Annotated in this window: 59 protein-coding genes, 1 tRNA gene, 3 pseudogenes, 2 riboswitches and 1 other annotated feature (2 of these 66 only partly in view); of the genes and pseudogenes, 25 read left to right on the top strand and 38 right to left on the bottom strand. The window is 41.0% G+C overall.

Going from position 1 to position 57,158, the window contains the following annotated elements:
* The 3 genes from MUO14_RS19605 to MUO14_RS19595 all read left to right on the top strand — a co-directional run.
* A protein-coding gene (locus tag MUO14_RS19605) for an FtsX-like permease family protein (protein WP_244752234.1) crosses the window boundary here: on the top strand, positions 1-428 show its 3' portion. The gene continues 1,498 nt to the left of window position 1, outside the view; the window shows 428 of its 1,926 coding nt (coding positions 1,499-1,926); its start codon lies off the left edge, out of view; it ends in the stop codon at positions 426-428.
* Between the two features lie 124 nt (positions 429-552).
* Positions 553-1,848, top strand: a complete 1,296-nt coding sequence (locus MUO14_RS19600) for a glutamate-1-semialdehyde 2,1-aminomutase (protein ID WP_244752233.1) — start codon at positions 553-555, stop codon at positions 1,846-1,848.
* Positions 1,849-1,976: 128 nt separating this feature from the next.
* Positions 1,977-3,044 (top strand): FUSC family protein, encoded by a 1,068-nt coding sequence (locus MUO14_RS19595; RefSeq protein WP_244752232.1) that lies wholly within the window; start codon positions 1,977-1,979, stop codon positions 3,042-3,044.
* Positions 3,045-3,233: 189 nt separating this feature from the next.
* On the opposite strand, the gene MUO14_RS19590 is transcribed toward MUO14_RS19595, so the two are convergent.
* The 5 genes from MUO14_RS19590 to mutY form a co-directional block, all read right to left on the bottom strand.
* A complete protein-coding gene (locus MUO14_RS19590) occupies positions 3,234-5,006 on the bottom strand; it encodes an ABC transporter ATP-binding protein (RefSeq protein ID WP_244752231.1) in 1,773 nt (590 codons plus the stop codon).
* A 61-nt stretch (positions 5,007-5,067) separates the two neighbouring features.
* Complete coding sequence (ntdP, locus tag MUO14_RS19585; RefSeq protein WP_244752230.1) at positions 5,068-5,595, bottom strand: nucleoside tri-diphosphate phosphatase; 528 nt, start codon at positions 5,593-5,595, stop codon at positions 5,068-5,070.
* A gap of 299 nt (positions 5,596-5,894) precedes the next feature.
* Positions 5,895-6,077 (bottom strand): gamma-type small acid-soluble spore protein, encoded by a 183-nt coding sequence (locus tag MUO14_RS19580; RefSeq protein WP_244752229.1) that lies wholly within the window; start codon positions 6,075-6,077, stop codon positions 5,895-5,897.
* 159 nt (positions 6,078-6,236) lie between these two features.
* Positions 6,237-7,268 (bottom strand): C40 family peptidase, encoded by a 1,032-nt coding sequence (locus MUO14_RS19575; RefSeq protein ID WP_244752228.1) that lies wholly within the window; start codon positions 7,266-7,268, stop codon positions 6,237-6,239.
* A 441-nt stretch (positions 7,269-7,709) separates the two neighbouring features.
* A complete protein-coding gene (mutY, locus tag MUO14_RS19570) occupies positions 7,710-8,795 on the bottom strand; it encodes an A/G-specific adenine glycosylase (protein WP_244752227.1) in 1,086 nt (361 codons plus the stop codon).
* A 59-nt stretch (positions 8,796-8,854) separates the two neighbouring features.
* Here mutY and MUO14_RS19565 point away from each other — a divergent pair, with 59 nt between their 5' ends.
* The gene (locus MUO14_RS19565; protein ID WP_244752226.1) at positions 8,855-9,865 is read left to right on the top strand and encodes a metal-dependent hydrolase; all 1,011 of its coding nucleotides are present in this window, start codon (positions 8,855-8,857) and stop codon (positions 9,863-9,865) included.
* A gap of 37 nt (positions 9,866-9,902) precedes the next feature.
* On the opposite strand, the gene MUO14_RS19560 is transcribed toward MUO14_RS19565, so the two are convergent.
* On the bottom strand, positions 9,903-10,169 hold the full coding sequence (locus MUO14_RS19560) for a YfhJ family protein (protein ID WP_244752225.1): 267 nt from the start codon (positions 10,167-10,169) through the stop codon (positions 9,903-9,905).
* 120 nt (positions 10,170-10,289) lie between these two features.
* Here MUO14_RS19560 and sspK point away from each other — a divergent pair, with 120 nt between their 5' ends.
* Positions 10,290-10,454, top strand: a complete 165-nt coding sequence (sspK, locus tag MUO14_RS19555) for a small, acid-soluble spore protein K (RefSeq protein ID WP_255822135.1) — start codon at positions 10,290-10,292, stop codon at positions 10,452-10,454.
* Between the two features lies 1 nt (position 10,455).
* Entirely contained in the window at positions 10,456-10,587 is a 132-nt protein-coding gene (locus MUO14_RS24875) for a YpzG family protein (protein ID WP_396265726.1), read from the top strand.
* A 46-nt stretch (positions 10,588-10,633) separates the two neighbouring features.
* Here MUO14_RS24875 and MUO14_RS19550 read toward each other — a convergent pair whose 3' ends face one another.
* Entirely contained in the window at positions 10,634-10,966 is a 333-nt protein-coding gene (locus MUO14_RS19550; protein WP_244752224.1) for a YfhH family protein, read from the bottom strand.
* A 197-nt stretch (positions 10,967-11,163) separates the two neighbouring features.
* Between MUO14_RS19550 and MUO14_RS19545 the strand changes: the two genes are divergently transcribed.
* The gene (locus MUO14_RS19545) at positions 11,164-11,823 is read left to right on the top strand and encodes an SDR family NAD(P)-dependent oxidoreductase (protein WP_244752223.1); all 660 of its coding nucleotides are present in this window, start codon (positions 11,164-11,166) and stop codon (positions 11,821-11,823) included.
* Between the two features lie 171 nt (positions 11,824-11,994).
* On the opposite strand, the gene MUO14_RS19540 is transcribed toward MUO14_RS19545, so the two are convergent.
* The 3 genes from MUO14_RS19540 to glcT form a co-directional block, all read right to left on the bottom strand.
* Positions 11,995-12,261 (bottom strand): phosphocarrier protein HPr, encoded by a 267-nt coding sequence (locus MUO14_RS19540; protein WP_244752222.1) that lies wholly within the window; start codon positions 12,259-12,261, stop codon positions 11,995-11,997.
* Between the two features lie 15 nt (positions 12,262-12,276).
* On the bottom strand, positions 12,277-14,313 hold the full coding sequence (gene ptsG / locus MUO14_RS19535; RefSeq protein WP_244752221.1) for a glucose-specific PTS transporter subunit IIBC: 2,037 nt from the start codon (positions 14,311-14,313) through the stop codon (positions 12,277-12,279).
* Between the two features lie 289 nt (positions 14,314-14,602).
* Entirely contained in the window at positions 14,603-15,445 is an 843-nt protein-coding gene (gene glcT, locus MUO14_RS19530) for a glucose PTS transporter transcription antiterminator GlcT (RefSeq protein ID WP_244752220.1), read from the bottom strand.
* A 437-nt stretch (positions 15,446-15,882) separates the two neighbouring features.
* Here glcT and MUO14_RS19525 point away from each other — a divergent pair, with 437 nt between their 5' ends.
* Positions 15,883-16,674: an HAD family hydrolase gene (locus MUO14_RS19525; RefSeq protein ID WP_244752219.1), complete on the top strand. Its 792-nt coding sequence runs from the start codon at positions 15,883-15,885 to the stop codon at positions 16,672-16,674.
* Between the two features lie 37 nt (positions 16,675-16,711).
* On the opposite strand, the gene MUO14_RS19520 is transcribed toward MUO14_RS19525, so the two are convergent.
* Genes MUO14_RS19520 through recX form a run of 3 tightly spaced genes read right to left on the bottom strand, consistent with a single transcriptional unit; the run spans position 16,712 to position 18,307 of the window.
* Positions 16,712-17,029, bottom strand: a complete 318-nt coding sequence (locus MUO14_RS19520) for an NUDIX hydrolase (protein WP_244755690.1) — start codon at positions 17,027-17,029, stop codon at positions 16,712-16,714.
* A 26-nt stretch (positions 17,030-17,055) separates the two neighbouring features.
* The gene (locus tag MUO14_RS19515) at positions 17,056-17,466 is read right to left on the bottom strand and encodes an NIPSNAP family protein (RefSeq protein WP_244752218.1); all 411 of its coding nucleotides are present in this window, start codon (positions 17,464-17,466) and stop codon (positions 17,056-17,058) included.
* A gap of 22 nt (positions 17,467-17,488) precedes the next feature.
* Positions 17,489-18,307 carry a recombination regulator RecX gene (recX, locus tag MUO14_RS19510; protein WP_244752217.1) on the bottom strand — a complete coding sequence of 273 codons (819 nt, stop codon included), beginning with the start codon at positions 18,305-18,307 and terminating at the stop codon, positions 17,489-17,491.
* Positions 18,308-18,422: 115 nt separating this feature from the next.
* Here recX and MUO14_RS19505 point away from each other — a divergent pair, with 115 nt between their 5' ends.
* Positions 18,423-19,328 carry a TIGR01777 family oxidoreductase gene (locus tag MUO14_RS19505; RefSeq protein WP_244752216.1) on the top strand — a complete coding sequence of 302 codons (906 nt, stop codon included), beginning with the start codon at positions 18,423-18,425 and terminating at the stop codon, positions 19,326-19,328.
* A 930-nt stretch (positions 19,329-20,258) separates the two neighbouring features.
* Here the strand turns inward: MUO14_RS19505 and MUO14_RS19500 are convergent.
* Positions 20,259-20,930, bottom strand: coding sequence for a DUF3298 and DUF4163 domain-containing protein (locus tag MUO14_RS19500; RefSeq protein WP_244752215.1), 672 nt, complete (start codon positions 20,928-20,930; stop codon positions 20,259-20,261).
* Between the two features lie 70 nt (positions 20,931-21,000).
* Positions 21,001-21,318 (bottom strand): hypothetical protein, encoded by a 318-nt coding sequence (locus MUO14_RS19495; protein WP_244752214.1) that lies wholly within the window; start codon positions 21,316-21,318, stop codon positions 21,001-21,003.
* 106 nt (positions 21,319-21,424) lie between these two features.
* Between MUO14_RS19495 and MUO14_RS19490 the strand changes: the two genes are divergently transcribed.
* On the top strand, positions 21,425-22,243 hold the full coding sequence (locus tag MUO14_RS19490; protein ID WP_244752213.1) for a GNAT family N-acetyltransferase: 819 nt from the start codon (positions 21,425-21,427) through the stop codon (positions 22,241-22,243).
* Between the two features lie 480 nt (positions 22,244-22,723).
* Positions 22,724-23,083, top strand: coding sequence for a Lin0512 family protein (locus MUO14_RS19485; protein WP_244752212.1), 360 nt, complete (start codon positions 22,724-22,726; stop codon positions 23,081-23,083).
* Positions 23,084-23,126: 43 nt separating this feature from the next.
* Here MUO14_RS19485 and MUO14_RS19480 read toward each other — a convergent pair whose 3' ends face one another.
* From MUO14_RS19480 to MUO14_RS19455, 6 genes are all read right to left on the bottom strand, one after another.
* A complete protein-coding gene (locus MUO14_RS19480) occupies positions 23,127-23,768 on the bottom strand; it encodes a TraR/DksA C4-type zinc finger protein (RefSeq protein WP_244752211.1) in 642 nt (213 codons plus the stop codon).
* A gap of 147 nt (positions 23,769-23,915) precedes the next feature.
* Complete coding sequence (locus tag MUO14_RS19475) at positions 23,916-25,052, bottom strand: bifunctional cystathionine gamma-lyase/homocysteine desulfhydrase (RefSeq protein ID WP_244752210.1); 1,137 nt, start codon at positions 25,050-25,052, stop codon at positions 23,916-23,918.
* A gap of 5 nt (positions 25,053-25,057) precedes the next feature.
* Positions 25,058-25,975 (bottom strand): PLP-dependent cysteine synthase family protein, encoded by a 918-nt coding sequence (locus MUO14_RS19470; RefSeq protein ID WP_244752209.1) that lies wholly within the window; start codon positions 25,973-25,975, stop codon positions 25,058-25,060.
* A gap of 20 nt (positions 25,976-25,995) precedes the next feature.
* Complete coding sequence (locus tag MUO14_RS19465; RefSeq protein ID WP_244752208.1) at positions 25,996-26,454, bottom strand: S-ribosylhomocysteine lyase; 459 nt, start codon at positions 26,452-26,454, stop codon at positions 25,996-25,998.
* A 3-nt stretch (positions 26,455-26,457) separates the two neighbouring features.
* The gene (locus MUO14_RS19460; RefSeq protein WP_244752207.1) at positions 26,458-27,099 is read right to left on the bottom strand and encodes a class I SAM-dependent DNA methyltransferase; all 642 of its coding nucleotides are present in this window, start codon (positions 27,097-27,099) and stop codon (positions 26,458-26,460) included.
* Positions 27,100-27,397: 298 nt separating this feature from the next.
* On the bottom strand, positions 27,398-28,579 hold the full coding sequence (locus tag MUO14_RS19455; protein ID WP_244755688.1) for a DEAD/DEAH box helicase: 1,182 nt from the start codon (positions 28,577-28,579) through the stop codon (positions 27,398-27,400).
* A gap of 138 nt (positions 28,580-28,717) precedes the next feature.
* Between MUO14_RS19455 and MUO14_RS19450 the strand changes: the two genes are divergently transcribed.
* Complete coding sequence (locus tag MUO14_RS19450; protein WP_244752206.1) at positions 28,718-29,905, top strand: M14 family metallopeptidase; 1,188 nt, start codon at positions 28,718-28,720, stop codon at positions 29,903-29,905.
* Positions 29,906-29,947: 42 nt separating this feature from the next.
* Here the strand turns inward: MUO14_RS19450 and MUO14_RS19445 are convergent, their stop codons facing one another.
* From MUO14_RS19445 to MUO14_RS19405, 9 genes and pseudogenes are all read right to left on the bottom strand, one after another.
* A complete protein-coding gene (locus MUO14_RS19445) occupies positions 29,948-30,433 on the bottom strand; it encodes a DinB family protein (protein ID WP_244752205.1) in 486 nt (161 codons plus the stop codon).
* A gap of 15 nt (positions 30,434-30,448) precedes the next feature.
* Entirely contained in the window at positions 30,449-30,736 is a 288-nt protein-coding gene (locus tag MUO14_RS19440; protein ID WP_244752204.1) for a hypothetical protein, read from the bottom strand.
* 126 nt (positions 30,737-30,862) lie between these two features.
* Complete coding sequence (locus tag MUO14_RS19435; RefSeq protein ID WP_244752203.1) at positions 30,863-32,026, bottom strand: acyl-CoA dehydrogenase family protein; 1,164 nt, start codon at positions 32,024-32,026, stop codon at positions 30,863-30,865.
* A gap of 17 nt (positions 32,027-32,043) precedes the next feature.
* Positions 32,044-33,404: pseudogene (locus MUO14_RS19430) on the bottom strand (sodium:solute symporter family transporter).
* Positions 33,401-33,541 carry a hypothetical protein gene (locus MUO14_RS19425; RefSeq protein ID WP_244752202.1) on the bottom strand — a complete coding sequence of 47 codons (141 nt, stop codon included), beginning with the start codon at positions 33,539-33,541 and terminating at the stop codon, positions 33,401-33,403. Before MUO14_RS19425 ends, MUO14_RS19430 begins: the two are co-directional and overlap by 4 nt.
* A 126-nt stretch (positions 33,542-33,667) precedes the next feature.
* Positions 33,668-34,822: an acetyl-CoA C-acyltransferase gene (locus tag MUO14_RS19420; RefSeq protein ID WP_244752201.1), complete on the bottom strand. Its 1,155-nt coding sequence runs from the start codon at positions 34,820-34,822 to the stop codon at positions 33,668-33,670.
* Between the two features lie 12 nt (positions 34,823-34,834).
* Positions 34,835-35,500: a sulfite oxidase-like oxidoreductase gene (locus tag MUO14_RS19415; RefSeq protein ID WP_244752200.1), complete on the bottom strand. Its 666-nt coding sequence runs from the start codon at positions 35,498-35,500 to the stop codon at positions 34,835-34,837.
* Between the two features lie 72 nt (positions 35,501-35,572).
* Positions 35,573-35,679: riboswitch (SAM riboswitch) on the bottom strand.
* 89 nt (positions 35,680-35,768) lie between these two features.
* Positions 35,769-37,142 (bottom strand): argininosuccinate lyase, encoded by a 1,374-nt coding sequence (gene argH, locus MUO14_RS19410; protein ID WP_244752199.1) that lies wholly within the window; start codon positions 37,140-37,142, stop codon positions 35,769-35,771.
* Positions 37,135-38,373: an argininosuccinate synthase gene (locus tag MUO14_RS19405; protein WP_244752198.1), complete on the bottom strand. Its 1,239-nt coding sequence runs from the start codon at positions 38,371-38,373 to the stop codon at positions 37,135-37,137. Before MUO14_RS19405 ends, argH begins: the two co-directional genes overlap by 8 nt.
* Before the next feature lie 51 nt (positions 38,374-38,424).
* Positions 38,425-38,653, bottom strand: a binding site (T-box leader).
* A 344-nt stretch (positions 38,654-38,997) separates the two neighbouring features.
* Between MUO14_RS19405 and MUO14_RS19400 the strand changes: the two genes are divergently transcribed.
* Positions 38,998-40,449 (top strand): MDR family MFS transporter, encoded by a 1,452-nt coding sequence (locus MUO14_RS19400; RefSeq protein ID WP_244752197.1) that lies wholly within the window; start codon positions 38,998-39,000, stop codon positions 40,447-40,449.
* A gap of 78 nt (positions 40,450-40,527) precedes the next feature.
* Here the strand turns inward: MUO14_RS19400 and MUO14_RS19395 are convergent.
* Positions 40,528-41,007, bottom strand: a pseudogene (locus tag MUO14_RS19395) (GNAT family N-acetyltransferase).
* Between the two features lie 162 nt (positions 41,008-41,169).
* Between MUO14_RS19395 and MUO14_RS19390 the strand changes: the two are divergent.
* Positions 41,170-41,829 (top strand): peroxiredoxin, encoded by a 660-nt coding sequence (locus MUO14_RS19390; protein WP_244752196.1) that lies wholly within the window; start codon positions 41,170-41,172, stop codon positions 41,827-41,829.
* 70 nt (positions 41,830-41,899) lie between these two features.
* Here the strand turns inward: MUO14_RS19390 and MUO14_RS19385 are convergent, their stop codons facing one another.
* Positions 41,900-44,110: a glycoside hydrolase family 84 protein gene (locus tag MUO14_RS19385; RefSeq protein ID WP_244752195.1), complete on the bottom strand. Its 2,211-nt coding sequence runs from the start codon at positions 44,108-44,110 to the stop codon at positions 41,900-41,902.
* Between the two features lie 234 nt (positions 44,111-44,344).
* Between MUO14_RS19385 and MUO14_RS19380 the strand changes: the two genes are divergently transcribed.
* Positions 44,345-44,818, top strand: coding sequence for a hypothetical protein (locus tag MUO14_RS19380; protein ID WP_244752194.1), 474 nt, complete (start codon positions 44,345-44,347; stop codon positions 44,816-44,818).
* Positions 44,815-45,321, top strand: a complete 507-nt coding sequence (locus MUO14_RS19375) for a hypothetical protein (protein ID WP_244752193.1) — start codon at positions 44,815-44,817, stop codon at positions 45,319-45,321. Before MUO14_RS19380 ends, MUO14_RS19375 begins: the two co-directional genes overlap by 4 nt.
* A 50-nt stretch (positions 45,322-45,371) precedes the next feature.
* Here MUO14_RS19375 and MUO14_RS19370 read toward each other — a convergent pair whose 3' ends face one another.
* Entirely contained in the window at positions 45,372-45,878 is a 507-nt protein-coding gene (locus tag MUO14_RS19370) for a hypothetical protein (RefSeq protein ID WP_244752192.1), read from the bottom strand.
* 163 nt (positions 45,879-46,041) lie between these two features.
* A riboswitch (PreQ1 riboswitch) is annotated at positions 46,042-46,086 on the top strand.
* A 132-nt stretch (positions 46,087-46,218) separates the two neighbouring features.
* Between MUO14_RS19370 and queC the strand changes: the two genes are divergently transcribed.
* From queC to queE, 3 genes are read left to right on the top strand one after another with little or no spacing between them, the layout of a single operon-like run.
* On the top strand, positions 46,219-46,884 hold the full coding sequence (queC, locus tag MUO14_RS19365) for a 7-cyano-7-deazaguanine synthase QueC (protein ID WP_244752191.1): 666 nt from the start codon (positions 46,219-46,221) through the stop codon (positions 46,882-46,884).
* Complete coding sequence (gene queD, locus MUO14_RS19360) at positions 46,884-47,357, top strand: 6-carboxytetrahydropterin synthase QueD (RefSeq protein ID WP_244752190.1); 474 nt, start codon at positions 46,884-46,886, stop codon at positions 47,355-47,357. The genes queC and queD overlap by 1 nt, the downstream gene beginning before the upstream one ends.
* Positions 47,350-48,078 carry a 7-carboxy-7-deazaguanine synthase QueE gene (queE, locus tag MUO14_RS19355; RefSeq protein ID WP_244752189.1) on the top strand — a complete coding sequence of 243 codons (729 nt, stop codon included), beginning with the start codon at positions 47,350-47,352 and terminating at the stop codon, positions 48,076-48,078. The genes queD and queE overlap by 8 nt, the downstream gene beginning before the upstream one ends.
* Before the next feature lie 44 nt (positions 48,079-48,122).
* On the opposite strand, the gene MUO14_RS19350 is transcribed toward queE, so the two are convergent.
* Both MUO14_RS19350 and MUO14_RS19345 read right to left on the bottom strand, forming a co-directional pair.
* The gene (locus MUO14_RS19350; protein WP_244752188.1) at positions 48,123-48,287 is read right to left on the bottom strand and encodes a YqaE/Pmp3 family membrane protein; all 165 of its coding nucleotides are present in this window, start codon (positions 48,285-48,287) and stop codon (positions 48,123-48,125) included.
* Between the two features lie 56 nt (positions 48,288-48,343).
* Positions 48,344-49,048 (bottom strand): phosphatase PAP2 family protein, encoded by a 705-nt coding sequence (locus MUO14_RS19345; protein WP_244752187.1) that lies wholly within the window; start codon positions 49,046-49,048, stop codon positions 48,344-48,346.
* A gap of 201 nt (positions 49,049-49,249) precedes the next feature.
* Between MUO14_RS19345 and MUO14_RS19340 the strand changes: the two genes are divergently transcribed.
* From MUO14_RS19340 to MUO14_RS19315, 6 genes are all read left to right on the top strand, one after another.
* A complete protein-coding gene (locus MUO14_RS19340; protein ID WP_244752186.1) occupies positions 49,250-50,074 on the top strand; it encodes a M55 family metallopeptidase in 825 nt (274 codons plus the stop codon).
* A 119-nt stretch (positions 50,075-50,193) separates the two neighbouring features.
* The gene (locus MUO14_RS19335) at positions 50,194-51,114 is read left to right on the top strand and encodes a S66 peptidase family protein (protein ID WP_244752185.1); all 921 of its coding nucleotides are present in this window, start codon (positions 50,194-50,196) and stop codon (positions 51,112-51,114) included.
* Positions 51,115-51,212: 98 nt separating this feature from the next.
* Complete coding sequence (locus MUO14_RS19330) at positions 51,213-51,809, top strand: phospholipase D-like domain-containing protein (RefSeq protein WP_244752184.1); 597 nt, start codon at positions 51,213-51,215, stop codon at positions 51,807-51,809.
* Positions 51,810-52,397: 588 nt separating this feature from the next.
* The gene (gene cyoE / locus MUO14_RS19325; protein ID WP_244752183.1) at positions 52,398-53,312 is read left to right on the top strand and encodes a heme o synthase; all 915 of its coding nucleotides are present in this window, start codon (positions 52,398-52,400) and stop codon (positions 53,310-53,312) included.
* Positions 53,313-53,360: 48 nt separating this feature from the next.
* Positions 53,361-53,894, top strand: a complete 534-nt coding sequence (locus tag MUO14_RS19320; protein ID WP_244752182.1) for a DUF420 domain-containing protein — start codon at positions 53,361-53,363, stop codon at positions 53,892-53,894.
* Positions 53,895-54,043: 149 nt separating this feature from the next.
* Positions 54,044-54,116: transfer RNA gene (locus MUO14_RS19315), tRNA-Ala, on the top strand.
* Between the two features lie 420 nt (positions 54,117-54,536).
* On the opposite strand, the gene MUO14_RS19310 is transcribed toward MUO14_RS19315, so the two are convergent.
* The 3 genes and pseudogenes from MUO14_RS19310 to trpA all read right to left on the bottom strand — a co-directional run.
* The gene (locus MUO14_RS19310; protein ID WP_244752181.1) at positions 54,537-55,949 is read right to left on the bottom strand and encodes a sodium:solute symporter family protein; all 1,413 of its coding nucleotides are present in this window, start codon (positions 55,947-55,949) and stop codon (positions 54,537-54,539) included.
* Between the two features lie 361 nt (positions 55,950-56,310).
* On the bottom strand, positions 56,311-56,892 hold the full coding sequence (locus tag MUO14_RS19305; protein WP_244752180.1) for an anthranilate synthase component II: 582 nt from the start codon (positions 56,890-56,892) through the stop codon (positions 56,311-56,313).
* Positions 56,893-56,928: 36 nt separating this feature from the next.
* Positions 56,929-57,158 (bottom strand): annotated as a pseudogene (gene trpA, locus MUO14_RS19300) (tryptophan synthase subunit alpha) (it continues 570 nt past the right edge of the window).

The raw sequence follows: 57,158 nt of genomic DNA, 5'->3' as shown, positions 1-57,158 counted from the left end.
AGGAGAATATCGCCATTAGTTTCCAGGCTGAAAACTATACAATGTTGAAACGAATGTTCAGTCTGACACTATATTTCGGTGTATTTATTAGTGTATTGTTTTTCCTTGCAGCCGGTTCGATTCTCTACTTTAGAATGTATCAAGATATCGACAATGACCTGCATTATTATCGTGCTCTATACAAAATTGGCCTGACGAAAAAAGAAATGAGAGGAATCGCTACGAAACAGATCCTCTTCCTATTTATGGCCCCGTTCTTTATTGCGGTCGCCCATGCCGGATTTGCCTTTGCCGCCTTACAGAACATGCTCGCAGCCTCTGTCCTATGGCCGAGCACCATAATCCTAGGCGCATTTCTTATCATACACACCATCAACTTCCTATTTATTAGACAGATCTACATCAAAAAAATAGCAACCGTCATGTAGACAAATTATCCCACCTCAGGTCATCCATTTTCTGGATGACCTGAGGTGGCTTTCTTTTCCTTTCATGCTTTTGTTTTAAGCGTGATACAATGTGGATGGATTGAATGAATTGGAGGGAAAGATCATGAATTTTACTAAATCTGAACAACTTTATGAAGAAGCCAAGCAACATATTGTAGGGGGAGTCAACTCTCCCTCTCGTGCGTATAAAGGTGTCGGCGGTGGGACTCCTGTCTACATGGACCATGCTGAAGGTGCTTATTTTTATGATGTCGATGGACAAAAATACATCGATTACCTGGGTGCATACGGACCAATCATTACTGGACATGCTCATCCACACATTACGGAAGCCATTACAAACGCCGCGAAGAGTGGTGTATTATACGGCACCCCGACAGTTCTTGAAAATACCTTCGCCAAGATGCTCAAGGATGCTATCCCATCATTAGATAAAGTTCGTTTCGTTAACTCAGGAACAGAAGCGGTCATGACGACAATCCGTGTCGCCCGCGCCTACACCGGCCGCAACAAAATCATTAAGTTTGCCGGTTGCTACCACGGCCATTCTGACTTAGTGTTAGTAGCTGCTGGCTCAGGTCCATCTACACTTGGTACTCCTGACTCTGCTGGTGTCCCCGCTTCTATTGCCGAGGATGTCATTACTGTACCCTTTAATGATATCGAACCTTTTAAAGAAGCACTCGAACGCTATGGCGACCAAATAGCTGGTGTACTTGTCGAGCCAATCGTAGGTAACTTTGGTATCGTTGAACCAAAACCCGGATTCTTAAAAGAGGTAAACGAACTCACCCATCAGGCCGGTGCTTTAGTCATTTATGATGAAGTCATTACCGCCTTCCGTTTTACATATGGAAGTGCCCAGCAGATCGTTGATGTTGAACCCGATATGACTGCGATGGGAAAAATTATTGGCGGCGGCTTACCAATCGGTGCTTACGGCGGACGTGCTGATATTATGGAACAAGTCGCTCCCTTAGGCCCTGCCTACCAAGCAGGTACAATGGCAGGGAATCCCGCCTCCATGTCTGCCGGAATCGCTTGTCTTGAAGTTCTGCAACAAGAAAGTGTATATGAAGAAATGGATAGGCTGGGGGCACTATTAGAAGAAGGGATTCAACAACATGCGCACGCTAACGATATCCAAATAACGATCAATCGATTAAAAGGTGCACTGACCGTCTATTTCACCGATCAGAAAGTCGAGAATTATGAGCAAGCAGAGCAAACGAACGGAGACCAATTTGCACGGTTCTTCAAGCTCATGCTTGACCAGGGAATTAACTTAGCCCCTTCAAAATATGAAGCATGGTTTCTAACAACAGCTCATACAGAAGAAGACATTAACGAAACTCTTAAAGCCGTCAAACATACATTTGAAACGATGGCACAAGAGTGACCAGTGTTAATCGCCTGTTCGATTAACACTGGTCATGAACGGGTACGATAGTAAAAATATCTCTTTCATATAATGAAAACTATGGTATATAATGATTTAGATTAAGCAAAGGTTAGGATGATTGTACAATGAAATTAGGCGCACGAATGATGAAAACAGGATTAGCTGTAGCAGTAGCCTTGTATGTGGCTGAATTGCTTGGCTTCGTCTCCCCACTTCTAGCGGCTATTGCAGCATTGTTTTCTATCCAGCCCTCCATTTATAGATCTTACCAATCGATCGTAGAGCAAGTACAAGGAAATTTAATTGGAGCGGCAGTAGCGATTATAGCTGTGTTCACCCTGGGAAACGATCCATTTGTTGTGGCCTTCGCGATTATTATTGTTATTGGTCTCACCATGAACTTAAAAATGAACGAAAGTACCATTTCATTAGCAGCCGTGGCTGTTGTTGCCCTTATGGATTCCACAGACCTAACCTTTATCTACTTTGCTGGTTCTCGTTTGAGTTCATTATTACTGGGGATCTTAGCCGCGTTTATTGTCAACCTTGTCTTTGTGCCTCCACATTATGAAACAAGACTTTTCACCAGAATTGATGCGATGACCACGGATATTCTGCAATGGCTGCGAGTAACAACAAGACAACTCTCAGATGAACCAGCATTAAAATATGAAATTACCCGAATCCAGGATAACTTCCGCTGGATCGATCACACCTACTTGTTATACTCCGAAGAGCGGACCTATTTTAAAGGAAAGCGGTTTGCTAAAGGAAGGAAACTTGTATTATTCAGACAACTTATCACGACAACTAAGAAATCCTTTGATGTATTAAAGGCCTTTTATCGACTTGATCATCGAATTGAACAAATTCCAAGTGAATTCCAGGATTCCTTAGTCAACGAATTAGACAAACTAATTAACGCACATGAAAAAATCGTCCTCAGCTTAAAAGGACGAATAAAACAGACACATAAACGATCCTTGAGAAAAATTGAAGAACCAGACATTCCCTTACTAGTAGATCAGTTGATGAAGGTTTATGAAGAAAATCACAATCCTGACAAACTTATCTTTCTTCCTTTAGCCTCACAACTAATGGAATATCACTACCAACTTGAAAAATTCAAACGCTTATTAAAAAGTTATGATAAACACCGCCATTACAACTATATTCAAACATCTGAAAAGTAAAAGAAAAGGAGGCCGTCCAATGGCCTCCTTTTCTTCACTTTTACGCACAATCCTCTTCGCATTTCTTAAATTGTCTAGCTGTGAGGGACAGACTTTCGCGACATAAGCAGTTCACTTTCGGAAAGGTAGAGCGCTGTCCTGCAGCGCTCTGTTTATGCAATTCAGGTCTAAACGTCCCTCTCCGCTTTTCTAAGTCCCCATATATTCAGTTTTATGATCATCAAGTTGCTGCACTTGGTAAAGATCATAGTAATGACCTTTCTGATTCATTAATTCCTTGTGAGAGCCAACTTCGACAATTTCGCCATTCTCTATATGCACTATACGATCAGCATGAGTAATCGTTGCCAGGCGGTGAGCTACAATGAATGTTGTACGATCAGATGCCAAACGTTCAAGCGCCATTTGAATTAAACTTTCACTTTCCAAATCCAACGCTGAAGTGGCCTCATCCAGTACCAATAACGGTGGGTTCTTAAGAAACACCCTCGCGATAGCGACACGCTGCTTCTGGCCCCCCGATAGCTTGACGCCACGCTCCCCGACTAAAGTATCGTAACCGTGTGGCAAATTCATAATGAAGTCATGTGCATTAGCAGCCTTAGCCGCTTCAATCATTTCTTCTTCTGTAGCTTCAGGGTCCCCCATTTTGATGTTCATCGCAATGGATTCACTAAAGAGAATGTTATCTTGAAGAACCATCCCGACTTTGTCACGTAATGAGCGGGCCTGCACATCACGAATATCTTTCTCATCAATTAATATTTGACCTCCTGATACATCATAAAAACGAGGAATCAGACTAATCAACGTCGACTTACCGCCTCCACTCATACCGACAAAAGCGATGGTTTCACCCTTTTTGATCTGAAGATTTACATCATTTAAAACTACTGGCTCATCTTCACCATAGCTAAATGTAACATCCTTAAACGTAACGTCGCCATGGACATGGTCTAACCGCTTCGCATTCTCTTTATCAACAATGTCGTATTTTGCGTCAAGGAATTCAAATACCCGGTCCATGGAAGCTATCGATTGGGTTAATACCGTTGCTGAGTTAACCAAACGTCTTAGTGGATTATAGACGCGATCCATATACCCTACAAACGCTACCATTGTTCCTACAGTTAGTGCACCTGTAATAACTTGGTATCCGGCAAAAGTGATAACGAGCAATGGCGCTAGGTCAGTAATCGTATTGGTAACTGAATACGTATAGGCATTCCAATTTGTGTGTTTGATTGCTTTATCTAAGAAATTCGAATTTCGAACATCAAATTGTTTATGCTCATGGTTCTCAAGGGCAAAGCTTCGAATAACGGGTACCCCTTGCACACGCTCATGAAGATGTCCCTGAACTTCCGCTAGTGCTTGTGAACGGTCTCGAGTGAGCCTCCTTAGAGTAGCGTAAAAGTATTTTACCGCAAACCCATAGAAAGGGAACAATGCAATAGAGACAAGCGTCAGCCAAGGATCAAGAGTAAGCATAATAATTATAGCAATAACTATGGTAAACATATCTAACCAAATGTTCATTAATCCTGTAATAACAAACGTTTTTGTCTGTTCCACATCATGAATGACACGAGAAATGATTTCACCGGTTTTCGTTTGTGAATAAAATCGTAAACTTAGCTTCTGTATGTGATCAAATAACTTATCCCTTACATCATATAAAACTTTATTTCCGATCCATTGTGCCAAATATTGGCGAATGTATTCAATCGGCGGACGTAGAATGAGAAACACAAAAAATGCACCTCCCATAAGGAGAAGCAGTTGATCAATTTTCTCTGATTGAGCTACTGATTCTGCATTAATGATGTCATCAATAACATATTTGATAATTAATGGCATTAAAAGTGGAATAGAAAATTTTACAACCCCGATGAGAACGGTCAAAATGATTTTCCCTTTATAGGGTTTAACAAATTGTAAATATCGTTTAATACTATCCAAAACACATCACCTAATTTCCTTCACCATAATAAAGCGCACCGTAATAGTGCGCAAAAATAATTTAACGATAAGTTAAGTAACGTTCATACCATTGATCTATAAATTCAGGTGAGAACGGACCTTTCCGCTGTCTTACCCAACGAACCAGTGTATCGACGTTATTGTATAAGATCCTGTCCAAAACATGGGGATAATTCATCTGACGTTTGTGCAGATCATATTCATCTTCATCAAGCAGTTTAAAGGTCATATCAGGAAACACTTTTACATCAAGGTCGTAATCAATATATTTGATCACCTCATCCTCATAAATGAACGGCGAACTAATATTACAATAATAGTATACCCCGTCATTCCTGAGCATACCGATTACATTAAACCAATGCCTGGAGTGGAAATAACAAATGGCAGGTTCACGTGTAATCCATATTCGCCCATCACTTTCCTTTACCTTCGTTCGATCATTGGCACCAATGATTACATTTCTTGTACCTTTAAGTATGGTCGTACTTTCCCAAACTCGATGTAATTGACCATTATGTTTATAACTTTGAATTTCAATCCGTTTACCAGAGGCCGGGCCGGGCATAATTCATCTCCCCTTCCCTAATAATGTCCCGTATCACACCTTTTATCTATTATAACGACAATTGGTAATGAATGAAAACAATTGGGTTTAAAGAATAAAAGCGCAAGCGGCCCGGTAGATACAACAAGGAGAAGTTCGACTAAGAACGGGGCGAAGAGGAAGATCGGCTAAAACCAAAAAGTCCTATTTCAACGTTGCACATCCTGTGGGGTCCAAAAAAGAAGCCGCCCACATGGGCGGCTTCTTGGGAGTTTGATACAGGCTAACTAGCGGCCTGAGCAAGCTAAATCCGTCTCAGATTACTTTTTCTTAGCCTGAGATTGTTGATTTTGCTTACGTACTTTTTGTGCCTCAGTTTGCTCTGCTCCAAATTCAGTACCAAATTGACCCTGACCTTGGGCAGCTTGTTGGTTTTGCTGTTTAACATGTTGTGCATCAGTACCAGCTGCTTGCTTACCTGCTTGTTTAGGTTGTTTAGCCATCATAATCACCTCCGCAAAAATTATTGTGCGCAGGTTTTATAATTTCATTCGTGCTTTTCCACATTTTTTTCATTCTTTATTGGAAAATAAATAAGCGTAAATGGAATATAACTAAAAGAACGCCTCGTAAAAGGCGTTCTTTGAAAGAAATAATCATTATTAGAAGCGCTTTGCGCCAATGTAACGTGGGCTCCAGTATGGGTTAGAAAGTGAACTGATTTCTACACCGCGAGAAGACCCAGCGTGGATGAATTGATTCCCACCAACATAAATTCCTGCGTGAGAAGCACCAGGCTTGTATGTTTCAAAGAAAACAATATCCCCTACTTGCAGATTAGAAACACTTTCTAAACGGTTATCCGCATAAATGGAAGCTACTGTTCGAGGAGTGTTGATTCCCTCTTTTCCAAATACGTACTGTAGGAAGCCGCTGCAATCAAAACCTGCCGGTGACTCTCCACCCCATTGGTATGGTGTACCTAGATGTTTTTTAGCTTCCGCAATTAATCCAGAGTTTGAAACCTGAGTAGGTTGGGTATTAGAAGAAGTATCAACTTTATCCGTAAGTGCTGAACCCTTTAAGCTAAGTTTTTGACCAACGTAAATGAGGTGGCCTGAAATGTTATTCCAACTTTTCAGTGAAGAAACACCTACACCGAAACGTGAACCAATCCCCGATAATGTATCTCCAGATTTTACTGTGTATGTTTTAACGTTTGCACTGGCAGTAGATTCCCTTGAAGAACTTGAATGATTATTGGAAGAACTAGTTGAGTTGCTTGTACCATTAATCGACAATTGATCACCTGTGATGATTAATGAAGAACTCAAGTTGTTCCAATCCATTAAGTTTCTAACGGACACGTTATATTTGCTAGCAATCTTTGATAGAGAATCTCCGCTCTTAATTGTATATGTACTAGTATTTGAGCTTGTGTTGCTTGAAGTTGCTTCGTTGGAAGAAGAACCATCTCTAGTTACAACCAGCGACTGACCAACATATATGATATGACTATTAATGTTATTCCATGACTTAAGTTCTGATACAGAAGAACCGTATTGATTACTAAGCTCCCAAAGTGTATCGCCAGATTCTACTTTATGTGATTCATCAGCAAAAACTGTAGTCCCCCAAAGTGATGCCCCGACTAAAGTTCCACCAACAGCAGTTGCTAAACGTTTTTTATTCATCGTAAAACCCTCTCTGTAATTTACTCTGTAACCTATTATTCATAAATATGTTTTAGTTGTAAATAGCCTGAAACATGAATAATAGACTAGTAATCTATCATACCCTTTGATATGACAAGCTTCACCATGTTTCGTTACATTTAAATTACAGTTTTGTTACACAAACGCATATATAGTCACTTTTTCCCGTTTAACACTGTAGTTTAGGCATGAAATAGGCTGAAAGAGGCATAATAGTAGGAGAGGGAAATGTAATATAATTAGCTAGATCGAAGGCTGCCGAATACGTTAGTTTTGGAATCATAAAAAGTTCGGATCCTGGTGTTTCAACTTGCAAATTTTCACCCTAAAAAAAAGTAAATAAAAATAAAGTTTCACAGTGAAATGAGTCACCGCAAAACTTTATCAAATAAGAAGATACGCTCTTTTCAAAAAGTAAAATCAAAGTAAATGCATGTGGATTTTCTGATGGGATACAGGGTATGGAAACGTCTCAAGGTTATCTTTTGATACAAATCGCGCATTTTGTCGATCAAGTTTCCCTTCGACAATAGTAGCCTTCACTACTTCCATCTCCCATATTAGGTGGGAAAAGACATGCTTCACATTATCTACAGTTGATTCCAGCTCAATTTTTAGCCCATATTCACCAAAAAACCAATATTTTATGTCTTGTTTATCTACATCTGCCAAAGGGACCATTGGATATTGCCACATAGAGGCTAAAAGACCTTCACTCGACCTCTGTTCAATGAGTACCTCCCCCTCCTGATTTTCAATAACAAGGGCTAAATAAGGCACCTTTTTCTGTTTCTTCTTCGATGATTTAATGGGGAGTTCTTCTTCAATTCCCTTAGCAAAAGCATGACAATGGTCTTGTACTGGGCATAATAAACAAGAAGGTGATTTAGGCGTACACACCAACGCCCCAAGTTCCATTAATCCTTGATTGAATGCAGACGGATTCTCAACTGAAATAATTTCATTAGTAAGAGCTTCGAATAGTTTACGCGTACTCGCTTTAGCAATATCATCCTCAATGTGAAGGATTCGAGATAAAACACGCATGACATTCCCATCAACTGCAGGTTCTGGTTGATCGTAGGCAATACTTAAGATCGCTCCTAATGTATAAGGACCGACGCCTTTTAATTTCTTCAGTTGCTGCTTGTCGTATGGTACGACCCCTTCGTAACTTTGAACAACTTCACGAACAGCGTTTTGCAAATTGCGCGCTCGGGAATAGTAACCTAAGCCCTCCCATGCCTTTAATACAGATTGTTCATCTGCTACGGCTAAATCGTAAGGGGTGGGAAAAAGGGCCATAAAATGATTAAAATAAGGAATGACTGTATCAACACGTGTCTGTTGGAGCATAATTTCTGATACCCAGACACGATAAGGATCTTGATTTTCTCTCCAAGGCAGTGTTCGTTGCTCTTTTGTAAACCAATTAATCAATTGATTCTTGAATGGTTCTTGATTGAAATGTTCTACTATTTGAGGGATTCTTTCTTCTACTTTCATTCTAGATCATCCTTCGTGATACACTATAGATTGTCGCCCTTGCCAAAGGAGGTAGCTTTATGGACACTGGCACACACGTTGTTATGGGAGTTGCATTAGGCGGATTAGCTACATTGGACCCTGCTGTTCAAGCTGATCCAATGCTGTTTAATGCCGTTTTAGTGGGTACCCTTGCAGGCTCTCAGGCACCGGATTTTGACACAATTCTCAAACTTAAAAATAACGCTGTTTATATTCGCCATCACCGTGGCATTACTCATTCGATCCCTGCAGTTATCTTATGGGGATTAAGCATTCCTTTTCTTATACATTTATTCGCACCTGAGGTAAGCTTTTTGCACCTTTGGCTATGGACATTTTTAGCTGTTATTCTTCACGTTTTTGTTGACGTGTTTAATGCTTACGGGACCCAAGCCTATCGTCCCTTTACAAAAAGGTGGGTCGCTTATGGATTTATTAACACATTCGATCCCTACATTTTCATTATGCACTTAGCAGGTATTGTAGCATGGAACCTAGGAGCAGACCCAGGATATACATGGCTGATCATTTATTTCGTCATTGCCATCTACTATGTTAAACGATATTACGAAAAACGTGAACTCATTAAAATCGTTCATAAATATTTTGAAAATGTAGAACAAATAGCTACTTCTCCAACGCTTAAGCAAAATGTATGGCGTATTGCTATTACTACATCAACGAATTATTACGTAGGCCGCGCTGTAAATGGCCAGATTACCATCCAGGATGAATTTGTGAACAAGAGGATTGATTATGAGGATCCGGTGGTTCAAAAAGCATTAACTGATCATAATATAAAAGCCTTTCTATCTTTTTCACCTGTGTATCGTTATGACATTAACTATTTTGATGAATTTACAGAAGTCCGCTTCACTGATTTACGTTATCGTTCAAAGGGCCGTTACCCGTTTGTCGCCCTTGTCCAAATAGACGATGAACACGGGGAAGAATTTGAAGAACTTAAAATATTAAATTCTTATACAGGCTGGGTTTTCACGGAGGAAAAACTACAAAATAAGCTTTCCGTTGTTCCCGATTCAAAATGAAAAGAAATCCGCGCTAACTATATATAGCGCGGATTTCTTACTGTGTAGGACCTTTCTTCTTTAAAAGCTCCTTATATTTAGGGTTCGTTGCCACAAAGTCGTGCAACCTTGGCCCATAATTTTCAATCCACCTTAATACAATTTGCTCTGTCATTTGTTTCCCTTTATATTCCCTGCCAGCTTTGGCGTGTGTCGCTTCAAAGTCCTCCCATAGTAGTTCAACCCAAACCCTAGCTTCATCAATCGTCAAACGGTCATTCTTATGATATAAGTGTTCAGCTAGCCGCTGAAAAGTATCATCCATTTCTATATTCACCTCTAAAAGTGGCAAAGTTTTCATTGTCATTGTAGCACATAGGGAGAACATTTGTAACACATACTAAGCTTGTTCACACACTGATGTGAACAATAGGAGGAATGACAATTGCGTAACAAAGCAAAAGGATTTCCAAATAAAAAGATGACAAGTGCCCCAGAGGATCAAAGTGAATATTTAGCCTTAAGACCCGATGGCAGCATTAACTCTAACCCCCAAAAGAGAGCAATGCACTCAAGGGAACGCGAAGTAAATCAAGGAGGGAAATATTAAAATGGCTCACAATAAGAGCAAGAATCATTTCCCTAGGCGAGGTACGAAGCACTTAAGAGACAGGGTAAACGGCGAAACTGAACAAACGCAGTCCGAACGCATTACAGAAGTTCAAATGCGTAAAAGAAGCTAAGTAAAAAACCTGTGCACCACATTCGGTGCACAGGTTTTAAATGATATTATTTTCTCACTCCAAGCATTGAGATAGGAAGTGCCTCCTCTTCATCTCCGGCACGTTCACCCTGTTTATCCTTGCGGTAGCCCCATGCAAATACACCATTCATATACTCAATATAAAACGTGTGTGCTGGATCGCCTTCTATCTCATAAACTTCGGTGGCATTAAATTGGCTTGGATCTATCATATACGACTTAGCCATGATTATCTTACGCTCATGGACGGCGTATTCATTCACCATGCCTAATTGCTCAGCTTTAAGCGCTTTTTCCTTAAGTTCTGCCACCTCAGCTCTTAGTTCCTCGTAACTAAAGTCACTATATCTTCGTTCCATATTGACTCTCCTTTTTTATATCTAGCGCGCTCTTATATTGTCGACCTGTAAGCCCACCCCTATCGACATAAATCAATCACTGCTACTCCGCTTACTTATGGGGACGGAGGTAAACGGCTTTTCCGCTTTGCTATTTACATTTTATCAGTCTTTGGTCACAATAGAAACGGTAACTATCTTTTTCGGGGGGATCAGGAATGAAGAACGTTTTAATTACCGGGGCGGGGACAGGGCTTGGACGAGCGCTAGCTCATCAATATTCCAAAAGTGGCTATCGCGTATACTTATCCGGTCGTACTGAACGTAAGCTGCTCATTGTAAAAAAAGAAATCCGCCAGGCGGGCGGGGAAGCAGAAGTATTGATCTGCGATGTTACCGAACCAGCTTCAGTAACTGAAGCTGTAAAACAATTTGAACAGCTTGATGTACTTATAAACAATGCAGGAGTGGGAATTTTTAAAGATGTAGGATCGTATTCAGAAGCGGACATCAACAAAATGTTCAACACGAATGTGAAAGGCACGATCCTTATGACTAAGCAAGCCAGCCAGGTACTTAAACAATCTAATGGGCGGGTTCTTAATATTATTTCCACCGCAGGTTTAAGAGGTAAAACGAATGAAAGTGTCTATTGTGCTTCAAAATTTGCTGTACGCGGCTTCACAGAGAGCCTTCACAAAGAATGGGAGCAAGAGTCAATGTCAGCAACAGCAGTTTATATGGGTGGCATGAACACTCCTTTTTGGGCTGACAGCACACATGTCACGGCACCAGAGAAGTTAAAAGGACCTGAAGAGGTAGCTGAACAAATTTTTCAAGAAGACGATGGACGACTAGAAATCATTATAGATAAGTAAAAACCAGCCGCTCCCAATTGGGAGCGGCTGGTTTTTACTGTATCGAACGAATCACAATGATAATTGCACGAAACGAAAGCATAATTGCACAGGTTGGGAAGATAATTATATATTTTCCGATTTCAAAACGAAATAAAAAGACTGGTCACGACGACCAGTCTTTTTCACAGCTTATTCTCCAAGTTTCTCTTCTTTTACTTTTGCCACAACGGCTTCAACAGCTTCCGCTTCATCTGAACCTTCAGCTGTAAACTTCACTTCCGCACCATTAGGAATACCTAGTGACATTACGCCCATAATGGACTTCATGTTTACCGACTTGCCCTTATACTCGATATTGACGTCTGCTTCATATTGCCCGGCAATTTGGACTAACGCCGTTGCTGGACGTGCATGAAGCCCGTCCGCTGATGTAATCGTTATCGTTTGTTCTGTCATAAAAAATCTCTCCTCTTACTTGTTAATTTGAATAATATCTGGATCGTTATGCTTCACTTCACCAGTTGCTTTCACTTCAACAGACTGGTCCTCACCTAAATTGGTAAAGACGATAGGTGTCACTATAGAAGGAGCATTTTCTTTCACATATTCAAGGTCCACTTCCATCAGGGCTTGGCCTTGTTTAATTGTGTCTCCTTCTTCAATAAGAGCCGTAAACCCTTCTCCTTTGAGCTTCACAGTGTCTATTCCAATGTGGATCAGGATTTCCATTCCGTTATCTGCTTGAAGTCCGATTGCGTGCTTTGTAGGGAATACATTCAACACTTTACCGTTAATCGGTGAAATGATTTTACCATCTTCCGGTTCGATCGCAAATCCATCCCCCATCATTCTACCAGAGAATACTTGGTCTGGCACCTCTGTTATAGGAAGAACGTTTCCCTTCATTGGGCTGATGAACTCTAAATCACCCTTCGTTACAGGTGCTTCTGCACTTTTTGCTTCATTCACAATTTCAGCAACATCTTCTCTAGAACGAGGCGTTTTTCCATCAATGATATCTTGCATTTGCCCTCTTAGTGTATCAGATACTGGTCCGAAGATCGCCTGGATGTTGTTCCCAACTTCCATAACGCCCGAAGCACCAAGTTTTTTCAAACGGTTCTTATTAACGTTTCCTTTATCGTTCACGGACACGCGAAGCCTCGTAATACACGCATCTAAGTGATCGATATTTTCTTGACCGCCCATAGCTTCTAATATTTCAAATGGAAGATCGCCAACTTCACCATCACCATCTGCATCTTGTGCTTCATCCTCACGTCCTGGTGTAGCAAGGTTGAACTTAAGAATAGCCCAGCGGAAGCCAAAGTAATAAATCACGGCGAATACGAGACCAACAATGATCACCCACCACCATTCCGTACGGTTCGGCATGACACCGAAAAGAATGAAGTCGATCAGTCCCCCTGAGAAGGTTTGTCCAATCTTCACTCCCAGAATCTCCATGATCATAAAGGAGAAACCAGCAAATATGGCGTGAATTCCGAATAGTAATGGCGCTACGAATAAGAATGAGAATTCAAGTGGCTCGGTAATCCCTGTTAGGAAAGATGTCAATGCAGCCGAAGCCATAATCCCACCGACTACCTTCTTGCGTTCAGGCTTAGCTGTATGATAAATCGCAAGGGCCGCAGCGGGCAGACCGAACATCATGAATGGAAATTTTCCGACCATGAATGTACCTGCTGTAAATTCAACCCCATCTTTCAATTGGGCAAAAAATATCGCCTGGTCTCCCCGAATAATTTCTCCTGCAGCATTCGTGTACGTGCCAAATTCAAACCAGAAAGGTGAATAGAAAATATGGTGCAACCCAAATGGAATTAACGCACGTTCAATCACACCGAAGAAAAACACGGAAATCGTTTGGTTCGTTTCTAACATTAAATAAGACAACGCATTTAGAGCAGATTGTGCATACGGCCACACGAAAAGCATGATTATACCAAGGAACAATGATGTAAATGCTGTAATAATCGGCACAAACCGCTTCCCGGCAAAAAAGCCTAAGAACTGCGGAAGTTCAATATTGTAGTACCGATTATACATCGTGGCAGCTAAGATCCCGACGATGATACCGCCAAATACACCCGTCTGCAATGTGGGGATTCCAAGGACCTCAGCATACGCAGGATCTGATGTCATATCGGCTGTAACCTCACCAAGAACCCCCATCACGACGTTCATAATGAGATAACCAATGATTGCGGCAAGACCGGCAACCCCGTCACCTTTTGCCAAACCAATCGCAACACCTACGGCAAATAGCAACGGTAAATTGTCAAAAACGATCCCGCCAGCTTCCTCCATGACTTTAAGTAAAGTTTGGACCCACGGCGTTCCGAAAAATGGTACTTTATTAACAAAATCGTCTTGAGCAAAGCTTGTACCAAATGCCAGTAGAATACCAGCAGCTGGAAGCAATGCTACAGGAAGCATTAAAGCTTTTCCGACTTTTTGCAATGTACCAAAAGCATTCTTAAACAAGTTAATCTCCCCCTATTTTTTATTGTGATGAAAAACAGCTATTGTCAGAAAAATAAAACGGTTTCATAATAGCAGAAAAGAAAAGAGAGATCTTAAGATAAGAGTAAACCACCTTGACTCAGAAATGGAAGTACTCCTAACCCTAAGGTCATCCCTGTCAACTATTTTTACAGCATTAAAAAAGGCATGAGTATAGAGTTCCCAATAGAAACACTTGGATACACTTCTCCCAAATGGTTCTATAAGAATCTCTGATACTCATGCCTGATCGAATCAGTAACACGTAACGTTAAGATTTATAGGTTAACCTTTGCAAATGAATCGTTAAGTAGATTGCCTCCGATTCATCCACAGGCTTATTCAGCTGTTTTTGCATCACTTTAATTAACTTCCACGCTAGATTATAGCATACAGGATACTCTTGTTTCAACATGTTTTCGAGTCGAATCTCATCGTCTGTATTTTCATTCTGCACGACACGGTCAACAGCCCTGTGCAAGTGTTGTACTAAACGATGGTAATCCACACTATGACGATCAATAGTAACTTCCATGGTTTCTTCAACTAATTGGACGAGTGTTGTAATCAACTGGTTGTGCCGGTTGATTTCACGAAGAGTTTTATCTGTCACTGCACTATGAATATGTAAGGCAATAAACCCTATTTCACCTTCAGGGAAATGAATTTTCATCTTATCATAAACCATTGTGACTACTTCCATTGCAATTTGGTATTCCTTCGGGTAAAGCGACTCTATTTCAGGTAGAAAAGGATTGTTAAATTGCATGCTTTTTTGTGAGCGATTAATAGCAAAAGCCAGGTGGTCGGTTAAGGCAACATGAATATGTTCGTTTAACTCCTGCCCCATTCTCGTCTCAATATGATAGAGGATATCGTTCATAAAATCGATAAAGTCTTCATCAATATAGGGAAGGAGGTTGACGTACTGCTCTTTCTCCTTCTCACTACTAAGCAAAAACGTTTTATCAGCTTTATTAAACGAAGCGAAGTCTCCCTTTTTCTTTCCGAAGCCTATTCCCTTACCAATTAACACCACCTCTTCATACGAGGGATGTTTTGCAATAACTACATTATTATTCAGTACTTTATCAATCGTCAAACCTTCATCCATATTCGTTCCTCCACACCGTAACACCAGTCTTTTATACTAATATAGTTTTATCTCTCTATTCCTTATCGTATAGTTCCTTCTCTTTTTTGACAACAGCCCTGCACTAAATCTTTTGTTTCTCTAACCCCAAAAATGTAAAATCAATAAGAGGATGTTCAAAAAGTCACCAAATGATAAAAGGAAACTTCCATCAGTGGGACTTTCACTGATGATTCGTTGGGGCCTACACGACGTCTATATTCCTTAAAATCGGACATTTACGGACGGTTACTCACCCACTTAGTTTCTTATTTTCACGACGATATCTTTGGGGGTTTTCTGACCTTTCATGCGGGGTAAACGGCGAATACGATCTTTATCGACGTTCTCATTCGCCAAATTTTTGAACACACACTATAAGGGATTTGAATTTGGAAGTTTAGAAAGGAGTCCTGCACATGATCAAATTATTCATCACAGACCTGGATGGGACACTGCTTGGAATGGACCATTACATCAAACAAAAGGATATCGATTCCTTTCGTCAACTCATTAATCATAATGTTGAGCTTGCGATCGCTACAGGGCGGATGGAGCATGAAATTGCAGAAGTGCTACGAAGAATGGAACTCAAGGGGCATCGCATCAGTCAAAATGGTGCGTTTGTTCACGGGCAAAATGACCTGCTCATCCACTCAGAAACATTTACTAAAACAATCGCAGACCATGTCATAGCTAACATTCAAGACTATCCTATGGTTACAACTGTATCTACTGCTACAGATACCTATACGACGGAGCACAACGAGTGGATTGACGTAATCAATAAACAGCTTTTTCACGATATTACTGTTAACCCGAGTTTCGTCAAAGAATTCGGACAAACGATCCACCCTTCCAAATTCACTCTGCACGGAAATGAGGAAGATATAACCCATGTCCATGAGCAGGTAAGCAGTCAATTTGGACAAACAGTCGATACTTTTATTTCACACAAGAATGTGATTGATATTATGCCGCCTTCGATTAATAAAGGGAACAGTATTTTAGCTCTATTAAGCCACCTCGACATTAGGACGGATGAAATTGCTTGTATTGGAGATTCCTTTAATGATCTCTCTATGTTTGCCGTGACACCTAATAGTTATGCGATGTCTACAGCACATCCTGCCGTTCAGGCTAAAGCAAATACAGTTGTTGATCATGTTTATGAAGCCATTGAAGATTTAACTAGTAAAGGGATGCTGTAACACTGATAACCGCCCATCATTGTAAAGGATGAGCGGTTTATTTATATGATTCTATTCTGTGCACTAGCGTATATGGTTTTACATAATAGCTTTCCACTGCAGCTCCTTCATTTTCCAATGCATCCTGCAGACGAATCAAAAAATGCTCCCTAGTGACCCACTGTCTCATATTTTCATCTGTCATCTTTTGAAAAACAACATCCCTAGTCTCACCCGGCTGAGGACGAATCTCTCCCGAATGGTGTGTCCCTTTAAAGACGATACATACTACGCTTAACGTCATATTGTGATAGACACCTGTTATCCCTTCAACTGTCACCAGGGCACCTGTTTCTTCTAATACTTCTCGTTTTATTGCTTCCTCAAGGCTTTCATTGTTTTCTAAACGTCCCCAGGCATTTCATACGTGTCTGGACGGTGTTCATTTTGCACAAGGAGCACTTCTCCTTTTTCATTGAAGAAGCATCCTGAAACGGAAACAATGTGTTTTTGAAGATGGTAATCCCCTCCTTCTTCTAAAAAATCTTCCTTCAGATGATGGTACAATGGCTCAACCTGTAACGCTTTTTTATAAATTGCCGACTCCTTCACTTTACGATCGACGAGTAAATAATCTTTATAGTTGTCATATTCCCATATTGTTACTACTTCAGTATGGTCTAATGTCGTGTAACGTCCGGCTAAACGGGCACCGTGAGCTAATTGATTCGGTAGTACATACTCATGAAAAAAACGGGTCCACGGCTCATATTGATTTGGTGCTATCTTGTATGTTGCTCTCCTGTAAAACATCGGTCCCTCCTAAGTAAACGTATCATTTGTTATCAATGTTCTCCTCAATAAACTGATCGATCAAATCGAATGGAAAACCTTTACGGTATAAACCTGTTTTGATCTTTTGCTTTAATTCAAATCCCTCGGCTTTCCGCTCATATTTTCTCAACAATTTCTCTCCTTGATAAATAATCGCCTCCCATTCTGAATTCTCCTCACCTTCCTCTTCAGGAAGCTGATCAAGAGCTTCCTTAATGACATCGGTTTGAAACCCTTTTTGCATCAAGGTCTGCTGTACATTTTGGATTTGTTGCCGGTGTGATTTCTTCCTATCGCTATTCAGCTTTTTCTTTGCGAACTTCACCGCTTTTTCCACTCGTTTATTAAAAGGGAAATAGTCTAGTGCCTCTTCAGCTAATTGCGGCTTAACCCCTTTTTCAATCAGCTCTTTTTTTACTAAAAGCGGACCTTTACTTGAGGTCTGCATACGTGTTCTCACAAGTGAATTTGCAAACTCCTGATCGTTGAGCAATTTTTCCTTTTTTAAACGGTTGATTATCTCATCAATATGCTCTTCCTCAGCTTCTTTTTTAAGTAAATAATCATGAATTTCTTTTTCTGAACGCATTCGGAAGGTTAAATAGTTGATAGCGAGGGTATATGTCTTATGTATCGTATCTTTTTGGACTAAAGCGTTGATGCTTGATTCCTCAAGCTCCATCGATTTTTGGAGCTGGAATTTCACAAGGATATCTTCGTCTACGCTGAAACCGTAGGTCTCTCCTTGACCTCGATCCAAAAAGATATTATAACGATTCTTATTTCTTTTCTGTGTCGTAATCCGAGTAATTTTTGCCAAGCGAAATACACTCCTTTTTAACTTATTGTAGCATGAGAACCACATGCTTGGTCACGACAAGAATCGTTTCCTTTTTATACTATTTTGCTGGAAAAAGATAGAGGAGGAGATTATCTTGAAAATAGCCATTACCGGAGGAACAGGTTTTGTTGGGTCAAAGCTTACACAGAAACTTATTAATGAAGATCATCACGTGTACATACTCACAAGAAACCCAGACAAGCATGAAAATACAGATCATGTTACACATATTGGCTGGTTAAAAGATGAGTATGCTCCATGGGATCATCTTCCTTCTGTAGATGCTATCGTAAACCTTGCTGGTGAATCACTAAATAGCGGGCGATGGACGGAAGAACGAAAAAAATCCATTTTGGACAGCCGCATTCGAGCGACTGAAGAAGTAATCAACCTGATTGAACGCATGAACCCTAAACCGGAAGCACTTATCAATGCATCAGCTGTAGGTTTTTATGGACAATCAGAAACTACAACATTTACAGAAGAGACGGTTCAACCCGGAAAAGATTTCTTAGCAAACGTCGTTGCCAAATGGGAAAACCGAGCAGCGAAAGCCCAAAGTCTCGGGGTACGTACGGCATTCATTCGCTTCGGCGTGATTCTTGGAGAAAAAGGAGCGTTACCTAAAATGACTATTCCCTATAAACTTATGATTGGAGGAAATTTAGGATCTGGTGAACAATGGATGTCATGGATTCATATTGATGATGTGATTGAGCTCATCGACTATTCACTCAAAACTTCTTCGCTCAAGGGGCCTGTGAATGGAACAGCTCCTAATCCTAAACGCAACAAAGACTTTGGTCAAACCCTTGGCAATGTTCTTGGGCGCCCTCACTGGATCCCGGCCCCTTCTTTCGCCTTAAAGACGATTCTTGGTGATATGAGCACATTATTACTGAACGGCCAGTCCGTCATACCAAAAAAAGCAATAACCCATGGTTATACATTTATTTTTCCTGAATTAAACCCTGCCTTACAATCGATTTTAAAATCTTAACGAAGCCGTCTCGTGCTTCGTTTTTTAGTACCTAGCTACGTTCTCTTGCAGTATAATATAAGAAAACGACAACGGAGGATTCACAATAGAACATGAACACTTAAATAAAAATGTAATGCATACCCCCGTCACATCACTCTCCAATAAAGAACGGACAAGTCCACATATTAGATGCAAAAATAGTTAAGTTATTCCAAGTTGAAACCATTAACGTTTTATCCAGGTTTTGTCGATATTCAGACACATCTTGATCTCTATGATGAAGGAACAGGCTGGGTAGGAGTGATACGTATGGCCACCAGAGTCTCGCAATCTCCCGGGCCTCCTTGTGTTTGTGAGAAGAACGGAAACACTCCAGGTTCACAAATCAGCCAAAACGACAGAAGAACTTCTTATCAGAGAGCTAAAAATCTCTCTGTGACGCGATTATTATGCCACTTCATGATGGATAAACCCTCTGAACACTAGAGACTCATTCGGAATACGAATGGCTCCGTTCATCACAAAACAGGTGGGGTAGCTGGGAAACGTCTCCTTCTCCCGCGGGAGAAGGAGACCCCGAAAGGCTTCGCCTGAGGAGGCTTGCTGTTTAGAGGATGTTCGGCTAAAACCTAATAGAGGAAGTTCGACTAAGTTCGGCACGTCCTGTACCAACGTCGAACGACCCCACGTCCTGTGGGGCAGCAGGAAAGCGAGTCGTTTCCCAGCCACCCCGAGCCCTCATACCGTAACGGACCTAAGTGTCTTGAAGCTGAGTCTCCAGGATAAGGGGGCGATGTAAGCAACATGGATAGAAAGTGATCAAACTTCTTTATAAAACGGAAACTAAAATCTGCTGGATAAGAATCCATTTTGAACCTTTTCGGAAAAGAACCATATATTCTGCCAGTCTTTGGCATTTTAAAAAGAGCAATTATAAAATTGATTCAATTAAATAATTTGCGGTAAAGGGACATTTGTCTCCTTTGAAGATTGGTCTTTTCTAACTCGATCTAAAGGTATACTAATTTCAGGAGTGCCATATACGCCTGGTGCAATCTCATACTTATTAAATACTAGGATAATTTGTTCGCCGTTAATATAAAAGGCTGTATCCTCTCTTACGGAATTAAAAGATTGGTGGAAATAAGTATCCGGTTCATTTGCCATTTGTTTCTTCACTTCCTGATTAAGCGAAGGCATCTCCACCACATCTTCCAATGTAAGAATCCTGCCATTATCCCCGTTTTCAAAGTTAATTGAACTTACGGTCGAATTATAATTGTTTCCCCTTGAAATATTTGATGTCATGACGATAGAAATCATCTTATCGTCCTCGATCACTTCTTCTTCTTCATAGTATAGAACTGGGAACCCTGTTGATTGTTCAGCTACCCGCTTCACTTCTCTAACTGTATTTTCAAGTTTGTTACTTACTTTATTATTGACCTCCTCTTGAAGTTTCTCATTAGGAAGACCATTAAAAACTGGGTAATCAATATGGATTTCATAATCCTGCTTGACTTTATCCTTGTGCTTAATACTGTATAGACTGCCTTCAGCGAATATATTTGAACTGTACATTATAAACAGTACTAAAAACCATATACCTATTTTACTCAAGAGACCATTCCTCCTTTAGAAATTAGTTTGACCCAATTACTAAAAACTAAAGGGGAATGATGAAGTTAACTTATTTTGCCAAGCGTTCAACCATGTTTTCATTTGCCACAAAAATAGCCTCATTTTCAATTTCTGCAAAACCATATGCGGTAACAAAACCTAAACATTCATATTTGAATGCTGTCTGCCATATATCCAATTTATTCGTTATTTGAGCAATAGTAATAAGGCCGGTGTCGGATGAATCCTGGCTTAATAAGTTTGCACCAAAATGTTCTGCCACATCCCCTGCGATTTCAGTTGCCTTCTGCTGTGCCACCTTTACAATTAAACAGCCTATCATATCACACATCCTTTCCACGAATAGGAACATTTGTTCTTTTTCCATTATATCCACACTATTCCAATAAATCAACTCCTATTTAAAAGTTATTGCTTTTTTATGAATATTTGATAAACTATAAACCACTTTATAAAAATAAGGAGGGATTTTCATGATTCGCAGGCTTACGTCAAACGACGATCGGGCTTGTCAGCACCTGCTTTCTGTTAAACCAGCTGAAAACTTATTTATTATCGGTGATATTGAGAATTTTGGTTATGATCAAGATTTTCAGAAATTATGGGGGGACTTTGATAGGAACGATCAATTAAGGGCAGTGTTATTAAAGTACCATAACAATTACATTGCCTACGCGAATGACTACTTTGATGCCAAGGGTTTTGCTACAATTATTAACGAAGACCCAGAATTTATGCAGTTATCTGGTCTGCAAATCATTACTGAAAAAATTCTTCCTTACATAAAAGTCGGGAGCTTACGGAATCGTTCCTTATATTATGCCAAATGCGACGATACTGAAAAGCTAAACACAGATGTAAATACTAGCCATGTAAAGCTGGCCACGACGAATGATGTACAAAGACTCGTTCATTTGCAAAATCAAATTCCCGAATTTGAACGGGACAACAGTCGGGAAGATAGCATCCGAAGAGGAATAGAACAGAAATCTGCACGAGTGTATTACAGTGAAGACAATGGTACTATGATTTCAAGTGCCTCCACTACAGCAGAAAACTCGATGTCCGCCATGGTAGTAGGGGTTTGCACACATCCAAATTATAAACGTAAAGGGTATGCGAGTACTTGTATGCTTAAATTATGTCAAGATCTACTAGCAGATGGAAAAATGTTATGCCTGTTTTATGATAATCCCGAAGCGGGGTCTATATATAAGAGGCTTGGGTTTGAGGATATTGGAATGTGGATGATGCACATTTTTGAAAAAGCAGAAGAACCTTCCACGGTATAATCAAAATGTTAAAAGGAACAAATTCGGATGTTGAATTTGTTCCTTTTTCTTAATAAATTCCCTGCAGGATCTTTTAGTTTAATTCTATTCCCACTAATTTCAAAAAGAATGTACCTTCTGTGTTAAACGCGTTTTGATTTCATTCCACAATTGCTGCGTGCGTGCACATAATTCATGCAATGATTAGTACCACTTGTTATTCGGAGCAATGTTCTTTCTTCTGTACCAAAATCGATAGTTTTTATATTTTCGCTTCTTTTTAGTAAACCAATGGTCCCTTCATAAAATTGTGATGACTTTTCTAGATCGGTGACTCTCACTGTCACAACACCTACACGGACATCTTCTGTGATTGAAGCATCTATGTTTAACAGTAACTTTTATACTAATTAACTATGTAGAACTCAGGCTTTGGAGGTTTAATTCCCTTGCAAAAAGTAAATAAGGAGAATAGAACACGTTATTTTAGGAGGAGATCTAATGGAACAAGTGATGTTTATCCAAACTGGAACAGGGACAGATGTTCACGGACAAAATATAACAAAGGCTTCCGTCCGAGCGATAAAAAATGCGATTCATTCTAATTCCATGCCAGGCATAAGAACAGCGTTACCCAACCAATCCCTTGATGAAATGAAAATTCACGTTAAACTTGCTTTGCCAACGGATCATGATCAATTGGATGAGCAAGAAGTTAAACAGTCTATCCCTTATGGTCAAGTTACGATAGAAAAGGTTCAAGGCGGGATGCTGACATCAAGCCGAATTTTTCTGGAAGATAAAGAAGATAAAAATGACATGATGTACATTGTAAATGCAGCCGTTGAAGTCGGCTATTAATGAAAGATCCCCAAGGATGAGTGGCTCACTCCTTGGGGGATTATTATTCTGAATCTTCCTGTTCACGCTGATCCATATACTCCTTATAATATTCACTTCGCTGAAAATTAACTTCATCTGACCCTGTATATCCATTCATATCCGTTGATACAAAAGATTCAAATTCTTCCACATAACCACCATTATCCTCTTCTTCATCCATCAAAGATGAACCCTCATAAGTCATACCATTTTCATTAAAATTGGCGACCACCTCATAGCTATCGTTCCCGTCATTCCATTCCAAGTCATTCAGAACATCTTCTTCCACCGGACGATCACCCGCTACATGGTCATCTCCAGCAGATCGAGTGGTACGAGCTGTTGGTACGGCTTCCAGTCTTTCTAATGGGATCTTTTTCCCGGTTTTCTCACAAATCCCGTAAGTGCCTTGTTCGATTTGCTTTAGTGAGTAGGATATTTCTGATCGTTCATCTTCTAAATGGGTTAATAAAGCCATATCTTTTTCTCTTTCATAAAGCTCAGTGCCTGAATCGGCTGGGTGGTTATCATACTGGGATAACTCACCTGAGGCGCGGTCACTTGCAAAGCCTCGTTCTAGACCAAAATGGTTATTATCAATTAATCGTTGCTCTATCTCTCTTTTTCTTTCTTCTAATTGTTTTTTTAAATGTGTATAATCCATTTTCTCACACTCCAGTTCTTCTTACTGATTAGTGTGGCTATCTAAACCTTCTCTATACAGGCACTAAAATGAATTTTTTTGACATATATAGGTGTAATTCAAATTTATTTAATAAAAAAGAACGACCCACAATAGGCCGCTCTCACTTTATTTACGTAAGGCTTGTAAAAAGTCTTCCTTTAGGTCCTCAATATCTTCAAGGCCAATGGAGACACGAACTAAACCATCAGCGATTCCCAATTCGCTGCGGCGTTCTGCCGGGATCGAAGCATGAGTCATTTTTGCAGGAACCGAAATTAAGCTTTCGACGGCTCCAAGACTTTCAGCTAGCGTGAAAAAGCGAGTATTCTTAAGCACTCGGTCTGCCTTCTCCCCACTTCCCACGTCAAAAGAAATCATTCCGCCGCTGCCACGAGCTTGCCTTTGATGAACTTGATGTCCTTTATGACTTTCAAGACCAGGGTAATAAATGTTTGTTACCTCAGGAAGTCCTTGTAGGAACTCGATAAATGCACGAGTGTTTTCTTCAATTTCTTCCATGCGAATACCTAGTGTTTTGATCCCGCGCATCAATAACCATGAATCTTGCGGGCCAAGAATACCACCCGAAGAATTTAATACAAAATGAACATCTTCAGCAAGCTGTTGTGAATTGACGACAACTAATCCGGCTACAACGTCACTGTGTCCACCAAGATACTTCGTTGCACTGTGAAGAACGATGTCGGCGCCAAACTCAATCGGGTTCTGCCAATATGGTGTGCTGAACGTGTTATCAACAATAAACGTTAGATCCTTATCTTTCGCTAGATCAGACACTTTTTTCAAATCAGTGATTTTTAAAAGCGGATTGGTTGGGGTCTCAACATAAATCGCTTTTGTACGATCAGTAATTGCCGCTTCAATATTCGCAACATCACTTGTATCTACGAAGGTTGCTTCCAAACCAAAACGGTTAATCACATTAGAAACTAGACGGTACGTACCACCGTAAACATCATCTGTGAAAACAACATGGTCCCCGTGATTAAAGGTCATAAGCACAGCTGTGATGGCTGCCATTCCAGAGCCAAAAGCAAATCCTGCGTGACCGCCTTCAAGCTCCTTGATCAATTCTTCAAGTGCAAATCTCGTTGGGTTGCCTGTTCTTGAATATTCATACCCACGGTGCTGGCCAACCCCGTCTTGAGCATACGTACTAACTTGATAAATCGGCACTGATACAGCACCAGTTTCTTTATCACCAGTGATCCCACCATGGATCAATTGTGTTTTTTTCCTCATTGACTTCACTCCTCATAAATCCCTTGACTTAAGTATCGTTCACTACTGTCAGGAAAAATAGTAACAATATTCGTTCCTGGCTCCGCTCGTTCAGCTTCTCTTAATGCAGCTTCAAACGCTGCACCTGATGAACTTGCTACGAGCAATCCTTCATTAAGCGCAAGCTCCTTGACGCGCTCAAATGCTACTCGATCCAGAACGGTGTGAATAGAATTGAAATATTTTTTCTCCATATAAAAAGGTAAGAATTCCATTCCAATTCCTTCCGTTCGATGGGGACCTGGCTCTCCCCCATTTAACACGGACCCCTCAGGCTCAACAATCACGGTTTTTATGGAGTTGTTTTTTTCTTTAAGATACCGGGCCGTGCCCATAAATGTTCCACCAGTACCTGCGCCAGCAATAAAAACATCGATCTCGCCATTTAAATCATCATACATTTCGGGACCTAGTGTTTCATAGTACGTATCTGGATTAGCGCGGTTGTTAAACTGCTGCGGGCTAAATGAGTTTGGAACCTCTTCACAAAGCTCTTCAGCCCTTTTAATTGAGCCACGCATTCCTGCTTCTGTTGGTGTATTGACCACTTCAGCACCAAGTGCTCTCATTAAGACTTGTTTTTCCTGACTAAACTTCTCAGGAGTTACAAACATAACGCTAAACCCTTTGCCGATTGCGGCAAGGGCTACACCAATCCCGGTATTGCCGGCCGTTGGTTCAATAATCGTACCACCTGGTTTCAATAATCCTCTTTCAAGTGCATCCTCAATCAACTTTAAACCCAGGCGGTCCTTAACACTCCCGCCTGGGTTCATAAATTCAAGCTTGGCAAAAATGCGAGCCTGATTCGGAATGGATGAGTGAGTCAGCTCAATCATTGGGGTATTGCCAATTAATGATTGTACGTTTCTAACGTAAGCCATAGGTTATTCACCCTCCGAAATTAAAAGACTTGATCCCATTCATCGCGTTTATCTAGCAAATCTTTCGCTAGTCCTTTTGCACCTTCCAGGCTATGGCTAGCCGCAAACCCACACTGTACCTCATTACAGGCAGGAACTTCATCTGCTTCTAGCACATCTTTTAACGTATTTTCCAGCAGTTGAAGAACATGTTCATAGCTGTCATCATTTAAGACGGCTAAATAGAATCCTGTTTGGCAGCCCATTGGTCCAATATCGATAATCCGACTGTGGTGATCACGGCTTTTTTCTGCCATGAGGTGCTCTAAAGAATGCAGTGCCGGCATATCCATATGCTCTTTGTTTGGCTGTTTGACACGAATGTCGTATTTATAAATTTTATCACCATGATCTCCTTCAGTCACACCAACTAGACGTACATATGGTGCCTTCACTTTCGTATGGTCAAGGTTAAAACTTTCTACGTTCATCTTAGGCATAAATTATTCTCCTTTTTTAGCTTGTATTAACCAAGCGAATTTGTTCTTCTGTTTAAAAGATACCTCAAAACCTACTTCAAGAAACATTTGCTCAAGTTCACTGAGATATGCGTAATATTCTTCTTGTAAATCTTGTGCCAAGTTCAAATAACCTTTCTTCTCAGCATCCTTTATTAATGACCACTTATGGGCTTCATCTTTAAAAAGTGTATCGATGAAGATAATCTTCCCACCTTCTTCAAGTTTATCATAATACGCTCGTATTGCTAATCGTTTCTCATCCTCTTTTAAATGATGGAATGCAAAAGAGCTGACGATTGATTTAATTGGCAGTTGTAAGGAAGGATAGTTGATAAAATCCCCTTCATACACAGCTGCTTCCGGGCATTTCACAATTGCAATTCGCCGCATTTCTTCAGAAGGTTCAACACCCACAACTACTTTATTTTGTGCCACTATCTTTCTCGTTAAGTTAGCTGTTCCCATCCCAAATTCTAAAACTGGTGAGACCGCTAAATCAGCCAGCTCCTGGAGCATAGCATCGTAGTCTTCAAAAACCTCTTTATATTCAGGATCTTTTCCAGATACCGTATCGTCATATGAACTTGCCCATTGATTGAAAAGGTCGACAAATTCCACTCCCATTAGCTTCAACCCCTTATTAATAATAATTCCTATCCATATACTCGGAATTACATATTTAATTTATCATATTTCATTCAATGACTCAATGTTATTGATTTTTGAAAAGTTATAGAGGAAAGACACAAAGGCAATTGTTCTCTAAGCCGAATCGATTGTTCCTTAACCCTGAGGATTGTTCTCTAACTCCAGGGGATTGTTCCTTAACTCTGAAGATTGATCCCTAACTCCAAGGGATTGCTCCCTAACCCAATTTTCCCATAAAAAGAGTGCAGCCTGTCACTGAGACGGCTGCACTCTTTTATCTTTTTCTTCGTTTAGACGAGCGTTGCTGATCTTCCGAACCAAACCGTTCTGTTTCTTTCCGTGGAGATAGAGTATCTAGTGTTCTTCTGTGGAGCTTCTCACCGATCCCTTTTTCGATCACTTGCAGCGCTTGTCTATCTTTAGGCGCAATAAAAGTAATCGCGAGCCCTTTGCCGCCGGCTCGACCAGTGCGGCCAATTCGGTGGATGTAACTCTCGGCATCCTGTGGCACATCATAGTTGAACACATGGGTGATTCCTTCAACATCGAGGCCCCTGGCTGCCACGTCTGTAGCAACCAAATATTGAATCTTCGCATCACGGAACCGTTTCATCACTTTCTCTCGTTTCGCTTGAGACAAGTCGCCGTGAAGCTCATCAGCTTCGAATCCTCGACTGAGCAAAGCTTCATTCAGCTTTTTTGCTCTCCTTTTTGTCCGGCAAAAAATCAAGGCGAGGAAGGGACGATGTTCGCCCATGATCTTTAGTAAAGCATCCTGTTTAGCCCGGTCTGTTGTTTCATAGACGAGCTGCTTAATTTCTGACAAGGTGACCGTCTCCGATTTAACTGTTACCCGTTCTGGATTTGTTAAATATTTTTTCGCAAGGGAGTTAACTTGCTGTGAGATGGTAGCAGAAAAGGCACTCGTCTGCCGGTTTGCAGGTGTTTGCTGTAAAATAGCGGCTACGTCAGGAAGGAAGCCAGCTTCAAGCATTTGATCTGCTTCATCCAACACAACATGTTCAACGGCACCCAAGCTTAACGTCTCCCTACGTAAATGATCGAGAAGACGTCCAGGTGTTGCCACAACCAGGTGGGCTCGTCCATCTAATTTATGTGCCTGCTTGGCGACATCTTGTCCGCCATAGACGGCAAGCACATTCACATCATCAGGGTGCAGCTTTTCTGCTTCACTTGTAATTTGCAGGGCAAGCTCCCTCGTCGGGGTAATGATCAATCCCTGAACCTCAGATCTCCCGGCATCTATATTTTGTAAAATCGGCAGTAAAAAGGCGAGTGTCTTCCCTGTTCCAGTCTGTGCCTTTGCAATAACATCCTTCCCTTCAAGAAGCTTTGGAATTGTTTTTTCTTGAATGGGAGTGGGGGCTGTTACTCCATGCTTTTTAAGCCTTTCAACTAATGCGCCTTCTATCTCGATATCTTTAAATGTTTTCATATCATTCACTTCTTTCCTTCCTTCATCCTTCTATTCTAACTGAAATTTTAAAGCTATGAACGCTTTTGCAAAAATAACCTCATGTACTCGTTTCTTATTCCATATAATATACGTAATAAGAATGTTAGGAGGCCACTCATGGAAATTCAAGTGAGACAAGGAGACACACTCTGGTATTACGCGAATACATTTAATGTTCCATTATCGTTACTTATTGATTCCAATCCTTCCATCATTCCTAGCAGCTTAAATATAAGTCAAACCGTGAAGATCCCCGGGTACCGTTCATACAGTTATCAAATCCAATCAGGGGATACGTTTCACAAAATTGCTGCAGCGAATCAAACTTCTTTAGACAATCTTCTTTTGCTAAACCCTTCCATAAAGCCAACCTTACTTCAAGTAGGAGAAACGATTCAAATCCCTGAACGTGTGACAAAACCCGTTGTTAATGGCAATCAACCGTACGATTTTCAAGTTTTATCTCATCATTTAAACCAGCTTTATGAATTGTATCCTTTTATAAGAAGAGAAACGATCGGCAAAAGCGTCATGGGGAAAGATTTAGTAGAATTACAAATTGGCTGCGGTCCAAAAGTTGTCCATTGGAACGGATCCTTTCATGCCAACGAATGGATAACGACCGCGATTATTATGGAATTTTTAAATACGTATTTACTTTCATTAACAAACAGGGAAACGATTCTTGGAAGGGATACGAACCCCTTCTACAGTGAAGTCACCCTCTCCATTGTCCCTATGGTTGACCCCGATGGCGTCAACCTTGTACTCAATGGCCCTCCAGAGGGAGAATTCGGAGAACGGGCCCTTCGTATAAACAATGGAAGTACGGACTTTAGCGGATGGAAAGCGAATATAATGGGGGTCGACTTAAATAAGCAGTACCCAGCCAAATGGGAGCTTGAGGCGGCTCGTAAACCAACTGAGCCTTCGCATCGAGACTTTCCAGGCTATCAGCCGTTAACTGAACCAGAAAGTATCGCCATGGCGGAATTGGCCGAAGCTCGTTCTTTTGAAAAGATATTGCCCTTTCACACGCAAGGGGAAGTCATCTATTGGGGGTACGAAGGCTTGGAGCCCCCAATAGCAAAGGAGATTGTCTATGAGTTCGCTCGGGTAAGCGGCTATGAACCCATTCAGTTCGTTGACAGCTATACGGGCTACAAAGACTGGTTTATTAAAGTATGGCAGCGGCCAGGCTATACGATTGAATTAGGGAACGGCGTCAATCCCCTCCCACTCAGTCAATTTAATAAAATTTATCAACAATCCGTTGGCATATTTTTAGCTAGTATGTATATGTGAAGAAAATGGAGTGCTAGACGCAGAAATAAAGATGCCTGCTCCTCAGGCATCTTTATCATTGAGAACTTGTTTAATTTGCTCAAAGTGATGCACATCATGCTGCATAATCCCTTCCAGGTACTCATATAAGCTTTCTTTACTTGCTTGCAAAGATATCGCCTCTTCATAGCGAATATCCTCAATATCATTTAATCGATCCACGAGCTCGCTCCTCGTTTGTTCAAATAAATCAACCGTCTCTTCCTTACTGTCATTGCGTGCATGAATAGCTGCTTTCTCATTCATTACTTCAACATCAGGAGGCACCGGCATATCCTGTGAAGTGAACAGGTACGGCAAACGTTTGTTTATAATAAATTCATCCCACAGCACAAGATGACGAATGACTTCCGCTACACTCCATTTACCTTGTTCAATTGGCAGCCTCCATGCTTCCTCTGGCAGTTGATTTAAAGATTGTACCCAATCAATCGAATCTTCCAAATGCGCAATAACCTGTTGTTTTTTCGAAAAACCTTGACCATTCATAACGCCACTCCTACTCTAGTCACTTTCCAGTTCAGACGGATCCATATGCCCCTTATGCTCCTTAATAATTTCTAAGGCGCTTTCACGTTCCTCTTCCTTCACATCAAAATGTAGCAAGTGAGTCAAATGGTTATCTGTCTCAGGATTGTTTAAGTTATTTAACGGGATTAAACGAGACAATAACGGTGGATCATCCGGAACAGGTTCGATCTGTTCATTTTCAATTGCTAACTTTTGTAAAGAAGCATTAGCGCTTTCAGCATCATTTTCCGTCTTAAAATAAACCTGTACGTGTTTAGTCATACTATCGTTATCCTTTCACAGCTTTTTACTGTTATAATAGCCTTTTTTCCTCCAAATCAAACATGGTTAATTTCCCGTTACTTGGAAACACGTGACTAACACACAGGTTAAGATATGCGAAAGTTTTCATAAAGTGACAGTTGGCTGCGACTCCTCCAATGCTTTTGAGGCAAGTTTTTTAATTACCGTATCATCCATGGGTGGATTGTGTAATCCTGATCGTACATCTCGATGATAACGTTCCAATGGACAATCCCTCGACAAGCTGCGTGCGCCCACAATTTTCATGGCTAAATCGACTACATGAACAGCCTGGTTTGTTACGATATGTTTTACTGCTGATAACTCTGTCCCGATATTTCCTCTGCTCTCTGGACATGCAGTCCACCTTTGCGCAACAGAATAGAGAATTTCACGCGACTGAAATAAGGCTAGTTCCATTTCACCGATCTTCCTCTGTACCTCAGGAACCTCCTTAATCGGTCCCGGCAAACTGTTCGGTTGATAGCTGCTTGCGAAATCAATAGCATATTGGCGTGCAGCAGACGCTATCCCTAAGTAACAAGCTGGAATGTGGAGCAGCCATCCCTTTGGAAACGGAGGGTTCACTTGTTTTCCTTCCTCCTCAACAAAGTTTTCTTTTGGAACAGTTACTCCTTGCAAAACGAGATCATCACTCCTCGTCCCCCTCATTGAGGCGGAGTTCCAAGTAGGTTCTACTTTTACACCATCGTGTTTATGATCAACTAGAAAGATACCAACACGATCTGTATCTTCAATATGTGCCGTTACTAGGGAATAGTCTAAAGCTTCAGCCATGGAGGCAAAAGATTTTCTTCCATTAATAACCCATTGATCACCTTGTAATGTCGCTTTCGTTTCTGGCACTCCTCCTCTAGTTGGGCTTCCTGTTCCTTTTTCAGTTGCTGTCCGATTAATTAAAGCCTGTTCATTCACAACCTTTTGACAAAGATTACGGAAAGCAGCTTCATTCCAACTATCATTTTCAGATAATTCCAATATACTTCCAAGGTGCCAGCCAATTGATAAGGCTGTTGCCCCGTCTCCTTGAGCAAGCTGCTCTTGCATGCGTAAAAAATCATATAGATTGAGACCTAGACCACCATACTTTTTTGGCACCGTCCAAGATAGGTATCCAGAATCTTTAAGTTCTTTAAAATTCTCGTGTGGAAAAACACCTGATTGATCAACTTCTTTTGACCGCTTATGAAATTGATTACGGAGTTGAATTACTTTTTCTAAGAGAATTTGCTGTTGTTCATTTGTCACACACTGTCACCTCTCCATTATGCATTCTTTTCAAGCTCCAATGGCTGCTCCACTTTTTTCTCGGGCAGGTACCCTGCGATAAACATAACAGTAAATCCGGCTACAGAACTTGCAAACATCGCTAGATAAATATTTTCAATGATCTCCTGATTCGTAAATAGGACATAAAGGGTGACACCGACGATGACAGAAGCAATGGCGCCAATCCCATTTGCTCGCTTCCAGAAATAACCTAGAGTGATCGGAGCAATAATGCCGCTAATGATAGCTGAAAAACTAAATTGAATCAAAATCGACAACGACTCTGGTCGGTCAAGTGAAATGTACAAAGTAAACATCCCAATAATAACGAGGGAAAACTTGGCTACACCCACACTTCTTCGGTCAATCAATTCAGGGTTACCGCCGTTTTTAGAAAAGACTGGGGCTAGTACTTTAAAAATATCATTACCAATACTCGTCGTTACTCCAAGGTATAAACTATCCGTACTTGATAGAATCGCAGAGATAATACCGACAATTAGAATGCCTACAACGAGTGGTGGGAAAGCTTCCATTAAATATGCAGGTATCGCCTTATCTGCACTATCTAACGATGGAACCATCACACGAGCCGCCAGCCCGCCTAATACCATCAATGTAGAGATTAAGAACAATGTTAACCCTGCTGACATTGTAAATGGCCGCAGTTGTTCCTCCGTTTCCAAAGACAGAACCTTATTTAATAGATGGGGCATGAGAACAAAGCTAAATAACAGAAATTGGACAGCCAAAATAGCCAACACACTATTATATGGACCACTGGAAGAAATCGGTGCCACCAAGTTGGGATCGATTCCAGACAAACGACGGGAGAGTTCTCCGAAGACACCAAACCCGCCTCCGATCGTCCACAATAGTGAGAACAAGATCAGCACAGATGTAAAGGCCATAAATATTCCTTGTAAGCCATCTGTAATAATTTGGGCAAATGCGCCTCCTAAACCAATATACACAATCGTGATCGTGACGCCGATAATGACCCCCACATATAAGGAATGCCCAGCACAGTTTCAAAAATGGTCGCTAACCCAACATTTTGACCAACAATGTAATACACATTAAATAAAATAAGTAGTCCAACGATCACCTGCAAGGGTTTACTGTTATACTTCCTGCCCAGCCATTCAGGCAACGTCGATACCCCGCCAAACTTTTTCCCGTATCGAAAGAACGTTTTAGCAAAAAATAGCAAGCCCAGCCACGATACCCCAAAACATCCTAACGTGTACCAAAGCACAGACGTTCCATATTGATAAGCAAGACCAGGGACACCGATAAATAAGTTGGCACTCGCATAGGTCGTAGCAAAGCTGGCGCCGACGATCCAAGGGCTCACCTTGCCCTTGCGGTTGCAAAGCCGCTCATTGTCTTACTATACTTCGCCCCTTTCCTGCCAATCCACGTTACAAACAGAAAATAAACGAACAACAAGCCTCCGATAAACCAGATGACACCTTCTGATAAGGACTCCATTTACTTCCCTCCCTTAGATGAGGATTTATACATTGCTTGCCAGAGGGCTAATCCTGCCACCCAAAATATAATAATGGCTATTCCGTAAGTAAGAAACATGTTACTACCTCCTTTTATAACCAATCTTTAGGCACTTCGACGAGAATGGCAAAGCCTTGCCCGCCCCGCCACACAGTGAGGCGATGCCCCGTCCGCCCCGCGACGTTTCAACTCATGAATAAGTGTGAGAACTAACCGAAATCCTGTTCCACCAAGCGGATGCCCTATGGCAATCGCTCCTCCATTGACATTTACTTTTTGTGGATCTAACCCAAGCTCATCGATACTTGCCAGAGCAACACTTGCAAAGGCTTCGTTAATTTCAAATAAATCAATATCGTCTTTTGTTAACTGATATCGTTTAAAAAGCTTAGCAATCGCATCCGCCGGCTTCGTGTGTAAACTGGAATCAGAACCAGCCGTTTCTGACCAGCCAATCACACGGGCGAGAGGTGTTTTCCCAATCGTTTGTGCATAACTTTCTGAAGCGACCACTCCAACACTTGCTCCATCCGTCATTTGTGAAGCATTTCCTGCTGTAATCGTCCCTCTTTCTCTAAATGCCGGAACCAAACTGCTTAATTTATCCAAAGTGGACTGTGGCCTGATCCCTTCATCACCTGCCAGCTGTTTACTGCCCACGTGCACTGGTACAATCTCATCATTGAACAACCCTTGTTCCTGCGCACGAGCTGCTTTCAACTGAGAATCTAAAGCATATTGATCTTGCTCTTCCCGCTTGATGTTCCGCTCCTCGTTTTGAATGTCTGTCAATCCCCCCATTGATGAATCGGTTAGCGAACACCAGAGGCCATCGTTAATCAGCGTATCTGTAAACTCGACAGGCCCTGTTGCTAAACCGTTACGAAGGGTGGCAACGTGAGGCGCATTTGTCATTGAGTCAAACCCACCGACTATATAAAGCTGACCTTCCTCAAGCTTGATGCGTCTCGCTGCATCTGCCACCGAAGCGACCCCCGCCAAACAGACATTATTTATGGTTATCGCCGGAACAGCCCATGAGACACCAGCACCTGCAGCAACCGCTCTGGCCGGGTTCTGTCCCTGTCCTGCCTGTAGGACCTGGGCAAGGATGACACCATCGGCATTCAAGGCTTCAGGCACGCGTTCCATCAATGCTCTGGTTGCTTGAACACCAAGATCCTTGGCCCCTAACTTGGATAAACCACCTTTCCATTTACCAAAAGGTGTACGTACACCATCTAAGATTACAACACTCATTCTTCTACCTCCTCAATAATCAAAGTCCTTTTCCTTCCATTTATCCTCTTCCATCACATCACCTTCATCAGAAAAGCGCTGCTCTTTAAACGGATCTGCCTCATTGTGAAAACCATTTTGCTCCCAGAAACCTGGTGCATCCGACTTCCTAAACTCAAAGCCCCTAATCCACTTCACACTCTTCCAAAAGTACAAATGAGGAATTACCAGTCGAAATGGATAGCCGTGCTTTTCCGTCAATGGCTTGCCATTATAAGAATGAGCAAGGATGACACCTTTGGCTAACAAGTCCTTAAGCGGAATATTAGCTGTATAATCATAATCCCCATGCACCATAACGTACTGAATGTCATCTGGTATCTCGAAATCCTCAAGCAAGTCCTGCAACAAGACCCCTTCAAAACCATTATCAAACTTCGACCATCTTGTAACACAATGAACATCACAGATAACCTTTGACTGCGGCAGCGCCATCAAATCATTGTATGAAAACATAACCGTGTCCCCAATACCCCCAGTCATTTGAAAATCCCACTGGTCAAGGTCATAGGACGGAACTTCACCTACCGTTAAAATCGGAAATTTTTCTGTTAACACCTGCCCAGGAGGCAGCCGTCCGCCAAACCGTTCTGTCACCTGTGGACCCTTGGAACGCTTGAGCCGCTCCGCCTTATTCATCCCACATCACCCGTTCCTTGAATAATAAAAAGCCCCTTTCAAAATGAAAGAGGCAGAAGATTTTGCTTCAACCTCTCATCTTCCGAACATAAAATGTGTTCGTTGGAAGTAGCACCGTGTCTATAGACCGGTTGCCGGGCGTCAAAGGGCCAAATCCCTCAGCCTGCTCTAGATAAGAGTAAGTTAACGTTATTAAGTTACTTGCCATGTTACAAATAAACCATACTAAAGTCAATAATATTTAGAAAATTCCATGAAATGAATCGCATTATTTAAGATGTTGTTTTGCTAACTCAAGCTGCTGTGCCACCTGCTCAAAACCAGTGCCGCCTTCACTATTTCGGGCAGCCACTACCTGCTCAGGCGCTAATTTTTCAAAAATATCCGCTTCAAACAGCTCAGAAAATTCCTTATACTCATCAAGTGTCAGATCAAGCAGGTAGGTCTGCTGCTCAATCGCATACAGCACAATCTTGCCGATCACCTCATGCGCCTGACGAAACGGCAGACCTTTCACAGCCAAATAATCCGCAATATCGGTTGCATTCGAATAATCCTCATTTACCGCCTGACGCATATTCGACCCCTTCACTTCCATCGAAGCCAGCATCGGAGCCAGCAGCGATAGCGCCCCATCCAGCGTCTCCACCGTATCGAACATCCCTTCCTTGTCCTCCTGCATATCCTTATTGTACGCAAGCGGTAGACCCTTCAGAAGGGTCAGCAGCCCCATCAAGTTGCCGTAAATCCTTCCTGTTTTGCCACGAAGCAACTCAGGCACATCCGGATTCTTTTTCTGCGGCATAATGCTCGAACCCGTACAAAACGCATCATCGAGCTCAACGAAATCAAATTCCTGACTGCTCCAAAGAATCAATTCATCTGACAGTCTTGAAATATGTGTAATTAAAATGGAAGCGATCGACAAAAATTCCAGGATGAAATCTCGATCACTGACGGCGTCCAATGAGTTTGGATAAACGTTATCAAATCCGAGCGTCTCCGCCGTCATCTGTCTATCGACCGCATAAGGTGTCCCAGCAAGCGCCGCTGCACCAAGTGGCGACCAATCAATCCGCTTCACACTGTCCTTGAGCCGCTCTTTATCGCGCTCAAACATCCAAAAATATGCAAGCAAATGATGCGCAAATGAAACCGGCTGAGCCCGCTGCAAGTGTGTATAACCAGGGATAATCGTTTCAACATGGGAATCCGCCTGACTGACAAGCGCCTCCTGTACCGCTTCAACTAGTTGAATGAGTTGGGTGGTTTTTTCCTTCAAATACAAGTGCATATCTGTTGCTACCTGGTCGTTACGGCTTCTCCCTGTGTGGAGCTTGCCGCCAACAGGACCAATTTCATCGATCAGTAGCTTTTCAATATTCATATGGATGTCTTCATGCTCAACAGAAAACGACACTTCATCATTCTTGATTTTTTTCTGAATGATATGCAATCCGTCTTTAATTTGCTCGGCTTCCTCTTTAGAAATGATCGCACACTTTCCAAGCATATCAACGTGTGCAAGACTCCCCTGTATATCATGTAAAGCCAGCTTGTCATCAAAACCGATCGAAGAGGTGTACTCTTCGACCAGCTTGTTGGTTGGTTTGGTAAATCGACCACCCCAAAGCTTACTCATGCACACTCACCGGCTGTTCTTCAGCCTTCTTCGCCCCAGTTTTATGCACATCAGCATGCACTTTCGTCGGCAGACCCCACAGTTTAATAAATCCGACCGCAGCATTGTGATCAAAGGCATCCCCTTTTGAATACGTCGAAAGTTTTTCATTATAAAGGCTGACTGGAGACTTTTTCCCGATTACTTGATGATGACCCTTGAACAGCTTCACTTTAACGGCACCTGTCACCACTTGCTGGGTTTCCTCAACAAAAGCTTGTAATGCCGGCTGCAGCGGAGAATACCATAGACCGTCATAAATCATTTTTGACATTTGCTGATCAATTGTTGCTTTGTACTGGGATACTTCTCTCGTCAATGTTAAAAACTCAAGTTCTTTATGGGCATTGATCAAAATCATCGCACCCGGGTTTTCATACACTTCTCTTGATTTAATCCCGACGAGGCGGTTTTCTGTGTGGTCAATACGTCCGACTCCATGCATGCCGCCTAAGCTATTCAACTCCTCAATCAATGGAACAATATCCATCTGTTCGCCATTTAAAGCAACAGGAATTCCACTATCAAACTCGATATCTATGATATCCGGAGTATCAGGTGTTTTTTCAATCGGATTCGTCCAAGCATAAGCCGCTTCCGGTGCTTCCATCCAAGGATCCTCAAGAACACCCGCTTCGCAAGCACGTCCCCAAATATTCGCATCAATTGAAAATGGGTTATCTAAGTTAACCGGGATCGGAATGCCTTTTTCCTCGGCATACTTGATTTGCTCATCACGCGTCATCCCCCATTCTCTGACAGGGGCAATCACTTCAAGTTCCGGGTTGAGCGCTTGAATGGATACTTCAAACCTAACCTGGTCATTTCCTTTTCCAGTACAGCCGTGCGCGACGGCAACAGCACCCTCTTGCTCAGCCACTTCCACTAATAGTTTTGAGATTAAAGGACGCGATAGGGCAGAAGATAGCGGGTATTTCCCTTCATATAGGGCATTCGCTTTAAGTGCCGGCATTAAGTAGCCATCAGCAAGAAGTTGTTTCGCATCTACCATAATCGCCTTGATTGCCCCAACATCAAGCGCCTTTTGACGAATCGTTTCAAGATCCTTTCCTTCACCTACATCTAAGCCAAGAGCAATGACGTCATACCCGTATTTTTCTTGAATCCATTTCACCGAAATTGAGGTATCAAGTCCTCCTGAATATGCCAATACTACTTTAGGTTTTGTCATAGTAAATGCCTCCTTGTAAATTTCCATTAAAAAAATCCGCCTCTAACTATTGTAAGAGACGGATTTGTGTGTGTGATTCATCCGCGGTACCACTCTGATTGTCTATTTTAAAATAGACCCACTTAAATCCTGATAACGGGCGTTCCCGGCCCAGACTACTTTGTTTCGTCTGAACTTCTCTGAAGGGGCGTTTCGATACGGATTGAATCACCAGGCTTCCACCGTCCCTAGCTCGCTGACATTCTTAAACCGTTCTACTTTTCTTCATCTCTGAATGTGAATGTATATTTATTATTTAATATTTATAATTATACATATACATTTTTAGATGTCAACGTGTATGTCCCATTAAAATTAAAAAAGATTCATTCGCCAATTAAAGGCCCAAGTATTTCCGTTACGGTGTTATAGTTTTGATAATGAGAGGGATATGCTTGCGCTAGGGATGGTATGTCTTTGCGTTAGGGTGGTGTGCCCTGTTGTTAAGGCATTTTGTAAAAACAATAATCATTTTATTTGTAAGCCGTGCTCACACCAAGTATAATTTGATAGTTAGTTTATGGAACCCTATAAAAATGATTAAGTTCTCCATAATATTAATGAATAAGAACAGGGGGAATATGAATGACGACTACAAAAGATTATAATAAAACGTTAATGGCAGCATTATTACTCGCGGGCTCATTTATCGCTATCTTAAACCAAACGTTGATGATTACTGCCATTCCTCCGATCATGGAAGAAATGAACATCACAGCTAATACAGCCCAATGGCTGACAACGGTATTTATGCTCGTCAATGGGATCATGATCCCGATCACTGCATTCTTAATTGAACGGTTCACGACACGACAGCTGTTTATAACGGCCATGAGTGTTTTCACGGTCGGTACCGTCGTAGGAGGCCTTGCACCAAATTTCTCCATCTTATTATTAGGGAGGATCATTCAATCTGCTGGAGCGGGGATTATGCTGCCGTTAATGCAGACTGTCTTCTTATTGATCTTCCCTGTTAATAAACGTGGAGCTGCCATGGGCTATATCGGGCTGGTTATCTCTTTTGCCCCAGCTATCGGTCCGACTCTATCAGGGTGGGTAACAGCTCAGTATTCCTGGAGGTTTTTATTCTTACTAATTTTACCTTTGGCTATATTAATTATCTTTATTGCTTATTTCATATTGAAAAATGTAACAGAGCTCACTTATCCGAAGGTCGACTTTTTATCGATTGTATTATCTTCAGTTGGTTTTGGAGGCTTGCTATTTGGCTTCTCAAGTGCAGGAAACTACGGATGGGACAGCACACGGACTATTCTCATTCTTACAGCCGGCGCCATTACACTCATGGCATTCATTATTCGTCAATTTCGCATGCATCATCCTATGCTTGAATTTAGAGTATTCAAATATGCCACGTTTTCAATAACTACTGTTATCGGGATGATTTGCTTCTTAGGTCTGATTGGTTCTGAAACATTAATTCCGTTATACATGCAGAATATGAGGGATTTCACTGCAATGGAATCTGGACTGGTTCTACTGCCAGGTGCTCTCATTTCAGGCTTCATGTCTCCGATTACAGGGCGGATTTTTGATAGGATTGGGGCGCGGTTGTTAGCGATTGTCGGACTTATCATCATGACAGGTTCAACTTTAGCTTTCTCCTTTTTAGACACATCAACAACCCTTACGTTCCTTATCGTTATGTATGCTATTCGTATGTTCGGGTTCTCAATGGTGATGATGCCTGTCACAACAGCTGGTTTAAATCAATTGCCGCAAAAATTGATCCCGCACGGAGCGGCTATGAATAATACAATGAGGCAAATTGCAGCTTCAGTGGGTACTGCTATTCTTGTTACGGTTATGACTATGACCGCACAAAATGCCCAGCAGGAACAATCCATTTCAAACCCTGGGATCCATGGCGTCAATGTGGCCTTTATCGTTATCACCGTACTCTCGTTTATTGGGATTATCTTATCGATTTTTGTAAAAAGGACCTACCCACCTATAGAGGAAGAATTCGAACCAGTGGAAACGGATTACGGAAAGAAAAAAGCAGAGAATTTGTAAAACATCCATTAAAAATGAGAGGGGATACACTTGTACTGTATTCCCTCTCATTTTTATTAGAGTTTTTAAGTTATTCATTTATATACATTTCTTCACCAGTAGTAATTCATCACAGATAGGAACACCATTTTCTGCAATAAGCGGTATTTCGGGTTTTCGCTTCCTTGCTTCATCCACTGCGTCTGACCGAATTTCCGACAGACGAAATCCCTTCCTTTAATAAAATACCAAAGCATTTACATTATCATTTGTAGTTATGATACGAATATGCTGGATTCCCTGTTCACGCACTTCTTGTTCCACCCTATGTAAAAGTAGTGTGCCGACACCTTTATTTTCTATCAAACTATCTAAAGAGATGATTTCACACTCCTCTCCTTCCACGATGTACGTAATTAAACCGATAATCCCACCTTTTTCATCCATTAGAGCAAACCCATCCAACTGATCACACTGGAATAGCCCAGTTGATAACACCATTTGCGGACTCCCCCAATGAGTAACGAAAAAGTCAAATAATAGATTTGTCTCGATTTCATGATTAGAAACAAGATCCATAACTTCAATCCCCCAGCCTGCATGTATTCCTATTCATTATATGAAATCCTCTGGTTACTTCCTAACTATTTTTGTATATTGTATGTGTTTAAGTGAAGACCAAACAGGTTACATACGTTATAGAATTATTTAGTTATCTATCATAGAAGGAGTGTGCTAAGAATGGAGCAAGAACAAACCCAATCAGTCAGCCTTCCCCGAATCGGTGAAAAAGCACCAGATTTTACGGCAAACACGACACAGGGGGAAATTTCCCTAGATTCCTATAAAGGAAAATGGTTCGTATTATTTTCCCATCCGGCTGACTTCACACCAGTTTGTACGACAGAATTCGTCGGGTTCCAAGGAATCTATGATCAACTGCAAGAGCTGGATACAGAGCTTCTCGGTTTAAGTATCGACAGCATTTCGTCACATATTGCCTGGATCCGAAATATTGAAGAAAACTTTAATACAAAGATTAAATTTCCTGTGATCGCAGACTTAAATAAGTATGTAGCGATGAAATTTGGCATGATTATGCCGGAAAGCGGTGGCACAGAAACCTCTCGTGCGGTTTTTGTGATTGATGACAAAGGGACCGTCCGCTCTGTCATTTACTATCCGTTAAGCACAGGACGTAATATGGCTGAGATTGTCCGTCTAGTAGAAGCATTGAAAACTACTGATGAGCATGGCGTTTCAACACCTGCAGACTGGACAAAAGGTGATCAGGTTATTGCTCCTCCTCCAAAAACACAAGAAGCTGCTGACAAACGAGCAAATGATCCGAACTATGATTGTGTTGATTGGTATTTCTGTAAAAAAGATCTTGATCAATAAACTTACTTTATTGATTAAAAATTCCCAGATGGCGTGTATCCAAGCCATCTGGGAATTTCTATTCACCTACTTATTTTGGGATGGTAATCAATACTTGACCATCCTTTATTTGTACTTTTGCACCTAGTAACGCATTTTCCATTAACCAATCGCTGCCATGAATACTCAATACATATCCATTATCAGGAATCGGAGAATTGTTGCCGCCTCGTTTGACGATCGTTCCCTCCTCCACCGTCACTTCATAGCCATAAATATTGGTTCCTGTGGTGTCTCCGTGCTCCGGTGTATACTGAATCAATTCTCCCGCGCCCCGTACTTTATTGATACCATCCAGCGGTCTTGAAAGAATGTATTCTCCATAAATCGCTTGGATAAGGAACGGTTTGATGACAAACTTACCAACCTCTTGTGGAATGTCATTTAGCTGGTTTATATGCAACATCAGTTCTTCTCTGTATTGATCGGCTGCATGTGAGTCATCCACTTTCTCTGCCATTAACAGCTTAACAGCTGTCACTCCAGCTTTCCCGGATAGAGAAAGTTTTTTTAAGTAAGGATCAATTTCGTTCAGGAATTTTTCATTCTCCATCTGCTTTTCGAGTCTTTCTGGTACCGTTTGTAAATTTTCAAACTCAGCAATCAAATGTTCAGCCGCCTGTTCTGCATGATCTGTTTCGTATACCTTCCAAAATTCGTCAATCAAGGGGGTTAATGTTAACGATTCTCTATCAGTCAGCCGTGAAGAGTAGGAATTCTCTGCAAAAGTTTTCAAGGCTTCTGCCGCTTCACCGCCGAATGATTCAATACTGCGCAGCCATGAGTTCTCTGGGTTATACTCATACGGATTCCACGTATAATCAGCAATCGTGTACAGTGGGATCTTTGAAGCCTCTGCCTCATTCATCGGATTTGCTGTCAAGCCGATCACACCGTTTTCCGTTAACTCAGCATCTCTTTTTACTAGCGGGCCGAGGAATAAACGATTCCTATCAAAATCGTTCACGGGATAATTGTCCCAGATTAATAAATCGTGTTTAAAGATTTCCGAAACTTTTTTCGCTCCTTCTGCGGTAATTTCTTCAGGGACGACTGCCGGGCCTGTCCACATTACTACGATATCTTCGTTTACTAAATCAGCAAACCTCTCCCGGTATGTGGTTGTATCATTTCCGGCATAATCCGTTGGTACAGTAATCAACCGCTCAGCGCCTTCGTGTGTTTGGATAAATTCTTCATTAAAACGATTTAACAGGTAAGCTTGCGCGGCCGCTGTTGGATTTGGATCATCCCCGAATTTTTGTTTATCCTGTTCACAATGGAGATTATAGCTGATATCGTCCAGGAAAATAGCGTAGGAGCGTACACCCAGATCCCACACAGTTTGCATCTTACTCATTAACTGATCAAAATCCTTATCGCCCGAGTAACAAACAGTATTTCCAGGTGAAAGTGAGAATGTAAATTCAACATGATTTGCTTTTGCCTTATCAACTAATTCTCTTAGTTGATTCAACTCCTCTTCTGGATAAGGTTCACGCCACTTTTCTCTATGATATGGATCGTCTTTCGGTGCATAAATGTACGCATTCATTTTATTTTCACTGTAAAACTCCAGTTGACTTAACCGGTCTTCGTGGGACCATGGCGGACCGTAAAATCCTTCGATTGATCCGCGCATTGACATATCCGGCCAATCTCGAATTTCTACAGCAGGTATCCAGTCACGTCCCTTTCTTTCTTGAATCATCTGCTCAAACGTCTGGGCTGCATAAAAGGTTCCAGCCCTATCCTTCCCGGCAAGAACGATTTGTTTTTTCTGCTTATTCGTTGAAGCGATTACATATCCTTCTGCCTGCAGTTGCTCAGGCCCGTCCACTCCTAATTCCTCGATTACCCTTGGTGATTCCTGATTTTCCGTAGGACCCCCAATCCATATGGTTACAGGAGTATTTGGTTCTGACTCTTCTGCCGTTTTTCGGACAATCCTTTTCACATCTGCTTCTTTTAAGGCTTGTTCAACTTCACGAACAGCTGCTTCATCGGTATTTTCCCCCGTAATCACTCCAACAACAGGGGTCAGTGGAAACCCCTTACCTAACTTTTCTACTTCTTGCGGGGCAGGGTTAATATCTAAATCGTTTTCATGCTCATCCTCCTTTGCATACACTCGGTTGTCTTTCATCACCAATGGTATGAATAACAGAAGCGCTAAACAGAGTACCAAAGGTTTCTTGAACATTCCAAAAAACACGTTTTTACTACTGTACTTAGTTAACAAGCTTACACCCTCCTCTTTTAATTTTTTTAAAACCAACTCCATATTTGCAAACGCTTTCAATAAGATTAACAACTACCTATCTATTTGTCTATACCACTTTAGTTCTAAATAATTTTCCTTTAGCCTATTTAGGTTTTTGCACAAGGGCCTAAATGGTATAAAAAAACTGATTTTATTTCAGTATATTTTCTAAACATGAACAAAGAATATGAGAACAGAAACGGAGGGTAATTTATGGGTTTTGCAGTGTTTTTCTTTATAGCATGGCTTATAACAGCTTTATTTTTCGTTATACAGAAAAAATTATCAATTACAGAAAACACCTTTGTCTTCATGTTAATACTTGTGATCAGTATTAATTGGACATGGATTATTTATGAAGGTTTCAAGTTCATTAAGATAACAGAGCAGCCAATGGATTATACTGCTTTTTTATTTTTTAGAAGTGTAATTATTCCTGTACTATTAATCATGCAATTAAATATGATTCATAAGTCAAAAACTTTTGCCAGCTCTGCTTTAATAACCATGACTTCCATAGTCATATTGCTTTTAATAACAGGTCTTTCCAACTATTTCGATCTAACGAAATATGTGAAGTGGAATATTGGGTATGATGCGTTATACTTTTCCGCGCTTCATTTCATAGCGTATTATTCCCACCAAATCTTTAGAAAAATTACCCATCGTGAGGTGAGTTACTCATGATTTTATGGGAAGCCTTTGATAAAAACGAACTGTCTATATTGATCATGAATATCATTGCTTATTCTGTCTTCTTTCTACTTCCCAAAAAATTCTCACGTGAGGTTACAGCATTATTTTTACTATGGGGGTACACGATTGGAATCTTTTTTGACTTTACAATTGGTGGTGGATTAATTGATTATTATAAGTTGAATGATTCGAACCAATATGGTGTAAACGATCTATTTTATTACTTTACCTTTGCTCCCTTTGGCTACTTTTTCATTTATTTGTATGAATCATTTAAAATTAACCCACGCACAATTATATGGTATGTGCTGATCTGGTCTCTCTTCGGTGTAGGGCTTCAGTGGATTTTCACCTTGGTCGATATTGTTAGCTTTAAGAACGGGTATAAACTCTTTTATTCATTCCCAGTATTCATCCTCACCCAAACCATGACCTTTCTTTACTATCAGCTTGTAAAAGAAAGACTTAATGCTCTAAAATTCGCGAAAAAGTAGTTCGTGCTCATTACAAATCAATGGAAGTACGAGGTTAGATAAAGGTAAGCTTATTTATGCATGGATTCTGCTGCATTTACCAGGTCATCGAGTGAATACTTCCCTTCAGCTTGCTTTGTAATAATCATACTTAGCGTAATGGTTGATCCATCATCACTTTTCCACTCAAGTTGTTTCACTCGATTCTCATCATTTTTAATGACCGTTTCTACACCGTTAATATCTATCGCTTTCTCCGTCTCCTCCTTATGCGCTTGCATTTCCGTGTGCCAATGAACAACATGAAGATTCGCCTCATTATTAGAAAACAGAAACTCTGTTCTAAACACCTCACCTGACTTATCTGCTGGGTTCGTCGTTTCATAACTAAAATTTGCATAGGTAGGTTCAAACGGAAGTTGATTAGGTATGGTTAAATTCTGTTGGACGTCTTTTGGAAGCTTCTCCACCTTCTCTTTCACAGCTTTTGGATAGTTCTCCTTCAACTCTTGCAGACTAATATCATAAGAGCAGGCAGAAAGCAGGAAAACCACTAGCAGAATAAGTAGCTTTTTCATCGATACACCCTCCAAACAAAGGAATTCAAGTTATATATTTATATGTACAACCATACAAATCATGCGATTTCAAGAGTTTATTGGCGGCTAAAAGCTATGTTTTCTCTATCGTCTGTGGTATAATTTTTCATGTGAAAAAATCAATAACAAATCTGTTAGTAAAACAGGAGAGGTTCTAGCTACACCCTCTATAAAAAACTAAGGATGGAACTATACCTTGCCTTAGGTATAGTTTTTTAATGTTTTTTTGGGTTAGTTAGATTCTCTTTTCGATTGCTGTCTAGCTACGAGCGTCTCTACCAGTACGCTTTAAGCTTTTCCTTGAAAGGAGAATTTTTTTATGGATAAAAATAAAGCTGTTGTTGTGTTTAGCGGGGGACAGGATAGTACGACCTGTCTGTTCTGGGCTCTTGACAAGTATGATGAAGTTGAGGCTGTCACGTTTGATTACAACCAGCGTCATAATGAAGAAATCGAAGTGGCAAGAGAGATTGCTGCGGATCTTAATGTGAAGCACCATGTACTGGATATGTCGTTATTAAGCCAACTGGCACCAAACGCCTTAACGAGGAATGACATTGAAGTTAAAGATGGCGAGGACGGAGAATTACCTTCCACCTTCGTTCCAGGTCGTAATTTATTATTCCTATCGTTTGCTTCTATTTTGGCAAAACAAGTTGGGGCGAAGCACGTGATTACCGGCGTTTGCGAAACAGACTTTAGCGGCTACCCAGACTGCCGCGATGTTTTTATAAAATCACTAAACGTAACCTTAAACTTGTCCATGGATGATCATTTCGTCGTTCATACCCCTCTCATGTGGCTTGATAAAGCACAAACATGGGAGCTTGCTGATCATTTGGACGCCTTCACCTATGTTCGCGGAAAAACGTTGACGTGTTATAACGGTGTTCGTGGAGATGGCTGTGGAGAGTGCCCAGCTTGTAAACTCAGACAAAACGGGCTCGAGACCTACCTTAATCAGCGGAAAGAGGTGAACCGCTAATGCACCAGTACGGTTTTACCATTGTCGAGAACTTGCAGAAAATTGATGAAGATATTAAACGTCATGAGCTGAAATATCATAACAAGCGTGTTCTCGTCAGCAAAGAGTTTACCTTTGATGCCGCCCATCACTTACATCGTTATGAAGGAAAATGCAAAAATCTTCATGGACACACGTATAAAGTCATTTTCGGCATTAGCGGTTTTGTTGATGAGATTGGCCTGGTCATCGATTTCGGTGATATCAAAAATATTTGGAAAGAACAAATCGAGATCCATCTTGATCACCGCTACTTAAACGATACATTGCCTCACATGAATACAACGGCAGAAAATATGGTCGTGTGGATCTATGAAAAAATGAACAAGGCTTTACAACAAGAACGAGATGATTTGCAGGTTGAATTTGTTCAGCTTTATGAAACACCCACAAGCTACGCTGAAGTAAGACGGGAGTGGATGGACCATGAATAAGTTTCCTGTATTAGAAATTTTCGGTCCTACGATTCAAGGAGAAGGCATGGTTGTAGGGAGAAAAACGATGTTTGTTCGAACAGCAGGGTGCGACTACAGCTGCTCCTGGTGTGATTCTGCCTTCACGTGGGATGGCAGTGCAAAGGAAGAGGTCCATCGCCTAACTGCTGATGAGATTGTACAGCAGCTGCAAGAAACAGGCGGAGACCATTTCGACCATGTTACGATTTCAGGCGGCAACCCTGCCCTGCTCAAAAATCTCCATGAGTTGATCGATTCACTTCATGAATTGGATATTGAAGTTGCGCTGGAAACCCAAGGCAGCCGATGGCAAGACTGGTTTCTTACCATCGATGATTTAACGATTTCACCTAAACCCCCAAGCTCGAAGATGAAGACAAATTGGGATGTGTTAGATGGGATCATCCAGCAACTGGAGACCAATGATCGACTATCACATACGAGCCTAAAAGTTGTTATTTTTAATGAGGAGGACCTCGCCTATGCCGAACAGGTCCATCAAAGATATCCTTCTATCCCTTTCTTCCTTCAAGTAGGGAATGATGATTTAGAGGAGTCTCAAGCCTCTCGTCTGGCAACAGATCTGTTAACAAAATATGAATGGCTTATTGATCAAGTTGTCGCATCAACAACACTCAATCATGTCCGTGTCTTACCACAAGTACATGCGTTACTCTGGGGAAATAAACGCGGTGTGTAAGTTAAAAAAGAGTTCACAGATTTTCCTGTGAACTCTTTTTATGTTTATCCTTTTCGGCTATCATAATGACCTTTGACAACAACAGCAGCATGGACAGCCCCTGGTACATAAAAGATCAATGTTAAGATCAAATTGAGTAATGCTTTCATTGGTTTTCCAGTAAATAGTACCGCTACCGGCGGCAGTAGTATCGCTAAAATATACAACATCCTTGTTCAACTCCTTCTTTTACACTTCCTTATTTATTTATACCCGAACAATCGACTTATCTAACCTGCCGATTTCCTTGACGTCTTCTCTGTCTCCATATTGTTAGTTCTAACGCTCCAATACAAATGAATAACCAGGAAAGCCCTAGCATAAGACCAGCTATTATATCTGTAAAGAAATGGACACCTAAATAAACACGGCTAAGAGCAACGAGTAAAATGACTGTTGCCAATAGAATGTTAATCGGCCACTTCCATTTTCTGTCTAACGGGCTAATGACAGTAAGGTAGATCAAGAATCCATAAAAAGTTGCGGCCCCTGTCGTATGACCACTTGGAAAACTGAAACCTGTTCCATCATATTGTGCCAGAGTATCAGGACGCTGTCTTTCAAACATCAGCTTTAATCCTTTCGTCAACAGACTGATTCCAATCATATTTATACCAAAATAAACAGTTACCCATGCACTGAAAGAGGAGAAAAATAATAAATAGATCGCTAATACGATCGAAGCTACGGTAATAATCGGTACGGCTCCTGCTTCCGTAATCCAACCTACTATGATAGAAAGCGGATCTGAACTGATCGCATTCATTAGATCTATGGCTATTCGGTCTACTGCGAACTTCTCCTTTTCCATCACATCTTCCGCTAGTTCCAAAAAAATAAAAAAAGCACTTCCAACCGAAATAAACCCTGCTATAATCAAAATGATAGCTGTTCGTGAAAGATCAGAAAGGCTCGTCCCGGAAAACAACATAAAAAACCACCTCTTATGTAAATACCCTGCTCTTATTCTTCTATACTATTCCCCTGCCTTCTCTAAATAAAACGATAAAATACTGCACAGTTAGAATCTACGACTTCACTTGAACAATGGAATATTACAATTTGTCATATCTGTTAAATCTTGATATTATTGTTTGAAAATTAATAAAATTCAAAGGAGATGCTATTGTTTATGAAATTGTACATATCAGTAGACATGGAAGGAATAACTGGTCTGCCCGACGCTACTTTTGTAGATTCAAACCAACTTAATTATGAACGTGGCCGTAAACTGATGACAGATGAAACGAATAAGGTGATCCAATCTGCTTTTGACAGGCAGGTTTCAGAGATAATCGTTAACGACAGCCACTCCAAAATGAATAATCTGCTAGTAGAACATCTTCATTCAGAAGCCCAGCTCATCACTGGAGATGTCAAACCTTTTTCAATGATGCAGGGATTGGATCAATCGTATGATGGGGTTATCTTTGTAGGTTACCATGCCCGGGCAGGTCAAAGAGGAGCCATGTCCCACTCCATGATTTCCGCGGTTCGAAACTTTTTTATCGATGAGGTTGTGGTCGGTGAACTTGGACTCAATGCCTATCTCGCAGGGTATTATGGAATTCCGGTACTTATGGTTGCTGGCGATGATATGGCCACACAGGAAGCGGAAAGACTCATTCCTACTATTGTCACCGCCCCTGTAAAAGAAACCATTTCCCGCTCCGCAGTTAAAACGTTATCACCGAAAAAGGCCGGAGAACTGCTTAAACGGAAAACGGCGGAAGCGATCGATAATCGCAGCCAAATTCAACCACTTGTCCCCCCTTCCCATCCAACGCTTCGGATTGAATTCACTAATTATGGCCAGGCCGAGTGGGCAAGCCTCATGCCAGGCACAAAACTGGAATCAAACTCAACTGTTGTTTCTTTTAAAGCAAAGGACATTCGGGAAGCCTATCAAGCCATGTTAGTGATGACAGAACTTGCCACGCGTACAACATTCAGTTAATGGATGCAATAGTACTTCTCTAGAGGTTCACACGCATACAATAGCTGTGTAAGCTCTGTAAAACAAAAAGAGGAACCCATCAGCGATGAGCTCATCCTTTTACTATCGGAGGGAAACCTATGTTACTTCCTAAAAAGCTTAAGCATGGAGATACAATCGGTGTTATTGCACCTGCCAGTCCGCCAAATTTGAAGAATTTACGACGTTCCATCCACTTTTTAAATCAACTAGGTTTGCATGTCAAAATAGCCCCACATGTTAATTGTAAGTATGGATATTTAGCGGGCACAGATGAACAGCGTCTCGAAGACCTTCATACAATGTTTGCTGATCAGTTCACTAACGGCATTATCTGTGCAGGCGGCGGTTATGGTACAAGCAGAATTGCTTCCATGATTGATTACAAGCTCATTAAACGGAATCCAAAAATCTTTTGGGGCTACAGTGATATTACGTTCTTACATCAAGCTATTCGCCAAAAGACGGGGCTAGTCACTTTTCATGGACCCATGCTCAGTTCAGACGTTGGCAAAGAGAACTTTGATCCGTTTTCCCAAGCCATGTTTAACCAACTCTTTGAACCTATGTTTTTGACTTATTCTAAAGACATCTCTCCCCTACGCACCATCAGCCCTGGTGAAGCTTGTGGAGAAATCGTCGGCGGGAATTTATCTTTACTCGTCAATTCGATTGGATCAGCTTACGAAATTGATACCAGGAATAAACTGCTGCTTATTGAGGATGTTGGCGAGGAGCCCTATCGGATTGATTCCTTCTTAAGCCAGCTAAAACTTGCCGGCAAATTAGAGGATGCGGCCGGCATCATTGTCGGTGATTTTAGTGAAGCTGAACCTAGGAAGCCTGACGAATCATTAACACTGGAACAAGTTTTCAATTTCTATTTCTCTCGCCTTGACAAGCCTGTGCTGTCAGGGTTTAAGATCGGTCACTGTTTGCCACACTTTGCCGTTCCATTAGGGGCAAAGGCCACGCTTTCAAGTTTAACAAAAACGTTGCACATTGAACCAGGTGTGACCTGATTAAGATGTTATGAATAGCAAACTTGTTTTTATATTAAATGAATAGGACAAAAGGTAACAGACATATAAATAATCATTATCAAAAAAGGGGCGATATTATGGAATTGATAGCTGCCGCAGGAGCAACAACTGTCATCATAGGTTCCATTACTTACGGGTTCTACAAATTTGCAGGAAAAAGCAAACCTGTAGATGAGGAGTCAGCCCAGGTAGATTATATTTTCTCTAAATCAACTAAATCCCCAAAACAAAAAATCATCAATGTGATCGATAACTCGGAAAAATCTCTAGATATTGCCATGTTTTTGTTAACGGAAGGTGATTTTGTTACACACATCACTAAGGCCAATAAAAGAGGGGTGAATGTACGAGTCATCTCAGATAAAACACAAGCAGCTGATCAAACAAAACAAACAGCTCATATTCAAAAGTTAATTCAATCAGGTGTGCCTGTAAAGATTAATACCCATGATGGCAATATGCATTTAAAAGTCATGATTTCAGATAAAAAACTTACCACCTCAGGCTCATATAACTTTACATATTCTGCCGAAAATAAAAACGATGAAGTCCTCGTAATTATAAAAAGTAAAAAGATTGCAGAAGAGTGGGCCGATAAATTTGATGAAATGTGGAATGACAGCAAACAATACAGCCCTTATCCATATGACTCCCAAGAAAAGCATGCATTATAGTGAATGTTCAAAAAGTTGCCAAATTAGAAGGTCGACAAAATCGCCACGTCCTGTGCGTCGCAAGAAGGTCGAGGCGGCCTAGTTTTGAGCACCAAGGAAAAGTGTCCTTCTTTTCCAAGGAACGGACTTGCACAGGACACGGTTTTAGTAGAAGTTCCCCTGCTGCTTAATAATACGTGAGTAGCGAGGTAACTTCAGAGAATGTTCTTCTCCGCTGCCTTGCACTGAGCAATTTACTTCTTTGAATAGGCTCGTAGACGCAGGTGGCACACGCTCTTCAAAAATAAGCCAACGAAGAGATTCGCCTCTTATCATTTGGTGACTTTTTGAACAACCTCCTATAACGCATTCAATACAAATAACAATCTTGCCATCTTTAGTAGGTGGCAAGATTGTTTTTTTATGAGCCTTCAATATAACTTACAGAAATCTAAAAAGTCTAAAAATGTATAAAAATTGTTCACAAAGGTTCGACATCTTTTTGACTAAAGTATGATTTTCCTCTTTCTATAACAAATTTTTGTTAAACTGGTATAAATGACTTAGTTTAATTCATACCGTTATATTTAAAAGAAAAGGGGAACCAAAATGAAGAGTAGAGAAGCAATTGTAGAAGACTCTTTTCCTATAAGAACATCTATTACCTGGGGCATATTAAAGGCTATCGTAAAAGATGGAATTGTAAAGTCTAACCTTCTAGGGATGTTTGCCGGACTGTCCGTCGCTCTATCCATCTATAATGTAAGTTTTGTTGATCATATTTTGGTTGTCTTCCTAGCGTTATTCGGGACAACATTTGTCGTAGGCGGGGCTGGGGCAATTAACAACTACTATGACCGGGATATTGATGCCCACATGAAAAGGACGATGGAAAGACCTACTGTCACTGGTTCCGTTACACCTACATTTGCGTTATGGCTTGGAATTGTACTTGCTGTTGTTGGCATCGCCCTGTTATTTTTTATTTCCAGCCTAACAGCTTTTGTAGGTTTTCTAGGACTGTTTCTTTATTTAGTTCCTTATACGATGTGGACGAAAAGAAAAACCATCTATAATACAGAAGTCGGCAGCTTATCTGGCGCCATTGCCCCGTTAATTGGCTGGTCTGCCATCGCACCTGAGCTTATCCATCCCGTTTCAATCGGATTATTTATGTTAATGTTTCTATGGCAGCCTCCACATTTTTATGCGATCGCAATAAGAAGGTTGGAAGATTACAAAAACGCAAAGGTACCAATGCTGCCGGTTATTAAAGGCATCCGCCGTACCAAAGTTCATACGTTCGTTTATTTGGTACTGTTACTTGCCTCTTCTTTCCTATTTTTATCATTCAGTAAAATTGTTGCCTTTGCCATGCTTGGACTTACTCTTGCCTGGATGGTCATGGGCTTTATCAGCTTTCGGAAAGTGGAAGATTATAAATGGGGAACAATGATGTTTGTTTTTTCTCTCAACCATTTAACCATCCTATTTTCCCTATTGATTATTGTTTCATTTATATAAATGAACGAACGAATAGGCAGAAATATATAGGCAAAAGGAGATTCATAAATGAATAACACATCCAGTAAGAAAAATTATACAGGCATTGTTGTAACGCTTACTATCATGATTAATGGATTAATTGCCCTGCTTTTCTTTATGCCGAAGCTTGATCAATTCAGTCATTTAGACGTAACGTTTTTGCCCCTGCTGAATGCTGTCCTGAATAGCTTCACATTCATCTTTTTACTAGCAGCGCTGATTATGATTAAACAGCGAAACATTAAAGCACATAAACGATTCGTGTTGGCTGCTTTTACAACAACCTTTTTCTTTTTGCTCTCGTATCTTACCTACCATGCGATTGCTGAATCGACGCACTTTGGGGCAGATGGATTTATTATGTATCTATATTACTTTATTTTAATTTCACATATTTTATTATCCATTGCCATTGTTCCATTAGCCTTAATTACTCTATTCCGTGGTTTGACCCGGCAAGATGAACGTCATAAGAAAATCGCGCGCTGGACAATGCCGATTTGGTTATATGTAAGCCTAACAGGAGTTATTGTTTATTTAATGATCTCGCCTTATTATTAAAAAAGTAGTTATTAAGTCGACGAGCACGGGCAGTCTGTGACTAAACCCTGATATGCAATTAACAGACATTTTCATGCAATTAAATTTTCTTCAAAAAGGTATTGAATCGATCAAGTGAAAAAGATATAATAAATAATGTCGATTCAGACGGGGCATTAGCTCAGCTGGGAGAGCGCTACACTGGCAGTGTAGAGGTCAGCGGTTCGAGCCCGCTATGCTCCATTAATACAGGAACTCCTTAAACCCTTGCTATGCAGGGGTTTTTCTTATGGAATCCCACTAACATCTTCAAAACACTTGTTAACAAAAAATCGCCTTAGCGGGTACTGCAATATCTATTTATAGTGAGTGTTCATTGCTTCATGATACGTAAGTAGCGAGGCAACGTCAGAGAATATCCTCCTCTGCTGTCCTGCACCGAGGAATTTACTTAGGCTTGTAGACGCAGGTGACATACTCCTCAAAAGCAAGCCTACGAAGAGATTCGCCTCTTATCATTTGGTGACTTTTTGAACATCCTCCTTATAATTCAAACAAGCTGATCACCTATTAAATATAGGTGATCAGCTTGTTTGAATTATATTCCTAACCCTTATTAAAGATAATTAACACGGTTACAAGCAAAATAAGATGGCTTTATCATTAAGCATTCACCGATTCACGAGTCTGCCTATTGCTATTGGTTGTCATTAAGGTAACTATAATCAATACGATAATAGCGATTGGAACCGCTATAACAACACTGTTGATTTCAAACGGCTTTTGCAATATCAGCTCCCAGGTTAATGTTGCAACTACGCCAGCAATCATGGATGAAATCCCGCCAGCTGCATTCACACGTTTCCAGAAGAATACGGCGAGCAATGCTGGGGTTAAACCTGCTCCATAGACTGTGTAGGCATACATTTGTACACTGAGTACAGTTGGAAAGTAACGGATCAACAAGTAAGACAAAACACCGAGTGCTACGATAAAGATTCTTGTCATGGTTAGTAGTTTTTTGTCAGAAGCTTCTTTGTTAATATAATTTCCGTAAATATCATACGTTAGGTTTGTTGCAGCTGACAATAAATAGGAGTTTCCTGTCGTAATGATAAAGGACGCTGCAGAGGCTAGCAGGATTCCGCCAATCACTGTGGGCATTGCAAGCGTTGTAGCCATTAATGCCATGCCTGGATCGATATTCGGGAAGATGGAACGAGAAGCGAACGCAATAATCGAAATCGATGGTGAAATGATAATCATAGCAATTAGCCAGCCGATTTGTCCCTTTTTCGCTGAACTATCTCCTTTAGAGGACGCCAAACGTTGGTACATGTTTTGGTCACCTAGCAGTAAAAATAGAGACGGCAGCAGGAATCCCAACAGTTGAATCGTTGTTAGCCCGCCAGTCGCGGTCATGTGGGACTCAGGTACATGAGCAACTATATCGCCCCAGCCGCCTGCTACTGCGATAATCGTTGGTACGGTAATAATAAGTCCTCCGACCATTAAGAACCCGCTAATTGCATCGGTTTGGGATACGGAACGAAGCCCGCCAACCATAGCAAGAAAGATGATCATAATACCGCCAAGCAAGGTTCCTAGTCCCACTGACATTCCAGTTGTTAAATTTAAAATAAACCCGAAACCTTTCATTTGGTAAGAAACAATCCCCACATAGGCTAGAATAATAATCACACTTGCAATGTTCCGTGATTTACGACCATATTTGGCTTGAAGAATGCCGGAAACCGTAAATTTGCCGAATTCACGGATTTTTGGTGCAATAACATAAAGAATGATAATACCAATTAAAGTAGGAAGCATCAAAAATAGTGCCGGCCATATTCCATAGCTGAAAGCCATTGATGTTTCTCCGCCAGAAATACTCCCACTACCTGTCCATGTAGCAAGCAGTGTTCCCATTAAAACAAACGGCCCTAAACTTTTCCCCGCAAGAACGAAGTCCTCACTTCCTGATATTTTTTTCGACATAAAGATTCCAATTGCGATCATTACAACGGCGTAAAGTCCAATATACCAAAGTAACGTTGGATCATTTTGTAATTCCATACTACACACTCAACTCCCAAGATAATAAAATTGGATTAGTACAAGTTAGTCTAGACTATTATTTACAATTGTTTTCCGTGCTATCCGAGCTCTGTAAACACAACGTAATCTAACCTAACATACTTATAAAAATTGTGAAAATAGCTATATACTCCGTAAAAATGTCATATTTCTCGGTTTTTTTACTATGTAAGTATTTCACAAAGTGATATAACACTTTGAACACATAGGTTACAGAAATAGCGTAACTCTTGGGAACTTTCTAATAAATCACTAAAAAACTCTGAAAAATTCGCAAAAAATTAAGTCTAAAGACCCAAAAAAACTGCTAACTTTTATAAAGTTAGCAGGCTAAATTTTGTTAAATTAACGCTTCAACACGTTGTTTAATTAAATTCATTAGCAATGTCTTTCCATCATCTGTTCCAATCGATTCAGGGTGAAATTGAACCCCTTCGATTGGCAAGTCGATGTGCCGTATCCCCATAATTTCACCTTCTACGGTGGCAGCCACTACTTCAAAGCAATCCGGCAATCCGGCAAGGTCAACGATCAGTGAATGGTAACGCATCGCTTCCATCGGATTACTTAATCCTTGATAGATCCCTCGTCCATCATGGTGGACTTGTGACGACTTTCCGTGCATAAGTTTATCTGCTCTAATGACATTTCCGCCAAAGCTTTGGGCAAGTGCCTGATGACCGAGACAGACTCCAAAAATGGGGAGTTTCTCTTTGTAGTGTTCAATAACTTCCATCGTGATGCCTGTCTCATCCGGTGAACAAGGTCCAGGTGACAAGAAAAGTAAATCTGGTTTTAAGCGGTCAATTTCTTCTAAAGTCACCTCATCATTGCGCCGTACGACAACCTCCTCGCCAAGCACCCCTAAATATTGAACGAGGTTGTAGGTAAATGAATCATAATGATCAATCATATAAATCAACTCAGCTCAACTCCTCTATGCTCATCTTCCAACAAACTATTTCACAAGTTCATGAACTTCCTGATAGAAGCGCTCCAATGCTTCTGCTTGTGCTCCATTTTCAAGATCTTTAAGCTTATCTTCAATTAACCTTATGATTTTACTTCCAATAATAACGCCGTCTGCATGCTCACGAACAAGTTTAACATGTTCATTCGTCGAAATCCCGAACCCTACAGCCACAGGGACAGAACTGTGCTCTTTTACTTTCTTAATAAAAGTGAGCA

The organism is Halobacillus shinanisalinarum (genome assembly GCF_022919835.1).
In the GTDB taxonomy this organism is placed as follows: domain Bacteria; phylum Bacillota; class Bacilli; order Bacillales; family Halobacillaceae; genus Halobacillus_A; species Halobacillus_A shinanisalinarum.
The sequence above is the reverse complement of the archived record's forward strand: the minus strand, read 5'-3'. Positions and strand labels throughout refer to the sequence as shown.

Excerpts from the sequence above, each read along its gene's own strand:
- MUO14_RS19600 (WP_244752233.1), top strand. The coding sequence starts at position 553 with ATGAATTTTACTAAATCTGAACAACTTTATGAAGAAGCCAAGCAACAT.
- MUO14_RS19595 (WP_244752232.1), top strand. The coding sequence starts at position 1,977 with ATGAAATTAGGCGCACGAATGATGAAAACAGGATTAGCTGTAGCAGTA.
- ntdP (WP_244752230.1), bottom strand. The coding sequence starts at position 5,595 with ATGCCCGGCCCGGCCTCTGGTAAACGGATTGAAATTCAAAGTTATAAA.
- MUO14_RS19580 (WP_244752229.1), bottom strand. The coding sequence starts at position 6,077 with ATGGCTAAACAACCTAAACAAGCAGGTAAGCAAGCAGCTGGTACTGAT.
- MUO14_RS19575 (WP_244752228.1), bottom strand. The coding sequence starts at position 7,268 with ATGAATAAAAAACGTTTAGCAACTGCTGTTGGTGGAACTTTAGTCGGG.
- mutY (WP_244752227.1), bottom strand. The coding sequence starts at position 8,795 with ATGAAAGTAGAAGAAAGAATCCCTCAAATAGTAGAACATTTCAATCAA.
- MUO14_RS19565 (WP_244752226.1), top strand. The coding sequence starts at position 8,855 with ATGGACACTGGCACACACGTTGTTATGGGAGTTGCATTAGGCGGATTA.
- MUO14_RS19560 (WP_244752225.1), bottom strand. The coding sequence starts at position 10,169 with ATGGATGATACTTTTCAGCGGCTAGCTGAACACTTATATCATAAGAAT.
- MUO14_RS24875 (WP_396265726.1), top strand. The coding sequence starts at position 10,456 with ATGGCTCACAATAAGAGCAAGAATCATTTCCCTAGGCGAGGTACGAAG.
- MUO14_RS19550 (WP_244752224.1), bottom strand. The coding sequence starts at position 10,966 with ATGGAACGAAGATATAGTGACTTTAGTTACGAGGAACTAAGAGCTGAG.
- MUO14_RS19545 (WP_244752223.1), top strand. The coding sequence starts at position 11,164 with ATGAAGAACGTTTTAATTACCGGGGCGGGGACAGGGCTTGGACGAGCG.
- MUO14_RS19540 (WP_244752222.1), bottom strand. The coding sequence starts at position 12,261 with ATGACAGAACAAACGATAACGATTACATCAGCGGACGGGCTTCATGCA.
- glcT (WP_244752220.1), bottom strand. The coding sequence starts at position 15,445 with ATGGATGAAGGTTTGACGATTGATAAAGTACTGAATAATAATGTAGTT.
- MUO14_RS19525 (WP_244752219.1), top strand. The coding sequence starts at position 15,883 with ATGATCAAATTATTCATCACAGACCTGGATGGGACACTGCTTGGAATG.
- MUO14_RS19515 (WP_244752218.1), bottom strand. The coding sequence starts at position 17,466 with ATGTTTTACAGGAGAGCAACATACAAGATAGCACCAAATCAATATGAG.
- MUO14_RS19495 (WP_244752214.1), bottom strand. The coding sequence starts at position 21,318 with ATGGAAAAAGAACAAATGTTCCTATTCGTGGAAAGGATGTGTGATATG.
- MUO14_RS19490 (WP_244752213.1), top strand. The coding sequence starts at position 21,425 with ATGATTCGCAGGCTTACGTCAAACGACGATCGGGCTTGTCAGCACCTG.
- MUO14_RS19485 (WP_244752212.1), top strand. The coding sequence starts at position 22,724 with ATGGAACAAGTGATGTTTATCCAAACTGGAACAGGGACAGATGTTCAC.
- MUO14_RS19480 (WP_244752211.1), bottom strand. The coding sequence starts at position 23,768 with ATGGATTATACACATTTAAAAAAACAATTAGAAGAAAGAAAAAGAGAG.
- MUO14_RS19475 (WP_244752210.1), bottom strand. The coding sequence starts at position 25,052 with ATGAGGAAAAAAACACAATTGATCCATGGTGGGATCACTGGTGATAAA.
- MUO14_RS19470 (WP_244752209.1), bottom strand. The coding sequence starts at position 25,975 with ATGGCTTACGTTAGAAACGTACAATCATTAATTGGCAATACCCCAATG.
- MUO14_RS19465 (WP_244752208.1), bottom strand. The coding sequence starts at position 26,454 with ATGCCTAAGATGAACGTAGAAAGTTTTAACCTTGACCATACGAAAGTG.
- MUO14_RS19460 (WP_244752207.1), bottom strand. The coding sequence starts at position 27,099 with ATGGGAGTGGAATTTGTCGACCTTTTCAATCAATGGGCAAGTTCATAT.
- MUO14_RS19455 (WP_244755688.1), bottom strand. The coding sequence starts at position 28,579 with ATGAAAACATTTAAAGATATCGAGATAGAAGGCGCATTAGTTGAAAGG.
- MUO14_RS19450 (WP_244752206.1), top strand. The coding sequence starts at position 28,718 with ATGGAAATTCAAGTGAGACAAGGAGACACACTCTGGTATTACGCGAAT.
- MUO14_RS19445 (WP_244752205.1), bottom strand. The coding sequence starts at position 30,433 with ATGAATGGTCAAGGTTTTTCGAAAAAACAACAGGTTATTGCGCATTTG.
- MUO14_RS19440 (WP_244752204.1), bottom strand. The coding sequence starts at position 30,736 with ATGACTAAACACGTACAGGTTTATTTTAAGACGGAAAATGATGCTGAA.
- MUO14_RS19425 (WP_244752202.1), bottom strand. The coding sequence starts at position 33,541 with ATGGAGTCCTTATCAGAAGGTGTCATCTGGTTTATCGGAGGCTTGTTG.
- MUO14_RS19420 (WP_244752201.1), bottom strand. The coding sequence starts at position 34,822 with ATGAGTGTTGTAATCTTAGATGGTGTACGTACACCTTTTGGTAAATGG.
- MUO14_RS19415 (WP_244752200.1), bottom strand. The coding sequence starts at position 35,500 with ATGAATAAGGCGGAGCGGCTCAAGCGTTCCAAGGGTCCACAGGTGACA.
- argH (WP_244752199.1), bottom strand. The coding sequence starts at position 37,142 with ATGAGTAAGCTTTGGGGTGGTCGATTTACCAAACCAACCAACAAGCTG.
- MUO14_RS19405 (WP_244752198.1), bottom strand. The coding sequence starts at position 38,373 with ATGACAAAACCTAAAGTAGTATTGGCATATTCAGGAGGACTTGATACC.
- MUO14_RS19400 (WP_244752197.1), top strand. The coding sequence starts at position 38,998 with ATGACGACTACAAAAGATTATAATAAAACGTTAATGGCAGCATTATTA.
- MUO14_RS19390 (WP_244752196.1), top strand. The coding sequence starts at position 41,170 with ATGGAGCAAGAACAAACCCAATCAGTCAGCCTTCCCCGAATCGGTGAA.
- MUO14_RS19380 (WP_244752194.1), top strand. The coding sequence starts at position 44,345 with ATGGGTTTTGCAGTGTTTTTCTTTATAGCATGGCTTATAACAGCTTTA.
- MUO14_RS19375 (WP_244752193.1), top strand. The coding sequence starts at position 44,815 with ATGATTTTATGGGAAGCCTTTGATAAAAACGAACTGTCTATATTGATC.
- MUO14_RS19370 (WP_244752192.1), bottom strand. The coding sequence starts at position 45,878 with ATGAAAAAGCTACTTATTCTGCTAGTGGTTTTCCTGCTTTCTGCCTGC.
- queC (WP_244752191.1), top strand. The coding sequence starts at position 46,219 with ATGGATAAAAATAAAGCTGTTGTTGTGTTTAGCGGGGGACAGGATAGT.
- queD (WP_244752190.1), top strand. The coding sequence starts at position 46,884 with ATGCACCAGTACGGTTTTACCATTGTCGAGAACTTGCAGAAAATTGAT.
- queE (WP_244752189.1), top strand. The coding sequence starts at position 47,350 with ATGAATAAGTTTCCTGTATTAGAAATTTTCGGTCCTACGATTCAAGGA.
- MUO14_RS19350 (WP_244752188.1), bottom strand. The coding sequence starts at position 48,287 with ATGTTGTATATTTTAGCGATACTACTGCCGCCGGTAGCGGTACTATTT.
- MUO14_RS19345 (WP_244752187.1), bottom strand. The coding sequence starts at position 49,048 with ATGTTGTTTTCCGGGACGAGCCTTTCTGATCTTTCACGAACAGCTATC.
- MUO14_RS19340 (WP_244752186.1), top strand. The coding sequence starts at position 49,250 with ATGAAATTGTACATATCAGTAGACATGGAAGGAATAACTGGTCTGCCC.
- MUO14_RS19335 (WP_244752185.1), top strand. The coding sequence starts at position 50,194 with ATGTTACTTCCTAAAAAGCTTAAGCATGGAGATACAATCGGTGTTATT.
- MUO14_RS19330 (WP_244752184.1), top strand. The coding sequence starts at position 51,213 with ATGGAATTGATAGCTGCCGCAGGAGCAACAACTGTCATCATAGGTTCC.
- cyoE (WP_244752183.1), top strand. The coding sequence starts at position 52,398 with ATGAAGAGTAGAGAAGCAATTGTAGAAGACTCTTTTCCTATAAGAACA.
- MUO14_RS19320 (WP_244752182.1), top strand. The coding sequence starts at position 53,361 with ATGAATAACACATCCAGTAAGAAAAATTATACAGGCATTGTTGTAACG.
- MUO14_RS19310 (WP_244752181.1), bottom strand. The coding sequence starts at position 55,949 with ATGGAATTACAAAATGATCCAACGTTACTTTGGTATATTGGACTTTAC.